Annotated in this window: 55 protein-coding genes (2 of these 55 cut by a window edge); 25 read left to right on the top strand and 30 right to left on the bottom strand. The window is 66.7% G+C overall.

The features are described from left to right. Window positions 1–975, bottom strand: partial view of an NAD(P)/FAD-dependent oxidoreductase gene (locus N800_RS02540; RefSeq protein ID WP_052107834.1) — the 5' portion only. Its footprint begins 339 nt before the window's first position; only the first 975 of its 1314 coding nucleotides appear in the window; its start codon is at window positions 973–975; its stop codon lies beyond the left edge, outside the window. A 71-nt stretch (window positions 976–1046) separates the two neighbouring features. Beyond that, a complete protein-coding gene (phaZ7, locus tag N800_RS02545) occupies window positions 1047–2195 on the bottom strand; it encodes an extracellular native short-chain-length polyhydroxyalkanoate depolymerase PhaZ7 (RefSeq protein WP_052107835.1) in 1149 nt (382 codons plus the stop codon). Between the two features lie 338 nt (window positions 2196–2533). On the opposite strand from phaZ7, the gene N800_RS02555 reads away from it, so the two are divergent. The 4 genes from N800_RS02555 to N800_RS02570 all read left to right on the top strand — a co-directional run bounded on the left by N800_RS02555 (window position 2534) and on the right by N800_RS02570 (window position 9068). Further along, entirely contained in the window at window positions 2534–3622 is a 1089-nt protein-coding gene (locus N800_RS02555; protein WP_036134460.1) for an SGNH/GDSL hydrolase family protein, read from the top strand. 277 nt (window positions 3623–3899) lie between these two features. After that, window positions 3900–4310, top strand: a complete 411-nt coding sequence (locus N800_RS02560) for a hypothetical protein (protein WP_156962845.1) — start codon at window positions 3900–3902, stop codon at window positions 4308–4310. 38 nt (window positions 4311–4348) lie between these two features. Further along, window positions 4349–6799 (top strand): apolipoprotein N-acyltransferase, encoded by a 2451-nt coding sequence (gene lnt, locus N800_RS02565; RefSeq protein ID WP_156962852.1) that lies wholly within the window; start codon window positions 4349–4351, stop codon window positions 6797–6799. A gap of 388 nt (window positions 6800–7187) precedes the next feature. After that, window positions 7188–9068 carry a S8 family peptidase gene (locus N800_RS02570; protein ID WP_052107836.1) on the top strand — a complete coding sequence of 627 codons (1881 nt, stop codon included), beginning with the start codon at window positions 7188–7190 and terminating at the stop codon, window positions 9066–9068. A gap of 80 nt (window positions 9069–9148) precedes the next feature. On the opposite strand, the gene N800_RS02575 is transcribed toward N800_RS02570, so the two are convergent. The 6 genes from N800_RS02575 to azu form a co-directional block, all read right to left on the bottom strand. Beyond that, window positions 9149–9919 (bottom strand): DUF2189 domain-containing protein, encoded by a 771-nt coding sequence (locus tag N800_RS02575; RefSeq protein ID WP_198032449.1) that lies wholly within the window; start codon window positions 9917–9919, stop codon window positions 9149–9151. A 174-nt stretch (window positions 9920–10093) separates the two neighbouring features. After that, entirely contained in the window at window positions 10094–10360 is a 267-nt protein-coding gene (locus N800_RS02580; RefSeq protein ID WP_036134466.1) for a hypothetical protein, read from the bottom strand. Further along, a complete protein-coding gene (locus N800_RS02585; RefSeq protein WP_036134468.1) occupies window positions 10357–10575 on the bottom strand; it encodes a hypothetical protein in 219 nt (72 codons plus the stop codon). Before N800_RS02585 ends, N800_RS02580 begins: the two co-directional genes overlap by 4 nt. Before the next feature lie 12 nt (window positions 10576–10587). Then, window positions 10588–10923 (bottom strand): YkgJ family cysteine cluster protein, encoded by a 336-nt coding sequence (locus N800_RS15795; RefSeq protein ID WP_232227520.1) that lies wholly within the window; start codon window positions 10921–10923, stop codon window positions 10588–10590. Between the two features lie 225 nt (window positions 10924–11148). Next, window positions 11149–11991, bottom strand: coding sequence for a class I SAM-dependent methyltransferase (locus tag N800_RS02595; RefSeq protein WP_036134470.1), 843 nt, complete (start codon window positions 11989–11991; stop codon window positions 11149–11151). A 143-nt stretch (window positions 11992–12134) separates the two neighbouring features. Beyond that, a complete protein-coding gene (azu, locus tag N800_RS02600) occupies window positions 12135–12707 on the bottom strand; it encodes an azurin (RefSeq protein WP_036134472.1) in 573 nt (190 codons plus the stop codon). Window positions 12708–12925: 218 nt separating this feature from the next. Between azu and N800_RS02605 the strand changes: the two genes are divergently transcribed. Then, window positions 12926–13846: a M14 family metallopeptidase gene (locus N800_RS02605; RefSeq protein WP_036134474.1), complete on the top strand. Its 921-nt coding sequence runs from the start codon at window positions 12926–12928 to the stop codon at window positions 13844–13846. Between the two features lie 53 nt (window positions 13847–13899). Here the strand turns inward: N800_RS02605 and N800_RS15165 are convergent, their stop codons facing one another. From N800_RS15165 to N800_RS02625, 4 genes are all read right to left on the bottom strand, one after another. Next, window positions 13900–14331, bottom strand: coding sequence for an FHA domain-containing protein (locus N800_RS15165; protein WP_052107837.1), 432 nt, complete (start codon window positions 14329–14331; stop codon window positions 13900–13902). A 284-nt stretch (window positions 14332–14615) separates the two neighbouring features. After that, entirely contained in the window at window positions 14616–15659 is a 1044-nt protein-coding gene (locus tag N800_RS02615; RefSeq protein WP_052107838.1) for a GGDEF domain-containing protein, read from the bottom strand. Between the two features lie 34 nt (window positions 15660–15693). Continuing rightward, window positions 15694–16554 (bottom strand): 4,5-DOPA-extradiol-dioxygenase, encoded by an 861-nt coding sequence (gene ygiD / locus N800_RS02620; RefSeq protein ID WP_232227521.1) that lies wholly within the window; start codon window positions 16552–16554, stop codon window positions 15694–15696. Window positions 16555–16615: 61 nt separating this feature from the next. Further along, window positions 16616–17989: a sensor domain-containing protein gene (locus N800_RS02625; RefSeq protein ID WP_036134480.1), complete on the bottom strand. Its 1374-nt coding sequence runs from the start codon at window positions 17987–17989 to the stop codon at window positions 16616–16618. 212 nt (window positions 17990–18201) lie between these two features. Here N800_RS02625 and N800_RS02630 point away from each other — a divergent pair, with 212 nt between their 5' ends. The 3 genes from N800_RS02630 to N800_RS02640 all read left to right on the top strand — a co-directional run bounded on the left by N800_RS02630 (window position 18202) and on the right by N800_RS02640 (window position 22442). Then, the gene (locus N800_RS02630; protein ID WP_036134745.1) at window positions 18202–19053 is read left to right on the top strand and encodes an alpha/beta hydrolase; all 852 of its coding nucleotides are present in this window, start codon (window positions 18202–18204) and stop codon (window positions 19051–19053) included. 158 nt (window positions 19054–19211) lie between these two features. Next, window positions 19212–21338: a M13 family metallopeptidase gene (locus N800_RS02635; RefSeq protein ID WP_052107840.1), complete on the top strand. Its 2127-nt coding sequence runs from the start codon at window positions 19212–19214 to the stop codon at window positions 21336–21338. Window positions 21339–21479: 141 nt separating this feature from the next. Continuing rightward, window positions 21480–22442: an NAD(P)/FAD-dependent oxidoreductase gene (locus N800_RS02640; RefSeq protein ID WP_269635120.1), complete on the top strand. Its 963-nt coding sequence runs from the start codon at window positions 21480–21482 to the stop codon at window positions 22440–22442. Between the two features lie 40 nt (window positions 22443–22482). Here the strand turns inward: N800_RS02640 and N800_RS02645 are convergent, their stop codons facing one another. From N800_RS02645 to N800_RS02660, 4 genes are all read right to left on the bottom strand, one after another. After that, complete coding sequence (locus tag N800_RS02645) at window positions 22483–23586, bottom strand: DUF1615 domain-containing protein (protein WP_036134482.1); 1104 nt, start codon at window positions 23584–23586, stop codon at window positions 22483–22485. Window positions 23587–23675: 89 nt separating this feature from the next. Beyond that, the gene (locus tag N800_RS02650; protein WP_036134485.1) at window positions 23676–24728 is read right to left on the bottom strand and encodes a glutathione synthetase; all 1053 of its coding nucleotides are present in this window, start codon (window positions 24726–24728) and stop codon (window positions 23676–23678) included. 5 nt (window positions 24729–24733) lie between these two features. Further along, on the bottom strand, window positions 24734–26437 hold the full coding sequence (locus tag N800_RS02655) for a peptidase MATCAP family protein (protein WP_198032451.1): 1704 nt from the start codon (window positions 26435–26437) through the stop codon (window positions 24734–24736). Window positions 26438–26600: 163 nt separating this feature from the next. Beyond that, a complete protein-coding gene (locus N800_RS02660; protein ID WP_198032452.1) occupies window positions 26601–27341 on the bottom strand; it encodes an N-formylglutamate amidohydrolase in 741 nt (246 codons plus the stop codon). A 223-nt stretch (window positions 27342–27564) separates the two neighbouring features. Here N800_RS02660 and N800_RS02665 point away from each other — a divergent pair, with 223 nt between their 5' ends. Together N800_RS02665 and N800_RS02670 are read left to right on the top strand one after the other, a co-directional pair. Continuing rightward, window positions 27565–28593 carry a magnesium transporter CorA family protein gene (locus N800_RS02665; protein ID WP_036134490.1) on the top strand — a complete coding sequence of 343 codons (1029 nt, stop codon included), beginning with the start codon at window positions 27565–27567 and terminating at the stop codon, window positions 28591–28593. 178 nt (window positions 28594–28771) lie between these two features. Continuing rightward, window positions 28772–29011 carry a hypothetical protein gene (locus tag N800_RS02670; RefSeq protein ID WP_036134492.1) on the top strand — a complete coding sequence of 80 codons (240 nt, stop codon included), beginning with the start codon at window positions 28772–28774 and terminating at the stop codon, window positions 29009–29011. A gap of 68 nt (window positions 29012–29079) precedes the next feature. Here N800_RS02670 and N800_RS02675 read toward each other — a convergent pair whose 3' ends face one another. Then, the gene (locus N800_RS02675) at window positions 29080–29325 is read right to left on the bottom strand and encodes a DUF2789 domain-containing protein (protein WP_036134494.1); all 246 of its coding nucleotides are present in this window, start codon (window positions 29323–29325) and stop codon (window positions 29080–29082) included. A 159-nt stretch (window positions 29326–29484) separates the two neighbouring features. Continuing rightward, a complete protein-coding gene (locus tag N800_RS02680; RefSeq protein ID WP_036134497.1) occupies window positions 29485–30531 on the bottom strand; it encodes an ornithine cyclodeaminase in 1047 nt (348 codons plus the stop codon). 145 nt (window positions 30532–30676) lie between these two features. On the opposite strand from N800_RS02680, the gene N800_RS02685 reads away from it, so the two are divergent. Continuing rightward, window positions 30677–31096 (top strand): Lrp/AsnC family transcriptional regulator, encoded by a 420-nt coding sequence (locus N800_RS02685; RefSeq protein WP_036134498.1) that lies wholly within the window; start codon window positions 30677–30679, stop codon window positions 31094–31096. Between the two features lie 3 nt (window positions 31097–31099). Here the strand turns inward: N800_RS02685 and N800_RS15800 are convergent, their stop codons facing one another. Continuing rightward, window positions 31100–31576 carry a hypothetical protein gene (locus tag N800_RS15800; protein WP_156962846.1) on the bottom strand — a complete coding sequence of 159 codons (477 nt, stop codon included), beginning with the start codon at window positions 31574–31576 and terminating at the stop codon, window positions 31100–31102. A 148-nt stretch (window positions 31577–31724) separates the two neighbouring features. On the opposite strand from N800_RS15800, the gene N800_RS02695 reads away from it, so the two are divergent. The 3 genes from N800_RS02695 (at window position 31725) to N800_RS02705 (ending at window position 32915) form a co-directional block, all read left to right on the top strand. Further along, on the top strand, window positions 31725–31991 hold the full coding sequence (locus N800_RS02695) for a DksA/TraR family C4-type zinc finger protein (RefSeq protein ID WP_036134503.1): 267 nt from the start codon (window positions 31725–31727) through the stop codon (window positions 31989–31991). A gap of 30 nt (window positions 31992–32021) precedes the next feature. After that, window positions 32022–32615, top strand: coding sequence for an HAD family hydrolase (locus N800_RS02700; RefSeq protein WP_036134505.1), 594 nt, complete (start codon window positions 32022–32024; stop codon window positions 32613–32615). A gap of 111 nt (window positions 32616–32726) precedes the next feature. Next, on the top strand, window positions 32727–32915 hold the full coding sequence (locus tag N800_RS02705) for a YgaP family membrane protein (protein ID WP_036134507.1): 189 nt from the start codon (window positions 32727–32729) through the stop codon (window positions 32913–32915). Here N800_RS02705 and N800_RS02710 read toward each other — a convergent pair. Then, a complete protein-coding gene (locus N800_RS02710; protein WP_084087126.1) occupies window positions 32910–33812 on the bottom strand; it encodes an NAD-dependent protein deacetylase in 903 nt (300 codons plus the stop codon). The genes N800_RS02705 and N800_RS02710 overlap by 6 nt on opposite strands. Window positions 33813–33867: 55 nt before the next feature. Between N800_RS02710 and N800_RS02715 the strand changes: the two genes are divergently transcribed. Continuing rightward, window positions 33868–34371 (top strand): phosphoglycerate mutase family protein, encoded by a 504-nt coding sequence (locus N800_RS02715; protein ID WP_084087128.1) that lies wholly within the window; start codon window positions 33868–33870, stop codon window positions 34369–34371. Window positions 34372–34418: 47 nt separating this feature from the next. After that, window positions 34419–36098: an ABC1 kinase family protein gene (locus N800_RS02720; protein ID WP_036134510.1), complete on the top strand. Its 1680-nt coding sequence runs from the start codon at window positions 34419–34421 to the stop codon at window positions 36096–36098. A gap of 127 nt (window positions 36099–36225) precedes the next feature. On the opposite strand, the gene N800_RS16045 is transcribed toward N800_RS02720, so the two are convergent. Next, window positions 36226–36657, bottom strand: a complete 432-nt coding sequence (locus N800_RS16045) for a hypothetical protein (RefSeq protein WP_198032453.1) — start codon at window positions 36655–36657, stop codon at window positions 36226–36228. Here N800_RS16045 and N800_RS16050 point away from each other — a divergent pair. Continuing rightward, the gene (locus tag N800_RS16050) at window positions 36634–37572 is read left to right on the top strand and encodes a hypothetical protein (RefSeq protein WP_198032454.1); all 939 of its coding nucleotides are present in this window, start codon (window positions 36634–36636) and stop codon (window positions 37570–37572) included. The two genes, N800_RS16045 and N800_RS16050, sit on opposite strands and share 24 nt — an antisense overlap. Before the next feature lie 130 nt (window positions 37573–37702). Here the strand turns inward: N800_RS16050 and N800_RS02730 are convergent, their stop codons facing one another. The 5 genes from N800_RS02730 to N800_RS02750 all read right to left on the bottom strand — a co-directional run bounded on the left by N800_RS02730 (window position 37703) and on the right by N800_RS02750 (window position 44905). Continuing rightward, complete coding sequence (locus N800_RS02730) at window positions 37703–38902, bottom strand: efflux RND transporter periplasmic adaptor subunit (RefSeq protein ID WP_036134514.1); 1200 nt, start codon at window positions 38900–38902, stop codon at window positions 37703–37705. Window positions 38903–38909: 7 nt separating this feature from the next. After that, on the bottom strand, window positions 38910–41267 hold the full coding sequence (locus tag N800_RS02735; protein WP_036134516.1) for an ABC transporter permease: 2358 nt from the start codon (window positions 41265–41267) through the stop codon (window positions 38910–38912). Beyond that, window positions 41264–41923 carry an ABC transporter ATP-binding protein gene (locus tag N800_RS02740; protein WP_232227522.1) on the bottom strand — a complete coding sequence of 220 codons (660 nt, stop codon included), beginning with the start codon at window positions 41921–41923 and terminating at the stop codon, window positions 41264–41266. Before N800_RS02740 ends, N800_RS02735 begins: the two co-directional genes overlap by 4 nt. A gap of 92 nt (window positions 41924–42015) precedes the next feature. Beyond that, the gene (locus N800_RS02745) at window positions 42016–43719 is read right to left on the bottom strand and encodes an AMP-binding protein (RefSeq protein ID WP_036134520.1); all 1704 of its coding nucleotides are present in this window, start codon (window positions 43717–43719) and stop codon (window positions 42016–42018) included. A 109-nt stretch (window positions 43720–43828) separates the two neighbouring features. Further along, complete coding sequence (locus N800_RS02750; protein WP_052107844.1) at window positions 43829–44905, bottom strand: COG3904 family protein; 1077 nt, start codon at window positions 44903–44905, stop codon at window positions 43829–43831. 176 nt (window positions 44906–45081) lie between these two features. Between N800_RS02750 and N800_RS02755 the strand changes: the two genes are divergently transcribed. The 6 genes from N800_RS02755 to N800_RS02780 all read left to right on the top strand — a co-directional run bounded on the left by N800_RS02755 (window position 45082) and on the right by N800_RS02780 (window position 50784). Next, window positions 45082–46248 (top strand): MFS transporter, encoded by a 1167-nt coding sequence (locus tag N800_RS02755; RefSeq protein WP_036134522.1) that lies wholly within the window; start codon window positions 45082–45084, stop codon window positions 46246–46248. 16 nt (window positions 46249–46264) lie between these two features. Then, window positions 46265–47449, top strand: coding sequence for a glycosyltransferase (locus N800_RS02760; protein ID WP_036134524.1), 1185 nt, complete (start codon window positions 46265–46267; stop codon window positions 47447–47449). A gap of 257 nt (window positions 47450–47706) precedes the next feature. Beyond that, complete coding sequence (locus N800_RS02765) at window positions 47707–48978, top strand: MFS transporter (protein WP_036134527.1); 1272 nt, start codon at window positions 47707–47709, stop codon at window positions 48976–48978. 10 nt (window positions 48979–48988) lie between these two features. Continuing rightward, the gene (locus N800_RS02770) at window positions 48989–49636 is read left to right on the top strand and encodes a DUF998 domain-containing protein (RefSeq protein ID WP_052107845.1); all 648 of its coding nucleotides are present in this window, start codon (window positions 48989–48991) and stop codon (window positions 49634–49636) included. Window positions 49637–49684: 48 nt separating this feature from the next. Next, window positions 49685–50443, top strand: coding sequence for a sulfurtransferase (locus N800_RS02775; RefSeq protein WP_036134531.1), 759 nt, complete (start codon window positions 49685–49687; stop codon window positions 50441–50443). Next, complete coding sequence (locus N800_RS02780; RefSeq protein ID WP_036134534.1) at window positions 50440–50784, top strand: RidA family protein; 345 nt, start codon at window positions 50440–50442, stop codon at window positions 50782–50784. Before N800_RS02775 ends, N800_RS02780 begins: the two co-directional genes overlap by 4 nt. Here the strand turns inward: N800_RS02780 and N800_RS02785 are convergent. Next, complete coding sequence (locus N800_RS02785) at window positions 50768–52015, bottom strand: TIGR03862 family flavoprotein (protein ID WP_036134538.1); 1248 nt, start codon at window positions 52013–52015, stop codon at window positions 50768–50770. The genes N800_RS02780 and N800_RS02785 overlap by 17 nt on opposite strands. 128 nt (window positions 52016–52143) lie before the next feature. Here N800_RS02785 and N800_RS02790 point away from each other — a divergent pair, with 128 nt between their 5' ends. Beyond that, complete coding sequence (locus N800_RS02790) at window positions 52144–53823, top strand: serine hydrolase (protein ID WP_052107846.1); 1680 nt, start codon at window positions 52144–52146, stop codon at window positions 53821–53823. A 13-nt stretch (window positions 53824–53836) separates the two neighbouring features. Here the strand turns inward: N800_RS02790 and N800_RS02795 are convergent, their stop codons facing one another. The 3 genes from N800_RS02795 to N800_RS02805 all read right to left on the bottom strand — a co-directional run bounded on the left by N800_RS02795 (window position 53837) and on the right by N800_RS02805 (window position 56347). Next, window positions 53837–54268: an FKBP-type peptidyl-prolyl cis-trans isomerase gene (locus N800_RS02795; protein WP_036134775.1), complete on the bottom strand. Its 432-nt coding sequence runs from the start codon at window positions 54266–54268 to the stop codon at window positions 53837–53839. A 289-nt stretch (window positions 54269–54557) separates the two neighbouring features. Continuing rightward, window positions 54558–55748 (bottom strand): BaiN/RdsA family NAD(P)/FAD-dependent oxidoreductase, encoded by a 1191-nt coding sequence (locus N800_RS02800; protein WP_036134540.1) that lies wholly within the window; start codon window positions 55746–55748, stop codon window positions 54558–54560. 14 nt (window positions 55749–55762) lie between these two features. Further along, window positions 55763–56347 (bottom strand): YaeQ family protein, encoded by a 585-nt coding sequence (locus N800_RS02805; protein ID WP_036134542.1) that lies wholly within the window; start codon window positions 56345–56347, stop codon window positions 55763–55765. 48 nt (window positions 56348–56395) lie between these two features. Here N800_RS02805 and N800_RS02810 point away from each other — a divergent pair, with 48 nt between their 5' ends. After that, window positions 56396–56460: the beginning of a pseudouridine synthase gene (locus N800_RS02810; RefSeq protein ID WP_036134544.1), read on the top strand. It continues 832 nt past the right edge of the window; the window shows 65 of its 897 coding nt (coding positions 1–65); its start codon is at window positions 56396–56398; the stop codon falls past the right edge of the window.

Below are 56460 nucleotides of genomic sequence, written 5' to 3' on the forward strand. Positions count from 1 at the left end.
ATGACGCCCCATCTGCTTGGCCGCCGGCGCCACGCCGGGCACGGGTTTGCCGTCGGTGCGGACGGCCGCCAGGTCGCCGGCCACGAACAGGTTGGGGTGGCCGGGCACGCTGAGGTCGGGCTCGACCGGTACCCGGCCGGCGCGGTCCAGCGGTACGCCCAGTGACCGTGCCAGCGGTGAGGCGGCGACACCCGCGGCCCAGACCACGGTCTTCGCCGGTACGAAGGTTTCGCCAAGGCAGTAGCCCTCGGCGGTGATGCCGCTGACGGGCGTGCCGGTCACCACTTCCACGCCCAGTCGTTCCAACTGTCCGCGCGCCTTGGCCGAGAGCGCCTCGGGGAACGAGGCCAGCACGCGCGGCCCGGCTTCGATCAGGCGTACGCGCGCCTGCGCCGGGTCGATGCGGCGGAACTCGTGCTTCAGCGTGTGCCGGGCGATCTCCGCCAGCGTGCCTGCCAGTTCCACACCGGTGGGGCCGCCACCGACGATGGCGAAGTTGAGCCAGGCGGCGCGGCGCGCAGGGTCGGTTTCGGCTTCGGCGCGTTCAAAGGCCAGCAGCAACTGGCGACGCAGGTGCAGTGCGTCATCCAGCGTCTTGAGACCGGGAGCATGGGGCGCCCACTCATCGTGGCCGAAATAGGCGTGGGTGGCGCCGGTCGCCAGCAGCAGGTAGTCGAAGGCGAGGGCGCCGCCATCCGCCAGGACGACGGCTTTTGCCCTCGCATTGATGGAAGCCACCTCGGCAAGACGCACTTCCACGTTCTTCTGCCTGCGCAGGATGTGGCGCAGCGGCGCAGCGATGTCCGGCGCCGACAGGCCGGCAGTAGCTACCTGGTACAGCAACGGCTGGAACAGGTGGTGGTTGTGGCGGTCGATCACGGTGATCCGCAGCGGCGCGTCAGCCAGGGCGCGCGTGGCCCACAGGCCGGCAAAGCCGCCGCCGACGATCACGAGATGGGGGCGAGGATCCGTCATCGCAAAACACCCGGCATGGGAATGCGTGCATTGTTGCCCATGCCGGGCATGCCTGTGTTGACCTTGTCGGGCTAGCGGTTCACCGCCGGGCCGTTGATGCCGACGTAGCCGTTCGCGCACCCCGTGGTGCAGGTGGTGGCCAGCATGTTGTAGACGATGCGCCCGGCGTTGCTCTTGGAGCGGAAGTGGCCGATGCCGTTGCTGGTGTCGCCTCCGCCCATGTTGTACGGGCTGCCGTCGTCCCAGTCCCAGTCGTAGGCGTAGGCGCTGCTGCCAAAGCCGATGTCTACCTGTGCCTTGACGCTGGAGCCGGTGTTGAACAGCGCGCCGCTGTTGCAACCGGCGGCGTAGCTGGTGGTGAAGCAGTGCACCTGGTCGTAGGTGCCGGCGGAGATGGTGTAGTACGAAATAGTCGAGAACAGCGCCGGCATGGCCCGCAGGCTGTTGTTGCCGCTGCCGGTCCAGCGGTTGTAGCCGTATCCGGCCACGCCCGTGCTGGGATAGAAGCCGAAGGTGTAGTAGTCGTATGGCCACACGTACGCTTCAGCGTTGCATGTGGGCGCGTACGGCGACTGGTACCCGGTGGAATAGCAGGTGTTGAGTCCTCGCAGGCCGCCACCGATGTTGACGAAGCGGCGGACGTTGGCCTGGTAGCCGTAGTAGCGCAGCATGGCCAGCGCCATGCTCGAGCCCATCGAATGCGCAACGATGTCCACCTGGCTGCGTCCGGTGTACGCCTTGACCTTGTCGATGAACGTCTTGAGGACCTGGTACTTGGCCGGCTCGTGGTAGTTGTACTGCGGCGCACCACGCTCGTCCGCATCCAGGTAGGTGACACCGAAGAGTTCGCAGTCGTTGTATCCGCGCGCCTTGAGCTCGTCGTAAATGGAATTGGTTGGCGTCGTATAGCCGCTCACGGCGCCGGGCGGCATGTCAAAGCTGATGGCGCTGTCGCCATTGCCATGGATGAACACCACCGGTGTACGCGTGGCGGTGCAACTGCCTCCACCAAAACCCCCGCTGCCCACGCCGGGGTTGAAGCCGCCAGCGTACTGGGTGGCCGTGCCGGTGCAGGTATAGCCATTGTGGGTGCCGCAGACCAGTGCCTGGGCGCTGCGCGGCGACAGTAGCAAGGCCATGGCCATCCATGGCAGCAGCAGCGCCAGCGCCGCGGTGCGGGACAGGAATGGCGGAACGAATCGCAACGTGCTGCTGAACATGAGAGCCCTCCCCAGGGTGTCAGTTCGACTACGACGAAGTCCGATCTTTGTTGATGCTGGGGGCGTCCAGTGCCAGGTGCCATTGCCCGATGGGGCATGACGCACTGCGGCATGAATTGGCAGGTTTTTGTGCCATACGCCTCGGTTTGGGGCCCGCTGAGAGGGCTGCTGCGCCGCAGATTGCGCCTCCCCAGAACATACGCTAGCGTCCGGTCCGCGATGGCGCAGGGGGCCGCGGACACGGGCGTCCGCATCGTGAAGGTGTTTCACCAGCTTTTTCTCGCAGGACGCGGGCGGGACTACCCCCGCCGCGAACACCATGTCGAAGGGGATTAGGGATGAAGACTCTGTTCCGCCGGGCCGCCACGCGTTGGCTGCCGGCGATCACATTGCTGGCGCTGTCAGCGCCGACCTTGGCCAGCACACTCAACCAGAACGTGTCGTGGACCATCGATCGCACCGGCACGACGGCCAAGTACCGCGTCGTGGCCTATGGCGACTCCATCTATGCCGGCTACAACGGCTCCATCAGCAATGCCGCGCGTTATTCGGCGCCCACCGTGGATTCGGAGTATCTCTCCGCGAAGTGGAACGCCGACATCGAGAGCATCCGTCGCGCGAAGTCCGGCGCAGTCGCGAAGGACGTGTATGAGAACAAGATCGTGGCCGAGCGTTCGTACATGCAGGCCACCTCCACCCGCGTGGTGACGTTCGAGATGTGCGGCAACGATGGCCTGCAGGCACGAACGAGCTTCAAGGAGCAGACCGGAACCTGCAACTACGGCGTCCTGGATTCGGCGGTGAACAGTTGCAAGGTGTACGTGGCGGCGGCCATGGACTACATCAACGCCAACGCGCACCCCAACACCCGGCTCAAGGTGATCTCCAACCTGTATTACCCGGGCTACAACGCCGATAACGTGCAAAGCTCCTGCAGGGATGCCAGTACGGGGCAGACGGTGAACCTGCGCGATCGTTTCCTGCCCGCCATCACCAAGATGAACTACTGGATGTGTGAATACGCACGCCAGAAGGGATTCCAGTGCACGGACAGCTTCGCCCAGTACATGGGCGCGGACTACGACAGCAACAACGATGGCCAAGTCGACTCCGACGCGTTGCGCTACGTGGCCGGCGAGAGCGAGGCTACGTACGTCGGCCGCATCACGGGCTCGCTGAAGGGCACGCTGCGGGATGCGAACACCAAGTTCGTGACCTCCGCCAGTTCGTACGACTACATCCAGTCCGACGACACCCACCCGACCTATACCGGCGGCACGGTGACCGCCGGCATCTGGGGTGGAAGCACCGGCACTGGCGCGCCGCGTTACACCAGCTACACCAGCGGCAGGAGTCCGATCTGGAACCGCTATGGCCATGAGCGCATGGGCTGGGCCCTGTCGGTCTACAACCCGGCCAGTCCATAACGGCGCGCCCGAAGAGGATTGAGTCGTGGCCGAACGCCACCCGCCGCACACCCCGCCGTCCGAACCGGACGGCGACGGTGTGCGCGTGGTACCCAAGCCGCGCCACGCGCTGCGACGGTGGGCGTGGGGGGGAGTGATGATTTTCGTGGTGCTCGCGGCTTGGCTTGTATTGGTGAGATCGCCGGAGCAGGGGCCACAGCCGGCGGACACGCTGCCGTCGGCAGTCGAACACGAGGCGACCGCCACCACTGCGGCCGAGTCCCGGTCCGCTCAGTCAATGACCACGGCAACGGTGCAGGAGCCCGATGCCATGCCGCGCACTGATCCTGATGACCTCGCCGCATACTTCGAGCCGGGCGATCCGGAGCCCACGGGCGTCGAGGTGATCACCGCGCTGCGGGAAGCCGGCGTCCGCACCGGGCTAGGTGCGTTCAACCCGCCAGGGACCAGTCCACCACTGGAAGGGCTGGCCGTACCCGATGACTTCAAGCTGCCCGATGGCTACGTGCGCCATCACCAAGTTACGGACGAAGGCGTACCCATCGAGCCGATCCTGATGTTTTCCCCCGATTTCGTGCTGTACGACGCGAACGGCAAACCCATCGCCATGCCCGAGAACCGCGTCGTGCCGCCCGAGCTGGCGCCACCGGGTTTGCCGCTGCGCCGGGTTCGCATTCCCAAGCCCTGATCCTCGTCTACGGAGTGCGCTGATTGACCACGGAGCGGTTGTCCCTGTCACGCTGGCGATATCCTGCCGGCCTGTTCGCGTCGGTGCTGCTGTTCGCCTTGTACGCCCGTTTCCCGCAGGCGTGGGCATTGGGCTTTGTTGCGTTGGTGCCGTGGCTGCTTACGTTGAACCGCATGCGTTCGCTGCGTGGCTCGGCGGTCAGCGGCGCAGTGATGAGCGTGGCGTTCATGGCTGCGGTGTTCAGCTGGTTTGGTTCGGCCATCGGCGCCTACACGGGCCTGGGTGCGGGACCGGCGACCGCGGTGCTGTTGCTGCTCGCCCCGTTGCTGCAGCCGCAATTCATTGTCTTCGTGCTGGTGCGGTACTGGGCAGGTCGGCATCACGGGACGATGCTGCGCGCGTTGGCTGCCGCATCGGCCTGGGTAGCCTGTGAATGGTGGGTGCCCAAGTTACTCGGCGACACGTTGGGGCACGGGCTGTTTCCTTCCACCATGTTGCGGCAGGTCGCGGATATCGGTGGTGCGGCGGGGCTGAGCTTTTTGCTGCTGCTGGTGAACGAGGCCGTGGTGGCGACGATGGAACGGCGGGCAACGGGCCTGCGCGCGGCGCTGCGACCGCTCGCGATCGGCGTGGCCGTCGTGCTGGGCATGGCGGGGTACGGGGTAGCGCGCCTCGCGGCGTTGGACGCGCCGCCGGCTGATCCACCGCCCACGCTGCGCATCGCCATGGTGCAAGCGAACATTACCGACTATGAGCAACTTCGCCGCGAGCAGGGCGCGTACGCCGTGGTGCGTCACGTACTGGATACGCATTACGCGCTCTCAGTGTCGGCCATCCGCGATCACGGTGCGGATGCGCTGCTGTGGTCGGAGACGGTGTACCCCACCACGTTCGGCACGCCACGCAGCGAGGACGGTGCGGCACTCGACCGGGAGATCCAAGGGTTTGTCGATACGATGGGCGTGCCGCTGGTATTTGGCACCTACGACGTGGATGCCAAGGGCGAGTACAACGCCGCTACGTTCCTGGAGCCCGGGAAAGGCCAGCTGGGCACGTATCGCAAGGCGCATCCATTCCCGCTGACCGAGTACGTGCCGCAATGGCTGGACGGCCCGCGGTTGCGGCGGATGCTGCCGTGGGCCGGCACGTGGCAACCGGGCGACGGAGCGCGCGTACTCCCGCTGCGCAGTGCCGACGGACGTGAGGTCAACGTCGTGCCGTTGATCTGCCTGGACGACGTGCGCACCGACCTGGCCATCGCAGGCGCACGACTGGGCGCACAGGCCATCGTTGGCATGTCCAACGATTCCTGGTTTACCGGCCAGCCACTGGGGGCGCGACTGCATCTGGCGGTTGCAGCTTTCCGCAGCATCGAGACGCGGTTGCCGCAGGTGCGCGTTACCACCAACGGCCTCAGTGCAATCATTGATCACACCGGCGAGGTGGTGGCCAGTACGCAGATGGGGCAACAGGCCGTGCTGACCGCGTTTGTCGCCGCGCAGGACGCGCCCGCCACGCTGATGGTGCGTTGGGGCGACTGGGTGGGCCGCGCCGCCACGTGGCTCCTGCTGGGGCTTCTGGCCATGGCCGCGTTCCGGCGGCTGCTTGCGCGGCGGGGCCAGGTCGTCGAGGCGCCGCTTGCGCTGGAAGCGGCAGTGTTGTCGCCGCCCTGGCGGGTCGCGGCGGCGGCGCTGTGGCTTTGTGCCGGCGCCGGGCTGGTGTGGCTCGCTCTGGACATGGCATTGCGCGTGGGCTGGCAGGTGCAGTCCTTGTCGCAGCTTTGGCGCTTTGCGGGCGTAGTGGTCCTGCCAGCGATGGCGTCGTGGATGATCCTGCAGGCGTTCAAGGCGCAGGTCCGCATCGATGGCGAGGTTCTCGTGCTGGACCAGCGCCATTCGCGCATCGAGATCCCGCTTGCATCGATCGCGTCGTTGCGGCTTTGGCGTATGCCGTTTCCGGGCAGTGGTGTCGATGTACGACTGGCTTCCGGTCGACGGTTGGAGAAGGGGCTCCTGCTGGCGAGGCCGCGTCACTTGCGGGACGCATTGTCCGCGGCAGGGCAACAGGTGTCATTCGAAGGCCATGTCGGCGCGGCAATAGCGGGCTTCGTCGAGGCACGTGGACTGGCCAGCCGGCCACGCATGGACAGCCTCCTGCTCAAGTTCCTCGTATTCCCGCTGCTGCCCGCGTTGGTGGCCTTCCGGTTGCACCAGGTGATCGCGTTCGGTGGAGCGTTTGGCGAGTACTACACGTACGGCGCCACGGCCTGGCTCACGGGGTTGCTGATCTGGTGGGCTTCATGGTCCATCGGCCTGATGCTGTTTGCTTCTGTGCTTCGCGTGTTGATCGAAGGCGCTTGCATGGTCGCGTACCTGGTGCGGCCGGGTTGGGTGCCCGCCACACGTGACGCGTTGGAGTGGGCAGGACGCGCGGCGTTTTATGTCGGCGTGCCGACATGGCTGGCCTTGCGCTTGGCTTCGAACGCGTGAAGCGTGCTGCGATTTTCGACTTGGTTGCACCGGAATCCTCGGCACGACCCGCGCATCTTCACACCGGGAATGCGGCTGAATAGCCGTTAGTCGCTCGATGATAACGCTGTCCTTTCACATGAACGGGGCATTGCTGCGCCGCCGCGTGCCCCTGACCTGAAACGACCCTAGCGTCCGCAGTGCGGGTCACGGCAGGGGCCGTGATCCGTGGAGCCGATCGGGGCGGCTTGGCACAGGGGGGTTGTGTGCCTGACGTTCGGGACAGGGGCATCGGGTCCTGGCAGTTCACGTTTCCTGCAGTCGCAATCCGCAAGTCGCATGGCGCCAGCCAGCGATGGCTGGCGCGTTCATGCACCAAACCACATGGATCCGAACACAAGGAGTTCCCGTGAATCAGCGAATCTCAATCCTGTCACTGTCCATCGCCATCGGCCTGTCCGGTGTATCGCTCGCGGCGTCGGCCGCTGACCTGCGTACCGTGTCCAAACCGGTGGAAGGTCAATACATCGTCGTGCTGAAGGCGCAGGCCGCGAGTCTGGTTGGTGAGTCGAGTCGCGCGGCACGCGTGGCCAGCGTGGCCAACGACATGGCGGCACAACACCGGGCCAACGTGGTCCGCAGTTATGGGCAGGTGCTGCGTGGCTTTGTCGCCCGCGCAGATGACGCCGCTCTGGCCCGCCTGCTGGCCGACCCGCGCGTCGAGTACGTCGAAGAGGACGGCGTGGTGCAGGCCAGTGCGACCCAGTCGGGCGCGACATGGGGCATCGATCGCACCGACCAGCGTGATCTGCCGTTGAGCACCACTTACACCTACGACACCACGGCCTCGACCGTGCACGCCTACATCGTGGATACCGGCATCCTCGGCAGCCACAACGACTTCGGCGGCCGGGTTAGCGGCGGCTATACCGCCATCAGCGACGGTCGGGGCACCACGGACTGCAACGGCCACGGCACGCATGTGGCCGGCACCGTGGCAGGATCGACCTGGGGCATCGCGAAGGGCGCCCAGTTGCACCCGGTGCGCGTGCTGGATTGCTCTGGGTCGGGCACCAACTCCGGCGTGATCGCCGGCATGGACTGGGTGGCCAGCAACCACGTGAAGCCTGCCGTGGCCAACATGAGCCTCGGTGGTGGTGCGTCGACAGCGGTGGATGACGCCGTTGCGCGCATGACCAATGCCGGCGTCACCGTGGTGGTTGCAGCGGGCAACGACAACAGCAATGCCTGCAACTATTCGCCGGCGCGCGCCGCATCGGCCATCACCGTGGGCTCGACCACCAGCACCGATGCGCGTTCGTCGTTCTCCAACTACGGCAGTTGCCTGGACATCTTCGGGCCCGGCTCGTCGATCACATCGGCGTGGTACACCAGCACCACCGCCACCAACACCATCAGTGGCACGTCGATGGCTTCGCCGCACGTGGCGGGCGTCGCCGCGCTGTACCTGGCGGTGAACCCCAGCGCGACGCCCACCCAGGTCACTACCGCCATCATCAATGCCGCCACGCCCAACAAGGTGACGAGCCCGGGCACCAGTTCGCCCAACCGGTTGCTGTACTCGTTCTTCGATGGCAGCACGCCGCCGCCGCCCCCGCCGCCTGGCCAGCTGACCAAGGGCGTGGCAGTGACCAACCTGTCGGCCTCGGCCGGAAACTGGCTGCACTACACCTTGGCCGTGCCATCAGGTGCCACCAACCTGAGCTTCAACACTTCGGGCGGGACGGGTGACGCCGACATGTACGTGAAGTTCGGCAGCGCGCCTACCGACACCTCGTACGACTGCCGTCCGTACCGGTCGGGCAATACCGAGACGTGCAGCTTCGCCGCGCCGCAGGCTGGCACCTACTACGTCAGCCTGAAGGCCTACAGCAGCTTCAGTGGTGTCAGCCTGGTGGGCGACTACGGTACGAGTGGCGGCGGTGGCACCCAGACCTATACCAACGGCACCGATTACGCGATCAGCGACAACGCCACGGTGGAAAGCCCGATCACGGTGTCTGGCCGCACTGGCAACGCGCCTTCGTCAACGTCGGTGGCGGTCGATATCCGCCATACCTACGTGGGTGACCTGCGGGTTGACGTGGTCGCGCCGGACGGGTCGATCTACAACCTGCGCAACCGTTCGGGTGGCAGTGCCGACAACATCATCGCCACCTTCACCGTGAACCTGTCCAGCGAAGCGCTTAACGGCACCTGGAAGCTGCGGGTGAACGACAACGCCAACGCCGATACCGGCTACATCAACAGCTGGAGCATCACGTTCTAACAGGTGACGTACAGTCGGACCCTGGGACCCCGGCCCTGTGCCGGGGTCTTTTGTATCGCCCGGAGCAACTGCTTGAGGGGCTATTTCCGCAGTGCCTGATAGGCATGCCAGCTGGCGTGGCCCAGCACCGGATAGATGACAATGAGCCCCAGCAAGGCCGTGACCAGTCCGACGGCGGTGAGCAGCACGATCAGCAGCGCCCATTCGGCACAGGCAATCGGGTGGTTGGCCACCGCGCGCAGGCTGCCGCGCATGGCCTCGCTCGCGCTGGCATCCCGATGCAGGATCAACGGTACTGCGATCACCGATATCGAGAAAGATGCCACCGCCAGCACGGCGCCGATCAATGCCCATGCGCCCCATTGGCCGGATGTCATCATCCTCAGCGCGTCATCCCACAACGACGCCGTTACACTGGGTGCAATCGGTCCCACGGCGGCGTTGAGAGTCCAGGCTGACAGCAGCAGCCAAGCCGCGGCAAGTGTGAGCAGGACCATCGCGAAGCGTTCCAGTGCCGCACGATGCGGAGAAAGCCCGCGCAGCGAGGCGTCGAAGGTGGGAGTCTCGCCAGCTTCGATGGCCCGCGAGGCTTCGATCAGCCCAGCCCCGAGGATGGGACCCAGCAGCAGGAAACCGGTCAGGGCGGCGGCAATGAAGTACGGATGGTTGCCCAGTGCGAACACCAGCCACCCCATCAGGGTGACCATCAGTCCGTAGGCCAAGCCTACGAATGGCACGCGGCGAAGATCCCGCAGCCCATGTGACAACCAGCGGAGCGGCTCGCCCAAGGCAATGTGGGAGGCTCGACGGCCCGGGTGCGAGGGCATTGCGCCCGAATGAAGGGTGGTCATGGCGTCCTCCATGAAGGACGGCGCGCGTCACCCGGAGTCGGCAGCGTCCACAGGGGCGTGCGGGGGTGTCGCGTCGCAGATGATTTTATCACCGGGACAACGGCACGATGTTTCGGAATGCAACATTTGCCAGGGCGGAAACGTTAATTTTCCGCAATCGGCGCAGTCCAGGTTCTACGCCACGTGCAGGGGGATGAGCGACGCGCGCAGGTCATTCTGCTCCAGCAGCAGGCGCAGGCGCCGTTCGACCTGCGGCAGGTCTCCGAGTTGCTGCGACGCGTACAGGGAGTAGATGGGGCGGTCATCGGTCGCGCCCCGGCTCCGGCTGACGCTCACTTGCGGCGTCTGGCAGGCGCGCGCCCACAGCGCCTGCAGCTGGGTAGGGCCAATGCTCTGGTGGCGGCTGAGGGTGAAGCGGAAGATCGCGATCTGGTGCTTCATTTGGTGCGGGACCGGGCGGGAACGGGCGGGGAGGTGGGCGACGCGACCAGGTCGTCCAGTTTCGTAAGGACACGCGTGGCTCCAAGCACCTCGATGTGGCCGCCTGCCGCGTGGAACGCCGCCAGGTGGTTGGCGATGCGCTCACTGGTGAGGGCGCGAGGCTCGGTTTCCTTGCGCTGGAAGACGCGGCTGGTACTGGCGGGAGCTCGGGCCATGGGCGTGGGTCCTCAATAGAGCGTCAAAGGGATGCCGCGGGCGCGGCGGTCTGCATAATCGGCACGCACGTCCAGACAATACGGCCCGGCCATGGCGAACTTGCGGCAGATCGCAGGGCGCGTGTCATAGATCGAGCAGCGCATATGGACGCCGTCGAGCGCGACGCACCACCCATCCTCGCCACGGGCCATGACCTGTAGCCCTGCGGGCGTACGCGCCGTAAGGTGGGCGGCCACGTTGTCTTCGGGCATCAGCACTACCGTCAGCCGGCAGCACACGGCATCGCAGGCATCGCAGCGGGCCGTTTCAGGGCTGCCGGACGCCGCATTGGCGTCACCGGTCGTCACGGGAACGGCTGCGGGTACCGCCGGGGAAACGGGGAACTTAGGGCTGGAAAGGCTGGGCAATGGAGCTCCCGGGGGGCGACACCCTGCAAGAGGGTGGTGGCGCGTGAAGGGGAGCGAAGCCGGCGACAGGTAGTCGGGGGAGACGCGCAGATGGAGCGCTGGTGCCCCCTCAGCCTACACCAGTGGAGCAGGACAAGACTGAACGGGATGCGCCCTGGCTTGGAGTCAGCGACGAATCGCCAGCACGCCATCCAGTGCAAGCTGGGCCTTGAAGCCGGCCTTCTCCAGCCGCTTGGCCACTTCGCGCGGCACGTCGCGCCCGCTGGTGAGCTTGTTGGGGCTGCCGGTGTAGTGGAACAGGCGACCGCCTTTGCGTAGTACGCGTGCCAGCTGGTCGTAGAAGGCTTGCGAATACAGCTCGCCGGCGATGCCAAAACGTGGTGGATCGTGCAGCAGCACGTCAAACGCAGCGTCAGGCAACTGACCAATGGCCTGCGAGACGTCGGCGTGCGTCAGTTGCAGGCGACCGCCACTGGTGGGCGCGTCAGGATCGGGAGACCAGGGGTTCAGGGTGCGCAGCCACAGCACGGTTGCGTTCTTCTCGAACGACTGGATGCGTGCCGCGCCCGCCTCAAGGCAACACGCGGCGAAGTAACCCAGGCCGCCGCAGGTATCCAGCACGCTCTTGCCCTGTGGCTGAACCAGGGTCACCTTGCGCCGCGCATCGTCGATGGGCGACTCCTTCGAGGTGGGCAGCATCTTGATGCCATCGATCTCGAAGGTGGGAGCCCCCCACTCGGTAGGCACCAGTTTGATCAGCGAGCCGGCATACCGCGACACGGGCGCGAACTCCTCGTCGTCCCAGTAATAGAGTGTTCGATCCTTCAACGTCGGCGCATAAGGAAACGATGCGCCGTTCCACTGCCAGACGTCCGGGCCAAGCAGCGCTTCACCCTCGGAACGACCAAGATCGAGCGAACCGGACCACGTGTTGGCACCGGCATCGCGCGCGGCCAAAAGCGCCTGTGCGAGTGGGCGGGTAAGGAGGGGGCCGGTGTAATGCGCCACGGCGGGAGGTCCAGTGGGGTGGAAAGGCGTGCAGGGTACCGGAACCGCCGCTTGCCTCGCAGCCCGGGTCGACGAAGGAAAACGGCACCCGATGGCTGGCCGGGTGCCGTTGGCGTCAACCACGGCGTGGCAGCGCCTCGTCCTTACTGGACGGTGATGGTGCCCTTCATGATGGCGGCGTGGCCGGGGAAGCTACAGAAGAACTCGTACGGACCGCCGTCCTTGATCTTGCTGACGGCGAAGCTGACCGAGGTGCTTTCACCGCCGCCAACCAGACCGCTGTGGGCAACGACGCGGGCGTCGCCGGCCTTGACATAGGCGGCTGCAGCGCCGGCGCCGAGGCCATCGGCGGCCACGGCCTGCATGTCCGCGGCTTTGGCGATCACGACGTTGTGACCCATCGCGGTGACGGGCATCTTGCCGGAGTGTTTGAGGGTGATCTTGAACTCGCTGCACGACGCCGGCACGGTGATGGAGCCGACGTTGTACTGCATCGCATCGTTGCCTTCGATTTCCGTGGCGCAGTTGGCGACGGTGGCTGCAGGCTTGCCTTCAGCGGTAGGCGCAGGCGTCGGGGCCGGTGCCTCGGTGGCAGGAGCCGGCGCGGGTGCGGCGGGTGCGGCGGCAGGCTCCGGTGCCGGCGGCGGGGATTTGTCGCCACAGGCCGTGAGGGCCAGCACGCAGGCCGTCGTGAGCAGGGTCAGCTTGACGTTCATGGGGCAGTCTCCATGGGGTGGGGGAGTCGCCACGGCGTGAGGTGCATGACGCCGCAGGGCCAATGGCGTGGCATGGTTCTCAGCCGTCGCGGATTCTAGCGCTCCCGCCGTAGGGCGGCGTGTTGATGGCCAATGGACGCGGAGGATGGGGCTTGGGCAACGCCGCCGGTGGTAAATTGATCTGCTTCCGGTTTCCTGTTGCAGAGCGAGCCCGCCCGATGAACAACCCCGCCTTCTATCCCATTGGCACCCCTGGCCGCGCCTGGGGCGATGCGGAGAAGTCCGAATGGCGGGCCCGGCAGGTGCGCCAGCGCAGCTATGCCGACGAGGTGCTCAGCGTGATCGAGCAGCTGCGCGCCGATTTCGACGTGGTGGAATATGGCCTGATCGAGTACGCGCCCGATGCTTACCCGCTGTTTGCCGTCCGGAACCGCGATTGGCGCGATGACCTGCCGGTAGCCCTGGTGACGGGCGGTGTGCACGGCTACGAAACCAGCGGTGTGCACGGGGCCTTGCGGTTCCTGCAGCACGATGCGGAGCGGTATGCCGGGCGCATCAACCTGCTGGTGGCGCCTTGCATCAGCCCGTGGGCCTACGAACGCATCCATCGCTGGAATGCCGATGCCATCGATCCCAATCGTTCATTCCGCGAGAACAGCCCGGCGGCCGAGTCGGCGGCGTTGATGGCGCTCGTGGGGCCGCTGCGCGACCGCATCCTGGTGCACATCGACCTGCACGAAACGACCGATACCGACGAGTCCGAGTTCCGCCCGGCGTTGGCCGCGCGCGATGGCAAGCCGTTTGAACCGGGCACCATCCCCGACGGTTTCTACCTGTGCGCGGACAGCGAGGCACCGGAGCCTGCTTTCCAGCAGGCCGTCATCGCCGCGGTGGCGCAGGTCACGCACATCGCGCCGGCGGATCCGGATGGCACCATCATTGGTTCGCCGGTGGTGGCGCCCGGGGTGATCGAATACCCGTATCGGGCGCTGGGCTTGTGTGCGGGCGTGACGGATGCGCGCTATCGCACCACTACCGAGGTGTATCCCGACAGCCCGCGGGCGACGCCTGAGCAGTGCAACGAGGCGCAGGCAGCCTCGGTGCGGGGCGCGATTGACCATGCATTGACGCAGGCGTAGCAGGCGGACATTCGCGTGCTTCGGGAGGGCGCCGTGATGGCGCCCGTGGATGCTCAGCGCATCAGCAGGTAGGCCGCCGACGCGGCGGCCAGTGCCGCCACTGCCAGCAGCCAGTACCACCCTGCGTGCAAACCGGACTTTGCGGTGGGACGTTGGCCTTGGCCGGTGGGTGCCCCCCGCCGGTCGCCAATACGGAAGCGCAACTGGTCGAAGGCTACTTCATCGCCCACGCCGGCAATACCCACGCTGATCCGCTGCCCATTGATGAAACTGCCGTTGGTAGAGCCCAGGTCTTCGACTTCCACGCCGTAATCAAGTGGTCGCAGGCGCGCGTGTTGCCGGGACACGCCGGTATCGTCCAGATAGATATCGCACTCCGGGGAGCGACCCACGGTGGTGGGCGCCAACAGCGGGAAGCTTCGGCCAAACACGTCGCCTGCAACGCCGCGCAGCAGGTATTCGGGGTCGCGAAGGGCCGTCGGCATCTGGGTGGGGCACTGCAAGGATGGGCGGGCACGCACCCTATCACGACCCGGATCGTTGGCGTGTGCAAGGGGTAGCACTATGGTCCGCGTCGCATTCACGCGCCCCTCGTCAGGTTGATGCCGGCCACGAGACGGGGGCGCCACCATGCGTCCTCTGGACGTGAGTTCCTGGCGGGGGCGGTTTTCCGCCGTGCTGGCGTTGGCGGTCACGCGGGTGGGCGCGGACATCCGCCCGCTGGTGTGCGGACGCGGCAGTAGTAGTCCGCCGGAGGCGGTGATCGTGACTAGGAAGCCCGACGCTCGCGCTTGGCCTCGTACATGGCGGCGTCGGCCCGGGCAATGAGTGCCTCGTTGTCCGCGTCCGCGTCACTGGCGGCAACGACGCCGATGCTGGCGCCGTCGTAGTCGAGGGTTACCCTGTCCAACTCGAAGCGGCCGCGCGTGCATGCAGTAAGGCGGTCACGGAATGCATCGAGCGCATGCGGCAGGTCATGACTGGACACCGAAGCCACCGCGACGAACTCGTCGCCGCCAAGCCGGGCGATGAAATCATCCGCACGCAGGCCCAGCGAAAGGGCGCAGCCGATCGCGGCCAGGAACTGGTCGCCGGTATCGTGGCCGTGGCGGTCGTTGATGGCCTTGAACCCATCCAGATCCAGGAAAGCGACCAGAACCGTCTCCTGCGCGCGGTGAGCATGCGCGGTGCGGCGGGTAAGCTCCTGCACGAGTGCGCGGCGATTGGGCAGGCCGGTGACCGGATCGATCATCAGGCTGGTCGACAACGCGGTGATGGCGGCCTGCAGTTCCTGGACCAGCCGTTCACGCTCCAGTTGCTGGCTGATCAGACCAGAGAACAGGCGCAGCGCGTGGCGCGCCTCCTCGCTGATGGGCAGCGAGCGTGCGCTGGCGGCGCACAGCGTGCCGTACAGGCGTCCGTCCTCCATGCGTACCGGCGTGCTGGCGTATGACTGGATGCCCAGTTCGCGTGCGGCTGCCGAGTCGCCCCAGTGGGCAGGAACATTCTCGGTATATGCGCGGCCTTCGTCGAGTGCGCGGCGGCAAAGCGTGTCGTCCCACGGCACGGAGAGTGACTCGGGGATGTCCAGCGCCTGCGTGTTGCGCGCGAACAGCACCGTCTGCCGGCCGGCCGCCTCGTCGACAAGGGTAAAGTACGTGGACTCCATGCCAGTCAGCGCTTCCAACACCTCCAGCAAGGGGCGCACGAGTTCTTCCAGCGTCCGCGCGTGACCGACCGTGTCAGCCAACTGGCTGAGAGTGGCGCTGGACGCCGAAAGAGGTGTCGGCGCGGGGGCGGGAATGGCGGACATGTGCCTATTTTAGCGATTGGCCATGGCGACAGACTCAGGCGTTGGAACCGTCCGGCGGGAGTGTGGCATCCAGCGGCGCGGCGCCTTTCAGCGCGGCGTTCGGCTCGGGGCAGGGTTGGCCCACGGTGTAGGAGGTCATCGACAGCGAGCCGAAGGCCGGGCCTTCGACCAGCACGTCGCTGCGTTGTGCGGTTGCCGCGGCAAACCCGGCGATGTACAGCAGTGGCAAGAAGTGTTCGGGCGTGGGGGCGGCGATCGCGTAGTCGGGATATGTCATCAGCCTGGCCGCGTCGCTGGGGCGGTCGAGCATCACCTCGCGTGCCGCGGCTTCAAATCGCTCGTTCCAGTCGAAGGCGCCGTCGGGATTGCGCCAGTCGATGGCCCGAAGGTTGTGGACCACGTTGCCGCTGGCCATCAGCAGGACGCCGCGTTCGCGCAAGGCTGCCAGTCGCGCGCCCAGCCGAAGGTGGTAGTCCGGAGGCTTCTGCGCGTTGATCGACAGTTGCACCACCGGGATGTCCGCCGCCGGAAACGCATGCACCAGTACCGACCAGGTGCCGTGGTCAAGACCCCAGCTGTCGAGGTCGGCACCGACCAGGTCGGGCCGCACGGTGTCGGACACCTCCTCTGCAAGTTCCGGCAATCCGGGAGCCGGGTACTGTACGTCGAACAACGGCTTTGGAAATCCGTAGAAGTCGTGGATCGTGCGTGGCCGGCGCATGGCGGTCACCGCCGTGGCATTGACGTACCAATGTGCGGAGACCATCAGGATGGCGCGTGGCCGCGGTACTGCCGCACCGAAAGCGCGCCAGGCATCGGTAAAGCGGTTGCGCTCCAGTGCGTTCATCGGGCTGCCGTGACCTAGGAAGGCCGCGGGCATCAACTCAGTTGACATGGCGTACGCTTCTCTTGTGGGCATCCAGTCCAATGATGGTGTCGTGCGTGCCGCATGGCGCTTAAACGGTCCAAGGTTCGTCGAACGGGAACAGGACGAAACGGTTGCCCCCGCTGCGCTTGGCCGCATACATGGCTTTGTCCGCCTGTTGCAGAACGCCGTCCTCGCCACCGTCGTCGTCGCGATGCAGCGCGATGCCGATGCTGGCGCTGATGCGGATGGCGTGATCGTCCAGCTGGAAAGGTTGCGACAGCGACTTGCGAAGGGACTCACCGACATTGACCGCGTCGGCGGTTCGCGACGTGCCATTCAGCATCACCACGAACTCGTCCCCGCCCAGTCGGGCGATCGTGTCCGAATGGCGCACGCCATTGCGGATGCGCTCGGCGACGGCCTGTAGGAGCCGGTCACCGGTCTCGTGGCCATGGCGATCGTTCACGCCCTTGAAGCCATCCAGATCGAGGTAGATCAGTGCGATGGGGTGGCGTTCGCTCCCCGAGGCATTGAGGGCGCGCTGCAGCCGGTCGTGGAAGTGGCTGCGGTTGGGCAGTCCGGTGAGCGGGTCGTGGCTGGCCAGGAACGCGAGCCAGTTGCGGTTGCGGGTGCGCTCGATGGCGGCCGCGACCTGCGTGGATACGAACTGCAACAGTTGTACGTCCCGCTGGGTGTAGCGCGTGGCGGGATCGTAACTTTGCACCACCAGGGCACCGATCACCCCGGTGGGCGTAGCCAGCGGCACGCCTAGCCAACCGGTTGAACGATGGCCCACCGGAAGCCGCAGGTGGGCGGGCAGGTCGAGCCGCGTCTCGGGCGTGAGCAGCAACGGTTCGCCACAGCGGATCACGTGGTTGGACAGCGTCGGTGCGTCCAGCGGCAGCGGAGCTGGCGGGACGTCGTACTCATCCTGGAAGTACGGGAATGCCACTTCACCACTGTCCACGTCACGGAGCGCGACAAAACAGCTGCGTGCCGGCAGCAGGCCCGCCACCGTCCGGTGGATGCGTTTGAACAGCGACTGCAGGTCCGACTCGGCATGTGCCGCCTCGGATATCTCAAGCAAGGCCGATTGCACCGCCTCGGCGCGCTTGAGTTCGGTGATGTCGTGCCCGAGGGCGATCCGCACGTGATGTCGTGGTGACCAGTGCGCCGACCATTGAACGTGCACCACATGGCCGTCCTTATGCAGGTAGCGGTTCTGGAAGTTGAACTTCGACTCCCCCGCCATGATGTCGCGAGCAGCGCGCAAGGTCAGTTCGCGGTCGTCCGGGTGGACCAGGTCGATCATGGGTCGCCCGAGGACTTCTTCGGCGCGATAGCCGAAGATGCGCTCGTAGGCGGCGTTGACGAAAAGGTACCGGCCCTGCTCGTCGACCACGCAGAGGGCATCCAGGAGCAGATCCTTCAGTTCGGTCAGCGGTGGCAGCCGGTATTCCATCAGGGAGGTCAGGTACAGGGCGGCATGGCGGCTACTGTACCCCTCGGCGCGTCAGGGTGTGACGGCGGTGGGTGGCAGGGAGAGCAGGTTGGCGACCAGCAGAGGAGGCATGGATGCGGGTCGCGATCCTCACCGCCATCCGTGACCGATGGGGGGTGATTGCACGCGCCCCGTGCGGCATCGTGGTGGCGTTGGGTCCCCTGAGGTTCCCCGTGTCGAGACGCCTGCTGTCGTCCCTGTTGCTTTGCCTACCGCTGGTGGGGCTCGCCGCCGTGCCAGAGCGCGCCCACACCGCGGGCCCTAGCGTCCGCGTGTTTTCCCCGCCACTGCAGTGGTCCGTCCTGGGTTACCCGAGGCAGTTGCGCATCTACCTGCCGCCCGACTACGGCAAAGGGCAGCGCCGGTATCCGGTGCTGTACATGTTCGATGCGCAGAACCTGTTCGATGACGCCACCAGCTACGCCGGTGAATGGGGCGTCGATGAAAGCCTGGATGCGTTGGCCCGCGAAGATGGTTTCGCCGCCATCGTGGTGGGCATCGACCATGGCAACGAGGTGCGCATCAACGAACTGATTCCCTACTGGAACGTGCGCTTCCTTCCCAACACCGGCGCCGGTTTCGTCGAAGACCTGGTGCAAACGGTGAAGCCTTTCATCGACGCCAACTTCCGCACGCGCCCCGGGCGGGCGGACACGGCCATCATGGGCAGCTCGCTGGGTGGGCTTTCGGCGGACTACGCCATCCACCGCTACCCGGAGGTGTTCGGCAAGGCGGGCGTGTTCTCGCCGGCGTACTGGGTGTCCGAGGAACCCTTCAAGATTGCCGCCCGCACGCCCTTGCCCGCCGAGAGCCGCGTGTACCTCTACATGGGTGGGAAGGAGGGGGACGAGGCGGTGCCCTTGGTGCAGCGCATGGAACAGGTGCTGCGCACCCAACCCGACATGGCCGACCGCGTCACCCTCCAGCTGGTGCCGGATGCCGGGCACAACGAAGCGGCGTGGCGCGCGGCGTTTCCCGTGGCCGTGCGCTGGCTGTTCGGGCTCGCGCCGCCAGCGCACCCCTGAATCCGCCCGCTTCGGCAAAGGCAATGCCGGGGTACCCAACGACCGGCACTGTCCCCGGACACGCCTGACCCGCTAGAACGACGGACGGCCCCACGCGGGGCCCGCACGTCGACCCGGCTGGCCGGGGCCGGCGCGTCCCGACCCTCCGGAGGTACCCCTTGAAGAAGACCCTGCTTTGCGCCGCGACCACCTTGGTGCTGGCCCTGTCGGCCCCCTTGGCCGCCAATGAGAACCACGGCTGCATGGATGCCGCTTGCGACCAACAGTTGTTGTTCGCCGCAGAGAACGCCTCCGGCGGCGGTGATTCCGCGCCGGCCGCCGACGCGACGCGCTACGGCACCTGGGGCATCGACACCGCCGGCATGGACCGCAGCGCCAAGCCCGGCGCGGACTTCTTCGGCTTCGTGAACGGCGAGTGGGCCAAGAACACCCCGATTCCGTCGGACCGTTCCAGCTACGGCTCGTTCATGGTGCTGCGCGACCTGTCCGAGGCGCGCGTGCGCACGCTGGTGGAAGGCTATGCGCTGGGCAACCCGGCCAAGGACGGTGAGTCGGCCAAGATCGCCGCGCTGTACCGCGGCTTCATGGACGAGGCGGCCATCGAGGCGCTGGGCGCCAAGCCGCTGAAGCCGCACCTGGCGGTCATCTCCAAGGTGAAGGACAAGGCCGCGATGGCCGAGCTGATGGGCCGCGCCAACGGCGGCATCGGCGGCAGCTTCTTCGGCGCCTTCGTTTCCGATGACGCGCGCAATCCGGACCAGTACGCCCTGTATCTGGGCCAGTCCGGCCTGGGGCTGGGCGATCGCGAGATGTACCTGGACGCCAAGTTCGCCCCGCAGCGCGAGCGCTACCAGGCCTACGTCGAGCAGATGCTGACCATGGCCGGCTGGCCGAAGGCGAAGGACAGCGCCGCGAAGATCGTGGCGATGGAAACCCGCATCGCGCAGGCGCACTGGACCCGAGCCGAGAGCCGCAACCGCGACAAGACGTACAACCCCGCCACGCTGGCCGAGATGGACGCCAAGGCACCTGGCTTCCCCTGGGCAACCTTCTTCAAGGCCGCAGGCGTGGACGGCGCCGACCGCGCAGTGCTGCGCCAGGACAGCGCGTTCCCGAAGATCGCGCGGGTCTTCGCCGAGACCGACCTGGACACGCTGAAGGCGTGGCAGGCGTTCCACACCACCGACGAGGCCGCGCCGCTGCTGTCCAAGGCCTTCGTCGACGCCGAGTTCGAGTTCCGCAACAAGTTCCTGTCCGGTCAGCCGGAGCAGCGCCCGCGCTGGAAGCGTGGCGTGGCCTTTGCCGAGGCCGCGATGGGCGAGGCCATTGGCCGCGACTATGTGCAGCTGTACTTCCCGGCCGAGTCCAAGGCCAAGATGGACGAGTTGGTGACCAACGTGAAGGCTGCCATGCGCGCGCGCTTGGGCAAGCTGGAGTGGATGGGCCCGGCCACCCGCGCAGAGGCGTTGGCCAAGCTGGAGAACTTCGGCCTGAAAATCGGCCACCCGGACAAGTGGCGTGACTACGCCGGCCTGACCATCGTCAATGGCGACGTCTTTGGCAACGCGCAGCGTTCGCGGCAGTTCGAATGGGATTACCGCCGCGCGCGGATCGGCCAGCCGGTCGACAAGGCCGAGTGGGGCATGACGCCGCAGACCGTGAATGCGTACTACTCGTCGGTGAAGAACGAAATCGTGTTCCCGGCCGCCATCCTGCAGCCGCCGTTCTTCGACCCGAAGGCCGATCCGGCGGTGAACTACGGCGGCATCGGCGGCGTGATCGGCCACGAGATCATCCACGGCTTTGACGACCAGGGCCGCAAGTCCGACGGCAAGGGCGTGCTGCGTGACTGGTGGACCGCCGAGGACGCCGCGCGTTTCGAAGCGCAGGCCACCAAGCTGGGAGCGCAGTACGAGGCGTATCCGTTCCCGCAACTGCCGGGCATGCACATCAACGGCCGCGTCGCGATGGGCGAGAACATTGGCGACCTGGGTGGCCTGACCATCGCGCTGGAGGCGTACCGGCGTTCGCTGGGCGGAAACCCCGCGCCCGTGATCGATGGGTTCAGCGGCGAGCAGCGCCTGTTCATGGGCTGGGCGCAGGTGTGGCGCACCTTGTGGCGTGATGACGCGTTGCGCCAGCAGCTGGTCAATGGCACACACTCGCCAGGGCATATCCGCGCATTCGCGCCGCTTCGCAACATTGACGCGTGGTACGACGCATTCGGCATCACGCAGGCCGATCCGCTGTGGGTCGCGCCGAAGGATCGCGTGCGCATCTGGTGATCGGCGGGTGACCGGCAAACCGTGATGGAGGAGGGGCTGCGAAAGCGGCCCCTCGTCCTTTGTGGCCTCGAAGGAGCCGGCAGCGAGCTGGACGCGTCGTTGACGCGCTTCGGGCTAGGGTAGGCGGCCTGTCAACCCGTCGTGGAGCCGCTTTCCTTGGACACAACTTGGGAATGCCAGATCGTTGGCGCAGGCCCTGCAGGGCTGTCTGCCGCGTTGTACATGGCCCGCTATCGGCGCCGTGTCCTGGTGCTGCACGACGGCAAGGCCCGGGCAGCACGCATACCGCGCACCCACAACGTTCCTGGCTTTCCCGATGGGGTCGCGGGAGCGACGTTGCTTGAGCGCATGGCCGAACACGCCACCCGCTACGGGGCTGTTCTGAGGCAGGTCGAGGTGACGGGTGCGGAGCACACAGACGGCTGCTTCAAACTGCGTACCGCCGACGGCGACACGATCGTCGGCCGGTCCCTGATCCTGGCCACCGGCCTGCACCTCAACCAGATTCCTTTGCCCGATGCGGTGCATGAAGCCGCCATCCGCGCAAACGTGCTGCGTTACTGCCCGGTTTGCGATGGCTACGAGCACATCGATCGGCGCATCGCGGTGGTAGGGTGTGATGCCGACGGTGCAGCCGAGGCGCTGTTCCTTCGTTGCTATACCCCGCATCTGACGCTGCTGCCCAAGGCAAAGGCTGAACTCAGCGCCGCGCGTCGCGCCGAACTCGCCGCTGCAGGTATCTGCATGGAGGAACGTCCGGTGGAGCGCTACGTTCCCCATGACAACGGCTTCGATATCTACCTGCAAGGCGATGCAACGCCGCTGCATTTCGATGTGGTGTACCCCGCTTTGGGTGTGCGTCAACGGACCGAGCTGGCTGCGATGCTGGGTCTTCAGCTGGGCGAAGAAGGCTGCGTTGCCTCGACGTGTGCGCTGGGGACGCCCGTGCCGGGGTTGTATTGTGCTGGCGACATCGTCGAGGGGTTGGACCAGATCAGCGTGGCCATGGGGCACGGTGCCGTGGCCGCGACCCGTGCCCACAACTGGCTGCGTGATCACGTTGATCCGTCCATGGACGTCACCACGCGGTCGATACGCCCCTGACAGAGGGCTCGCCGCCACAAGCCAGTCAATGCCGGTCGCCTCAGCCGCTTGCGGCGCGAGCCATGCACTGCCTGTAGCGCTTCTCCACGCGCGTGGCGAACCACTCCGTGGTCAGGCGACGGGTTATCTTGGGGCTTTGCAGGCGGATGCGCGGCATCATCGCGCGTGGCAACGGCTTGCCAGTCTCGCGCTCGGCCATGGCGAACACGTCATGGTAGAGATCGGTCTCCTCGAAGCGGAGCGTATGCCCCAGTTTCAATGCACGCCGTATCGCCGCGTCATCGCTGCCCAACGAGGGGGCCAGCGTACGGGCGGCCAATTCTGTCTGTCCGACCCGATTCCTCCCGCTGCCATGCGGTAGCAGGTCTCCGTCCAGGGCGAGCGGAATGCCACTGGCCAAACTCAATGCATGCTGGAATGCCGCATTGCGACTGGCGTAGAGCCCGGCGTTGAAGTCGGCAAACCTGTAGCGCAAGTGCGGGTACGAAGCCTCGTATGCCAGCAGGTGCGCGATCCCGAAATACACCCCGCCGCGGCGGCTGAACACTTCGTCGCGGATGCTGCCGGTCACGTGGTAGGGGTAGGGCCGTGCATCGGCGAGGGCCTCGGCGAACGCGATACTGACCTGCATGGGGCCCCCGGTGCGCACGGGGTTGGCGTGGCCGAGCAAACGCTTGCCCAGTGGCACGCCGTCGATGAGTCCCTCGTACAAGCGACTGAGATCATGCTCGGTGCGGACGGCAGCCAGGTGCTCGCTGTAGGGGCGTCCATCGGGGGCATCCATCGCCAAGGCCGCGCCCACCACGAAACGTGGGACGCCCAATCGGCCCGCCCGGCTCTCGATTTCCGTGCGCGCGATCTTCGCCAAGCCCAGCACAACCGGGTCTGGGTTGTAGCCGGTCTCCTGCTCGATTACCGCCAGAGCGGCGCAAAGGTTGGGCGGCACCGGCCGAATGCCGAGCGACGTGAACGCCACCTGCACGTCCTGCGCCCAGCCGGCGCGTTCTTGCAGGGTAACCGGCAGCAGCCGGGCGACCTGGGCGCGAATCTGCGCCGGCGTGGGTTGCGGGTCAGGCCGGGAGCAAGAGGCCACGCCCAGCAGGCAGGCCAGCAACAGGAAAAGGCGAGGGTGATGGGATTGCATCGGCGCAGGGTAACCAGCCCTGCACCGGTGCGCACCTCCAACCCCGTGGCCAGGCTGAACGATGCCTTGAACCCGGGCCGCGGCCCTTGTTACATCACCGCCAGCGCCTGGTTGGTGAACTGGCCCGGGAACTCCTGTGCGATCTGCACCTTCCGCTCGATGGATTCCACGATGGCGGTTGCGAAGTTCACCCCCGCCATGTCCGTGCACGCCTGCAGGTTACCCGGGCTGAACACATTCACCTCGAGGATGGTGTCGCCGATGATGTCGATTCCCACCAAGAACATGCCATCAGCCAGAAGCTTGGGGCGGATCAGTTCGGCCACGCGCAGCTCACGCTCGGATATCTTCACCGCGACGGCCTTACCCCCGGCATGGATGTTGCTGCGGATGTCGTCCTTCGAACTGACGCGCCGCATTGCCGCAAACTTCCCGTCCACGCTGAGCGGCCTGCCGTTCATGAGGAAGAATCGGATGTCGCCCTTTTCAGCATCCTTCACGTAGGACTGGGCAATCACGTAGCCATCGCGACTGATCGCATCGATCATCTGGTTCAGGTTTGCCGCCGTTTTGGCATTTACCAGGAAAACGCCCTGACCGCCGGAGCCCTGCAGGGGCTTGAGTACGACCTTGCCGCCATGCTTGCGGGCGAACTTCTTGATGTCCTCCGGCTTGCGGGTGATGAGCGTATCGGCGCGAACCTCGCGTGGGAAGGACTGGAAGTACAGCTTGTTCATGGCGTGCGACAGCGAGTCCGGATCGTTGAGCACCAGCACACCGCGCTCGATGGCGCGCCGCCCGAACTGGATGCCGATGTCCTGCGCCCACGGTCGTTCGATGGCATCGTTGGATGGATCATTGCGCAGCATCAGGACGTCGACGTCGTCGATGTCTATCAGCTTGCTGTTCTTCGCCGCTGCTCGCATGTCCTTGAAGAACCTGTCCAGCGAGCGGGTGCGGGTTTTTGCCGCCGGGACAAAGTGGGCGTGCACGCGCAGTGCATCGTCTGGGCTGAGGACAAAGTCGTCGGGCGTGATGTAACAGACATCGTGCCCGCGGCGCGACGCCTCATGCGCCAGGACCGTGGTGGTGTAGCGGGGGTACTCATCCTTGAGTGCATTGACGAAGAAGGCAATGAGCATGGGATTCAGCCTCGGAGGATTTCGATGAAGGGCGCCCCTGCACGTATCCGGGCTATGCGTGCCAGGCTCGTGGGGCGGGTAAGGAATTGGGGTTGGACGAGCGGCGGCCGTAAAATCCCGCGCGAACGGAGCTCGTCGACGATTGGGACGTGGTGGGGTGCGATCTTTCCGCACCAGAACGGTGTGAGGTCCTGCCCGGTGGCCACGATGGCGAACACCTGGGCAAGTCCGCCCAGGTAGATCGCATCCTTGGTAAGGCCCCCCGAGCGATGCACACGGGTGGCGATGGAAAACGCCGACTGGGGCTGGAAGCCGTGGCCGTGATGGAGCAGCCGCCATGTTTCGATGAAGTCAGCTCCCTGCAGCAGGGCTTGCACGGCGACCACCCGTGCGCCGAGCAGGCGCAGCCGCGCGCGGGTCAATCCACCCGCGAGATACTCTGCGAACACGCCTAGCCCTTCCTGGATGCCCTCGTATCCGGCGAGACCGTTGCCGAAGACCTGCAGCCCCTGCTGGCGGCCGTTGACGCAGGTGAGCACGTGGACGCTGACCTCATGCTGCAACAGGGCGTCCAGTCGTGCTGCCGGCATCCTGGTCGCGCTGGATATCAGTAACGCGTTGCCACTGACCATCAAACCGGGGCCAATGTCGTCGCGTATACAGACGTCCGCGGCAAAGTCCGGCGAGGCCGCCCGGTACTCGTTGATCAACGCCTCCGCCGCGTGCCGGATGCGCGGGGGACCGATGACCTCGGTGCGCGCGTTGCCGGCCTCGGCAGGCAAGTCGGTCAGGACGGACTCTGCCAGTGCAAGCAAGTCCGGGTCCACGCCGCCGTACTGCATCAGCGAGGCATGACGGAAGTTTGGCGTGTTGCGCGCATGCAACAGGGTCAATTGGAGATCAAGCTCGTGCTGTTTCTCGCTGAACACGGACTCAAGCACCGGGTCTTCAACCGCGCGCAGGTCCACCGAGTAGATGGCACGCTTGGCTTCATCCACGTCTACCGTCAATGGCCGGTAACGGAAGACGGGCGGCTTCGCCGCCTTGTCGGCCATGAACTGCTCGAATGCCTGCGTGCTGTTGATTGGCGAAACACCCAGCAGGAAGTCGAACGACCGGCTGATCGTATCCAACGCCTCGTCGGCTGCGAGCGCGGCATGCACGAAGGAACTGCGTCCCAGGGTTCGCGGGTGCGTCGTCGGTCCAGGCGTGGTCGCGTCCACGAATGCGGCAAAACCGTGCAGTAAGGCATCGAAAACGCTAGATTCCAGCGCACTGAAGACCTGGGGATAGACGCGCTGCGTCTGCGGCACCCTGTAGACCTGCGGTAGCCCAAGGGACAGGTGTGACACGCCGGGATAGCGTTCCAGTGTCGCCTCCACCCCCGGCTCCGCGTATACCGCCTCCGCCGGCTCCACCGCGGCAGTGCGCAGATCCAGGCAAATTCCTTCAAGTGCAGTGGCCAGTGCGTCCGACGCCTCGCGTGCGGGCTGCGCCTGCGACGTGCCGAGCACGAATCGGAATTTCTCCAGCCGGGGGCTGTCCTGCTCGATGCGTTCATCCGTCGGCAGGTCGTACAAGGAGATCAGCAGGAAGCGGGGGAACTGCTCGCTAAGTCGCTGCAGCAGCGTGTCCAGGATTCCCACGGCCTCGGCATCGGCGTCGGCATCGCCAGGCCAGATGAGGTGGGTGGGACTGATTGCGGCCACGCGTAGCGCCAGGCCATCGCCGTCGGGCGCGCGTCGGTGCAGCACAACGAACGGCAAGGGACGGTCCAGATGCACCCGTACGCCCAGCCCCGACTCGTGGCGATACGCTCCCGCCGCATCCAAGTCGGGGGCGGGCGGGTGCTGCCCGGGGTGGGGTGCGGATCTAGCCATGGGCCTGCAGTAACTTTCGACTCGTATCGGCCACATGCGTCATCAGGCCGCGCATCGCCTGCAGCTCGGCGCTATCCGGCTCGCCAGTCCATTCGTCCATGAAGAACTTCTTGAACTCGATGGCGATGGCACATCCCATTTCGGGGTAGTTCTGGTGCACGAAGCGCGTCAGCTGCCCCTTGCCTTGAAACGCCACGTTCTCGCGCACATCCAACCGGCGCCCGAGGAAATCGAACTCGCACATGGCGTCTATCAGCGGGTCCAGCAGCCAGCCCCAGCCCTCGCGCGGCATCGAGAAAGTGCCGATATTGATGTCCGGTGCATCCGCCGAGGGTGTCGCGTCGACCGATGGTCCGGCCCGGCGGTGGTTGTAGCTGTGCACGTCAAGCAACACGAAGGGGCCTTGCGCGGCCACGTCGTCGAGCAAGTGGCGCATCATTGTGTAGAAGGCCCGGTGGTACCGCAGCGAGCGCTCCATCAAGTCGGGGTGCGGGGGGGCGCGCCAGACATCCAGCCCCCACGCCTGCTCGGGCGTGGCGTAGATGGCATCAGCTTCGCCCCGGTTCAGGTCGCACTCGAAGCGGGATGGCACCGGGATGACGTGCGTGGGAATGTCGAGGATCGCCTGGCCGGTAAAAGGGTCCTCTTCGCGCAGGCGCGCCCCTTCTGGTAATGCCATTGCCGCCTGCACTTCCCGGCGCAGCGCATGGCCATCATGGATGGCCGTTGCCACCACACAGTCGTCGCTACGCTGCAACCGCCACCAGGGCTGGATCGGGCATGGTTGGTAGGGAGTCATCACAATTCGCAACGGGCGGGTGACTCCAAGCTAGAACGCCCGGCGTGCACGCCCAGTCGAAACCGCCAATGCATTCAGCCCTCATTCGCCTCCGCGTTCACCTGACCTTCGCGACCCGTGGCGAAGATGGCCCCCAAACGGAGGGTCAACGTTTCCCATGCAGAACAATGCCTGCACGCCGCGATCGCCATTGATCGCTGAGGCCAACCTGCGCGCCTTCCTGTTCGATGGCGAAGCTGTGGATCGCGATGTCGACCTCGCCGAGGTGGGTGTCAGCGGGCTGACCGAACGCCAGTTGCTATGGGTGGACGTTGAGGACACCGACTCCGGCGAAGCCGCCCTCCTGATCGATCCGCTGGTGCGGCAGCTGCAATTGGGGCCGGACGCGGCTGAGGTACTGAAGTCACTGGACGGACGTGCGGGCCTGGCCAGCTTCGGTGACTGGTTCCTCGCTCAGGCGGTCGCGGTCGAGCACGAAGGCGGTTTGCGCTTCAGGGGGCGCGGGCTCGCGATCGTCTGCGGCCACAACGTTGTTGTCAGCCTGCATCGCGGTTCGCTCCATTTCCTGGACGAGTTGCGTGGGCGCGAGCATGCCGACACCCGCCTCGGCACGCTGAGCGCAGAAAGCTTCACCGCGTCGCTTCTGGGTTGGCTGGTGGACAGCTACCTTCATGCCGTATCCGATTTCGAGGCCGCGGTGGACCGCCTGGAGGTGTCCGTCTTGTCAGTGCGGGCACCGCGTCAAAGCCTGCAGGACCTGGTGGACCTGCGCCGCGGTGCATCGCGCCTGCGTCGCATGCTGGCACCGCATCGGCACGTGTTCGGGGCGATGGCGCGCCCAGACTTCAGGCCGGACGACGCCGGAATTGCCGACAAGCACTTCCGCGCGCTGGAACAGCGCTTCGAACGCGCCATGGATGCGGTGGAGAACGCCCGGGACCTGGTAGTGGGCAGCTTCGAACTCTTCGCCACCCGCAGCTCCGAGAGGACCAACGACACCATCCGCACACTGACATTTGTCACCGTGCTGCTGGGCACTCTGTCGGTGGTCGCTGGCACGTTGGGCATGAACTTTGCCGCCCCGTTCTTCGATACGGGAGGACGCGGTTTCTGGACTGCCTTCGCGGGGATGGCGCTGGTCGCGGTGGCTTCCATCATTGTTGCCCGCTGGCGGCGGTGGATCTGATGGTGAAGCCGCCTTCGAGATGAGGTCGCCCAACGCAACATGGCGTCCTGAGGCGTCATGGGCCCCGGGGGCTTCACCGCTCACTTGACCGGCGTCAGGGCATGGCGGGGCAGCCGCGGCCACCATGGTCAGCATGGTCAGCAGGACCCGATCCTGACGATGTCTGGAGGACCAGTGCGTGGAATTTCGCGTTCATTTTGCCAACGGGCAGCCCGACCTCGGCGCCGTCGAGGCCGCAGTGCTTAGCGCGGACCCCGCGGCATTGGTCGATTTCGATGCCACAGGCGCTGCGCTGCGCCTCGCAGGCGTGTTTACCGCGGTCGACGTAGTCGTGCTGATGACTCAGGCTGGATACCCGATCACGCCCGAGCAGGTCACCCAGTTGCCGTCGATCTGTTGCGGCGGGTGCAGCGGCTGACTGTCAGCGCGCGTTGGGGTCGGAATGTCCGGCTGGCGTGGCGCCATTCGGTGGTGACGCCAGGGCCGTCAGGTCGCCGGCGAAGCGTGCATCGCCACGTTGAGCTGGTCAATCACCACGATCCAGTCGGCGTCATCCACGCGCTCTTCGCGCAGTAACTCGGCTTGGGCAGGCGTCCAGAACGGCGCCTCTTCCAGTCGCACGTTGTCGGGCAAGGGCGCGTGGGTGGCGAGGAACTGGCGGATGTCTTCGTGGCTGTTGGGCAGGCCCAACTGGGCGAAGAGTTCGGAAAACGGATGGACGGGGTGTTCCATGGGGGCTCCGTGCCGCGTTGGCGGGTCGACAGGGCCCAGCGTACCGCCGCCGGTATCAAGACCGCATCATCAACCAAGGGGATGCAGTCCGTCCGGGATTGGGTGCCGCGTCCTTGCGGCCAAGTCGTCCCTCTTTGGGGCTCGCTGTTGCAGTGGAGCTCAGGCCGCTTGGCTCTGCGCCTGCGGTGCACCCATCAGGTGGCCATACAGATCCTTGGGGTCGGCCAGCGCCGGAATGATGTCGGCGTCGGCTCCCAGTCCCAATTCGCGTGCGCAGTCGCGCAGCAGTCGCAAGGCCGAGTAGTCCTCCAGCGCGAAGCCGACCGAGTCGAACACGGTGGTTTCGCTGGCATCGCGGCGCCCCTCGGCCTGGCCGGTCAGCACCCGCCAGAACTCGGTCACCGCAAAGTCGGCGGGGAGGTGTTGCAGGTCGCCTTCGATGCGGGTCTGCGGCTCGAACTCCACGAACACGCGCGAGCGTTGCAGCACGCCCGGGTGCAGTTCGGTCTTGCCGGGGCAGTCGCCGCCCACACCATTGACGTGCATGCCCGGCTCCAGCATCTCCGGGGTCAGGATGGTGGCGTTGGTCTTGTCGGCGGTCACCGTGGTGACGATGTCCGCGCCGCGCACCGCTTCGGCGATGCTGCCGCAACGCACTACGCGCAGGGTAGGGGCGGCGGCCTGCAGGTGCGCGGTGAGCTTGGCCGTGGCCTCGGTGTCCACGTCATACAGGCGCACCTGATCGATGCCCAGCAGATGGTGGAAGGCCAGTGCCTGGAATTCGCTCTGCGCGCCGTTACCCACCAGCGCCATCACCTTGCTGTCCGGCCGGGCCAACCGCTTGGCCGCCATCACCGAGGTGCCGGCGGTGCGCATCGCGGTGGTCAGGGTCAACTCGCTGAGCAGTGTGGGCATGCCGGTGGCGACGTCGGCCAGCACGCCGAAGGCCATCACCGTGGGCAGGCCTTCGCGGGTGTTCTTGGGGTGGCCGTTGACGTACTTGAAGCTGTAATCGGTGGCGTCGGAGACCGGCATCAGTTCGATGACGCCCACCTCCGAGTGGGAGGCCAGCCGTGCGCACTTCTCGAAGTCCGGCCAACGGCGGAAATCCGCCTCGAGATACTCGACCATGCGTGCCAGCATCTGCGGCAGGCCATGGGCGGCGACGATGCGAGCGACGTCACGGGTGGTCAGCAGAGTGGTCATGGCGGTCCGAGTGGGAAGTGGTAGGGACATTCTGCCCAGTCGTTCGTCAGGGCAAAACAGCAAAAATACAAGTAAAAAGCCAGAATGATGTTATTTAGTTAAAGTACTCTGGCATTTTGACGCAAGATGAGAGCGTGATGCCGCCATGGACGACCTCGACCACCGCTTGATCGCGAAACTCCGGCACAACGCCCGCACCTCCATCGCCGACCTGGCCCAGGCGTTGGGGGTGTCGCGTGGCACGATCACCAACCGCATCGCCCGGCTGGAGCGCGACGGGGTGATCGCGGGCTACACGCTGCGGTTGCGACCCGATGCCGCGCCCGACGAGATCCACGCGTGGACCGGCGTGGCGGTGGAGGGCAACCAGCAGGGCGTGATTCGCGCACTGCTGGGCGAACCCGGCGTGGCCGCGCTGCATGACACCAATGGCCGCTGGGACCTGCTCGCCGAGCTGCGCGTGGGGTCGCTCACCGAGCTTTCGGCCACGTTGGAGCGGATCCGTCGCATCAAGGGCGTCAGCGCCACCGAGACCAGCATCCACCTGCACAGCTTCCGCGGCTGAGTCTCAGGGGCAGCGCACGCGGACCATGCCGTGGTCCAGGTCGCGCAACTGGAGCCCATCCTGCAGCAGTTCGAAGCGGTAGGTGGCCTCGCGGGTCTCGCCTTCGCCGGTCAGGCGCGCCGCCAGCTGTAGCGTATTGCCCGTGACATGTGCCTGCTCGATCGAGCCACTGCTTTCGTGGAACTGGATGCGGCCCGCTGACAATGTCAGTCGGCTTTCGTGACCAATTTGGCCACAGGCCTGCTCGTCGATGGCGAAGGTGCCCTGGAAGCGTGCGGGAGCGCCCGAGGTCGCCTGGGATGGGGGCGAGGGTGTATCGGGCGCGGGAGCAGGGGTTGCCGGCGACGGGTCTGGGGCCGGCTGTGACGGAGACTCCGCGCCGTAGGCGGGCTGTTCGCCCGTTGACGGCGCTGGGCCGTCGGGTTGCGCGGAACAACCGGCCAGCACAAGAAGGGCAATCAGGGACAGATGGCGATGCATGCCTGATTCCAGCACGGGGGGATTCCACCGTGGCGACTCCCTTGTGATCGCGTGGTCAAGGGCCAGGCGATTCAATGGGCATCATTCAATCGATGTTCGGACCCCAGGCGTATGCTTGAAGACCAGACAGCGAAACCCGGAGACAGCCATGGCCACCGGTTGGGCCGGCGACGGTGCCGTACAGGACCAGATCGACGCGACCATCAAGGACGCCATCCAGCGTGCGCGTAGCCAATTGCCGCAGGGGCCCGGTCGCGAGCGTTGCGAGGAGTGCGACGCCGTGATCCCGGAGGCGCGGCGCAAGGCCATGCCCGGGGTGCGCCTGTGCGTACCGTGCCAGGAGGCCCATGATCAGGAACAGGACGCCTTCGCCGGGTACAACCGCCGGGGCAGCAAGGACAGCCAACTCCGGTAAGCTGTCGCCACATCCTGCAGGACGCACCCGATGGACCTGGCTCTGTTCGACTTCGATGGAACGATCACGGTCAACGACACGTTCTCGTCGTTCCTGCCCCACGCCCTGTCGCGCCGGCACCTGCTGGTTGGCCGCATCGTGCTGGCCCCGGTGGTGGTGGGGTACAAGCTGGGCCTCGTTTCGGCACCGATGATCCGCACGCTGGTCAGCGCGTTTGCCTTCCGCGGCAAGGACGAGGCCATGGTGCGCGCCGCGGGCGAACGTTATGCATCGGAGAGGCTGCCCGCCTTCGTGCGGCCGCATGCACTGGAGCGCATCCACTGGCACAAGGCGCGTGGTGACCGGGTGGTGGTCGTGTCCTGCTCGCTGGATGTGTACCTGGCCGCCTGGTGCCGCAACCATGGTCTTGAGCTGATCTGCAACGAGTTGGAGGCGCGGGACGGCCGCATGACTGGCCGGCTGCTGGAGGGCGATTGCGGCCCGTTCAAGTCGCAGATGATCCTGGATCGTTACCGGCTGGGCGAGTACGGCGAGGTCTACGCCTACGGCGATACGCACGAGGACGAGCCCATGCTGGACCTGGCCAGCCGGCGGTACTACCGCTGGCAGGAGCTGCCCGCCTGACGCCTCGCGGCTGGGCCGTTGCCGGCCGTTCGTCGCGCCATTTGCCCTTGATCAAGTCCTGCCGGGCCGGGTCAGGTACCGTGGCGCCACAACGTCCTGATGGAGGTGCGTATGAAGGCGAACGTGGGTGGCGTGGACAAGGTGCTGCGCATGGTGCTTGGCGTGGCCCTGATCGCGTGGGCGGCGATGGGTGGTCCGGCATGGGCCTGGATCGGCGTGGTGCCCTTGTTGACCGGTCTTTTCAACTTCTGCCCGTTGTATGCATTGCTGGGCATGAATACCTGCAAGGTCAGGTCATAACGTTGCAGTGGGGGAGGCCGGCCGGCGGCGCTGGGGGGTGCCGCCGGCCATTTCCTTGCGTGCGTGCATGGCGCGCGCGAGGGTATCGCCGCAGTCCGTGGGCAGTTTGAGTGTGGCCAACCCATCCGCGCGGGTAACACCGCGGGTCAGGATCGCCAAGGGCAACCCGGCCTCGCGCGCCATGCGGGCGAAGCGGTAACCCGAGTACACCATCAGCGACGAGCCCACCACCAGCATCGCGTCGGAGCGGGCCAACGCCTGCTGGGCGGCACTGACGCGCGCACGCGGCACGTTCTCGCCATAGAACACCACGTCCGGTTTGAGTAGGCCACTGCAGGCTTCGCAGGCAGGGACGCGGAACTCGCCGAAATCGACACCGTCCAGATCTGCATCGCCATCGGGCGCGGTGGCTGCGCTGAGGTGGCGCCATTCGGGGTTGAGTTCGACCAGTCGCTGCTGCAGCCACGCGCGAGGGGTGCGTTGCCCGCAGCCCAGGCAGACGATCTGGTCCAGGCGGCCGTGCAGGTCGATGACCTCGCGGCTACCCGCCCGCTGATGCAGGCCATCCACGTTCTGGGTGACCAGCGCGGACACGCCGCCTTCGGCTTCCCAGTGGGCCAGTACGTCGTGCGTGGCATTGGGCCGGGCCGCGGCGATGTGCGGCCAGCCAATGAAGCTGCGCGCCCAGTATCGTGCGCGGGTCAGCGGCTCCTGCACGAAGGCCTGGTAGGTGACAGGTGGCCTGCGCTTCCAGCTGCCGTCTTCGTCGCGGTAATCCGGGATGCCCGACCCCGTGCTGCAGCCCGCACCGGTGAGCACGAACACGAGGGGGTGCGCGGCCATCCAGTCCGCGAGTTGCAGGGCGGCGTCATTGGGCGCGGGGACGGGGGTTGCCATGCGGCCATGCTACGTTGGAATCCTGGAGAGGGCGTGACGCGCGGGGACGGAAAACATGCGATCGATGTGGCTGGGTTTGTGCCTGCTGGCGGCCCCCTTGGCTACGGCGGCCCCGCCGGACACGGTGGTGGTATTGGTGCGCCACGCCGAGAAGGCGACCGACGGCTCGCGCGATCCGCTGCTGACAGCCGAGGGCCGCGCCCGCGCCGAGGCCTTGGTGGATCGCTTGGCCGACCGGCCAATTGCAGCGGTATACGCCACACCCTTCCGGCGCACGCAGCTCACGGCCTGGCCCGTTGCGAAAACGCGCGGCCTGCCGCTCTCCGTGCGCCCAGCGGGCGAGCCGGCCGACTCGCTGGCCGAAGTGCTGCGCGGTCGCCATGCAGGCCAGAGCGTGCTGGTGGTTGGCCACAGCAATACCCTGCCGGCGGTGGCGCGGGCACTGGGTGCGCCCGGCGTGGCGGACATGGATGAAAGTGAGTACGACCGTGCCATGATCGTCGTCATCCCAGCCAATGGCGAGGTGCGGCTGCAACAGGAGCGTTGGCCCGTGCCCTGAGGCTGGCCGTCGCGCCACGGACATTGCGAAACCGGAGGAGTCTGGGCATGTGGGAACACCTCACCGCCGTGCGTGACCTGGGACGGGTGCACGACATCGCCTCGATCCTGGTGCATTACGGTTTCGGCGACATGGTGCGTCGCCTGGGGTTGGGCGCCGTGGTCGCCCGCGCCGGCAAGGTGTTGCCGCTGTCGCAGCTTTCCGAGTCCGCCGCGCTGCCCGCGCCAGTACGGGTGCGTCGCGCGCTGGAAGACATGGGGCCGACGTTCGTGAAGTTGGGCCAGGTGTTGGCCACCCGCGTCGACCTGTTTCCACCCGACTGGATCAACGAGTTCGGCAAGCTGCACAGCCAGGCCCCTGCGGTTGCGTACGAAGCCATCCACGCGCAACTGGTCGAGGATCTAGGCGCGCCGCCCGACGACGTATTCCGCACGTTCGACACCACTCCTTTGGCTGCGGCGTCCATTGCACAGGTGCACCGGGCCACGCTCAAGGATGGCCGACAGGTGGTGGTCAAGGTGCGTCGCCCCGGCATCCGGCCGGTGATCGAGGCCGACCTGCGCCTGCTGCAGCGCGCCGCGCAGATGTTCGAAGCGCAGTTCCCCGAGTGGCGGCAATTCCAGCCGGTGGGTGTGGTCAAACAGTTCCGCGCCTCGCTCATGCTGGAATTGGACCTGGCCGCCGAATGCCGCCACGCCGAACGCATCGCAGCCAACTTCGAGGGCCATCCCGAGATCGTCGTGCCAGCCGTGCATTGGGACTTCACCAGCGAGCGGGTGAATGTGCAGGACTACATCGATGGCATTCCCGTGGCGGATACGGCCGCGCTGGATGCCGCAGGCGTGGACCGAAAGCTCATCGCGCGCCGGGGTGCGCGGACCATCCTGAAAATGGTGCTGGAGGACGGCTTCTTCCATGCCGATCCGCACCCCGGCAACGTATTCGTGCTGCCGGATTCTCGCATTGCAGTGATTGATTACGGCATGGTCGGTCGACTTTCGCAGGCGCGCCGCGAGCAGATCGTGTCGTTGCTGCATGGGTTGGTGGACCACGATCCGGAACGGGTTGGCGATGTCCTGATGGAGTGGACCGGCCAGTCGGACGCTGATGAGGGTCAGCTGACGCAGGACATCGACGCGTTCGTCGAGCGGTACCACGGCGTGCGACTGGGTGACCTGGACCTGGCCGCGATGCTGCTGGAGGTCACCGGGCTGCTGCGCACGCACAAACTGGCGCTCCCTTCGGAACTCGCGCTGCTGGTGAAGGTGTTCATCACCCTCGAAGGCTTGGGGCGCAAGCTGGACCCGGATTTCGACATGGCCCGCGAGGCGGCGCCCTTCCTGCGTGTTGTGATGTTCGGGCGCTACCGACCACGCGCAGTTGCGCGCCAGGGCTGGCACGTACTGGGCGACACGGCGCGGTTCCTTGCAGCGTTGCCACGCGACCTGCAGCGCATCGTGCGCGTGGTGCGTGGCGGCAAGCTCAAGGTGCACATCGATATCGACCACCTCAAGGAGTTCAGTGCGCAGATCGACCACTCGGCCAATCGATTGACGGTGGGCGTGGTGTTGGCGGCGCTGATCGTTGGTTCATCGATCACCTTGACCGTGGAGGGTGGGCCAACGCTGATGGGCTTGCCGGTGTTCGGACTGCTGGGCTTTCTCGGCGCGGCCGTGGCGGGGGCGTGGCTGGTGTACTCGATCTGGCGGAGCGGGGGCGGGCGCTGAAGGTGGTGCACACGCGCGCTTGGCAACTGCGAGCAGTCGCGGCGGAGCCCCGGGAAAAAAAGACGCCCGGGCTTGCCGGGCGTCAGGTTATTGCAATGCACGGTCGGTTGTCGGAGCGGATCCGTAATCAGTCCAAGGCGTCCAGCACCAGGATCGTGGCCAGGATTGCCGGCAGGATTGCAGGCGTTCCCCGGCGGTAGGTGCCATAGCGGTACGCACCGTAGTAGCCGTCATCGTAGCCACGGCGGAAGCCTTGGCGGAAGTAGTAGCGGTAGGCGTCGTACGGGACGTAATAGCCGTAGTAGCCGTAGCTGGCATCCGAATAGGCGTATGAGCTGCGATAGTCCGGGCGCCAGCCGTCCATGCGGTCGGCACGGCCGGCCCAGTAGCCTTCCTCGTAGCCCCGGCGCACCGCGTCGCGCAGGAGGTCGGCACCGTAACGGTTGGTGTCGTAGTGGTAGCCGCTGAAGTAATAGCGGTAGCTGACCGGGGTGTAGAAGAACGGGTCGTTGTAGTAATCCCAGCGACGCGTGGCATGCCGGTGGTGATGGTCACGCACTCGGCGGATGTAGTCGTTCTGGTAGCGGTGCTGGGACGTACGGCGCTGGTCACGCAGGGTGCGACTGTACTGTTCGGCAACGCGCTCGCGGTTGGCCTGGGAATGGCGATACGCCTCGGCCTGGCGCTGCTGGTTTTCAATCAGGCGGCGCTGCTGCGGGGCGGACAGGCGCGGGCCGGCGCCGTCGCGACGCGCGTCCTGACGACGCTCACGACCATCGCGGTCCACGGCACGGCGCTCATCGATGTCGCGCCGCTCCTGTGCCACCCGATCCAGGTCGCGCCAGGCGGGGCCACGTCGCTCATCGTTCTCGCGCACCTGCCCAGGCTGAGGACGGTTGTCCTCGCGTGCGCCACGGGCTTGGAACGCACGGCCAGGCTCGGAATTGGCTTGGCGCTGCCGTGCCTGCTGTTCGCGGGCCTCGGCTTCCCGCTGCTGGCCGAAGGCTCGGTCACGCCGGTCGCGGGCGCGTGCAGCTTCATCGCGCTGTTCGCGTTCGGCCTGCTGGGCCATGCGCTGCGACCACGCCTCTTCGCGCCGCGTGTCGCGCTCCTGGCGCTCCGCTTGCTGCCATCGGCGCCCGCCCTCGGCGGGCTCGGGCCCCCGCTGCCATTGGGGCTGGGCGCGTCCACTGCGCTCCGCAGCCGCCGGATGGGGCTCGGGTCGGCGCTCAGGTGCCTTATCCGCCTGGGGCGGCTGCACCTGGCCGGGCTCATTCGACCGGTCTTCGTTGCGTGCGCGACGGCCTTCGCCGCGCCGTGGATGTTCGTTCTGCTCGTCGCCTTGCGCCTGCTGCGCGCCAACGGGCGCCGCCACGGCAAGCAAAGTGCCGATCACCACCGCGAGCAGGATTCGCTGGCCGTAACCGTTCATGTCGTGTCTCCAGGATGGGCCGCGGACCACCCGCACGCCTGATGTGCAGTTGGCGTGAAGGCGCATGAACGGGCACTGACATCTGGCCGGCGTCAGCGCACCTGTGAAGAAAATGTTCAGCTGGCGGTTGGCTGCTGGTCGGAAAGGGAGGACGTCCCGTCGATGCAGCCGTTCAACGGGCCCGACCACGAATGCGGTCGCCGTCCTCCGAAGCCCGATCGGGGTGCACGATCACGGTATCCCCGACAGAAATTCCGTGGCGGATTTCCGCCCAGCCTTCGCCTTGGAGGCCAACGACGACTGCCGTGCGGCGCGCCTTGCCTTCCGCGATGCGGAACACGTTGGCGGTGTTGCCATCGAAGAAGACTGCGCTGGCAGGGACGCGCAACGCGGGCGTGGCCTCACGCAGCAAGAAGCGCGCATTGACGCGGTAGGCCTCGCCGAGGTGATGCCAAAGCGCATGTGGGCTGGTGATGTCCACGATCACCCACACGCGCTGCTCCTCCACGCCCAATGCGGACACCTTGGTGAAGCCACCGGGCTCGATGCGGCGCACGCGACCCTGCAGCGGTTGCGCTTCGCCCCAACGGACGAGTTCGACGCGCATGCCTGGACGCAGGCGAACGGCATCGGCGGAGAGTACGTCCACCTCCACTTCCAGTGCATCCGGGTCGCCGAGCTCCAGCAGCGGCTCGCCGGGTTGCACCGGGCGCGCGCTTTCGAAATGGCGGCGCAGCACCACACCGGCCACAGGAGCGGTGAGTTGCAGCACGGTTGCGCCGCGCTCGCCACTGCCGTGCGCCAATACGGCTTGGGCGGATGTCAGCTCGTGCTTGGCCGTCGCCTCCAGGAAGCGGGCGCTGTTGGCTTCACGCAACGCTTGGCTGGCCGCTGTGCGGGCCTGGTCCGCGGTGGCGCCGGCCACGAGTTGGTCGCGGCGCAGGCGCTGCAGGCGATCGGCGTCGGCCTGAGCCTGACGCGCGTGCGTTGCGGAGGCTGCTGCGGCCTCCCGTGCCGCGGCCCATCGCCCACGCGCAGCGGCCACCTGCGCTTCGGCCGCAGCAAGCGCCCGTGCATCCAGCGCGGGCGCGGCCATTGCATCCAGCACTATCAGGGACTGGCCGGGCTGCACGGCATCGCCGGGTTCCAGTTCAAGGCGGCGCGCGGTGGCCGCGATCGGCGCGGTGATCACGTAGCGGTCGCGTAGCCGGGTGCGGCCTTCCGCTTCGACGACTTCGCGCACGGGGCCGCGGTCGGCATGTGCGGTGTCCACCAGCGTAGCCTTCGGCCACATCAGCAGCGTCACGAGGGCGCCCACCACCAGGAGGGCGAGCAGCCAACGGAGCAGACGGGCGCGTGTGGTTACCGGCATCGGTGGATCATTCCTTGGTCTTCAGCGCGGCCACCAGGTCCAGTCGATCCAGACGCCGGCGTACCAATGCCCCCGATACTACCGTCGCCGCCAGTATGACGAGGCCGGCGAACGCCACGCCGCTGGGGTCGGGCACCACCGGGATGCGGAACAGGTCGGACTGCAGGCCGCGGGCCAGTAGCGCGATCATGCCAAAGCCCAACAAGAACCCCGGCAGCAGCGCCATCAGCGCCAGCGCGCCGAGCTCACCCAGCAGGAAACCACGCACTTCGGCGCGGGTGTAGCCCAGTACCCGCAGGCTGGCGAGCTCGCGCCCGCGCTCAGCCAAGGTGATGCGTGCGGCGTTGTACACCACGCCCACGGCAACGGCGCCGGCCAGCAGCGTGATGGCGAAGGTGAAAGTGGATAGGCTCTGCGCCATCGTGTCGCGAAAGCTCTGGACCATCGCCGTCCGGTCGGTGACGGAGGCCACGCGGGGCCGACGGCGCAATTCGGCAAGCACCGTGTCCCGATGCCGTGCATCCACCGAGATCCATGCGCCGGACGCCACGTCCCCTTCGTTGAGCAGGGTGTTGAGGTAGCCCTGGCGCGCATATGCGCCCACGCCCAGGTATTCCTTGACTGTGCCTGCCACGGGCACCGCCAGTGTACGGCGGTGGCCTTCGAGGAACTGCACGTGCACCGTGTCGCCGGCCCGCACCTGGAGCAGGTCCGCCAGGTAATCCGTCAGCAGCAGGCCCTCTCGCGGCAGCGTCTCGGGTCGGTTGTGCGCATCCAGCACGCGTTTGAGGTCGCCCTGCATCGGCAGGCCCTGTAGTGCGGTGCGGTAGGTGCGGTGGCCGTGTCGGAGGGTGACGGCGGCCACGCGGAAGGGTTCCACGCCACGTACGCCGGGCAGTGCCGCCAGCTCCGTGACGGCGCGATTGGACGCGGGCTCGGTAAAGCCAATGGCGAAGTCGTCGCGCTGGGCGAAGCCGAACTGGACATCGATCACCCGCTCGACCGAGGAGGGAATTGCCCGCGACATGACCAGGATGCCGCAGGCCATGCCGATGCCCAGCACGGAGAGCAACGTGCGTAGCGGCCGGCGTTCGAGGTTGCGAAGCACCATGCGCGCCGCGGGATCGACGAGTCGGCCCAGGCCCAGGCGTTCCAGCAGCAGCGGGCGGAAGTTGGCTGGTGCCTCCGGTCGCATCGCCTCCGCGGGGGCAAGCCGGTGCACGCGTGCGAGCGCGGCAAACGTACCCAATGCCCCGGCAGCTACAGCGAATGCCACCGCCACCACCAGCAGGGAAGGTTCCAGTGACCATGTCAGGTACGGAAAGCGGTAGTACTCGCGGTAGACGCCGGCGATGGCGCGCCCCAGCCACGCGCCCAGTGCGACGCCCGGTACGACGCCCACCGCGACCATGATCAGGACCAGCTGCCCGTAGTGCATCGCGACCTGCAACCGTGTGTAGCCAAAGGCCTTGAGCAGTGCGATCTGCTCACGCTGGGACACCACCAACCGGCCCAGCACCACGTTCAGCAGGAAGGCGGTAACGCCGAGGAAGATGGCGGTGAACATGCGCGCCATCATCCGCAACTGGCTTAGTTCCTCGTCCAGGAACCGGTGCGAGGGATGCAGTTCGCGCCCATTGGCGCCGGCGCCGCCGAACGGAGCCAGCAGCGGGTCGATGGTGTCAACCACCTCGGGGACTCGGACGCCGGGCTGCACGGTCACAACCAGGCTGTTGAACGCGCCGTCCATGTCGAAGGCACGGGCCAGCGCAGCATGCTGCATCCACAGCACGGCGAAGCGCTGGAAGTCGGGAAAGACGTCGCCCGGCTTGATCTGATAGATGAACTCCGGGGACAGGCCAATGCCGGAGATCTGCAACTGCTGGCGCCGGCCATTGAGGACGGCGACGAGCCGGTCGCCTTCGTGCAGGTCGTGGGCCTCGGCGAAGGCCTCGCCGACCACCGCCTCGTCCATCCGGGCGGGCAGGCGGCCCGATCGCAGGTACAGCCGGTTGAGCCCCCCATCTCCAGACGCGGGAAGCGAGATGAGCTGGGCGTTGATGGGGCCGTTGAAGCCCGCCAGCTCAAGAGGGGCAAAGCCCACGACCCGCGCTTCGGCCGCAGCTACGCCCGGCATGGCGCGGATGGTGTCGGCCAGCGGCAGCGGAGCGCGCTTGGCCTGGGCGAATACATCGGCGAAGCCGTATTCGGCGTAGAACAGCGCCCGCGTTCGGGAGAGCGCGTTGTAGTTGCCCAGCGCCATCACCATGGTGCCGATGCCGCCGACCATGACCAGGGCAATGGCGAGAACCTGCCCCCGCAGCTGCACGAATTCCCTCAGCAGCTTGCGATGCAGGGCCTTCACCAGCGCAGCCCCGAGGCCGGCTGGCGCGCCGGGTTGCGCTCTTGGCTGATGACGCGGCCGTCACTGAGGCGGATGACGCGATCGGCCATTCCCGCAATCACCTCATTGTGGGTGATGACCACGGTCAGCGCGCCGGTCTCATGGTTGATGCGTTCCAATGCCTGCAGCACCAGGATGCCCGTGGGGGAATCCAGCGCCCCGGTGGGTTCGTCGCACAGCAGCACCGCCGGCCGCTTGGCGATGGCGCGCGCAATCGCCACGCGCTGCTGCTCGCCGCCGGAGAGCTGGGCAGGGAAGTGATCCATGCGTTCCTTCAACCCGACCAGCGCCAGGGCCTCCTCGGGCAGCATCGGCTGCTCGGCGATCTCGGTCACCAGCGCCACGTTCTCGCGCGCGGTCAGGCTGGGGATGAGGTTGTAGAACTGGAACACGAAGCCCACATGTTCGCGGCGGAATCGCGTCAGCACCGCCTCGTCGGCACCGGTGAGCGGATGCCCTTGGCATTCGACCTCGCCGCTGGTGGGAGCATCCAGTCCGCCCAGGATGTTCAGCAGCGTCGACTTGCCACTTCCGGACGCGCCCAGCAGCACCACGAACTCGCCCGCGAACAGGTCGAGGTCGATGCCGCGCAGGGCATGCACGTCGACATCGCCCATGCGGTAAACCTTGGTCAGCCCCCGCGCCCGGAACACCGGCTGCGGAGGGTCCAAGGGGGAGGGGGCCGTGGCCATGCCCCTACTGTAAAGGCTCAGCCGCCGCCTTGTGCGCGCTTGAACTCTTCGAGCATGGCCTGGCGCATCAGGAACTTCTGCACCTTGCCGGTCACCGTCATCGGGAAGCTGTCCACGAAGCGGATGTAGCGGGGAATCTTGTAGTGCGCGATGCGCCCCTGGCAATAGGCGCGGATCTGGTCGGCATCGCAGGTGGCGCCGTCGGCAAGCCGGATCCACGCGCAGGCCTCCTCGCCGAACTTTGCGTCGGGCACGCCAAACACCTGTACATCTGCGATGGCGGGATGCGTGTAGAGAAACTCCTCTACCTCGCGTGGATAGATGTTCTCACCACCACGGATCAGCATGTCCTTGACGCGGCCGACGATCCGGCAATAGCCCTCGGCGTCGATGGTGGCCAGGTCACCGGTATGCATCCAGCCTTCCGCGTCGATTGCCTCGGCGGTTCGCGCAGGCTCTTCCCAGTAGCCTTGCATGACTGAGTAGCCGCGCGTGCACAGCTCACCGGTCACGCCGCGGGGTACGGTACGGCCTTCGGCGTCGACGATCTTGACCTCGACGTGCGGGTGCACGCGGCCGACGGAGTCCACCCGACGGTCGAGTGGGTCGTCGGGAGTGGTCTGGAAACTGGCAGGGCTGGTCTCGGTCATGCCGTAGGTGATCGTGACCTCGGACATGTGCATCACCTCCACCACGCGCTTCATCACCTCGATGGGACAGTTGGATCCCGCCATGATCCCGGTCCGCAACGAAGAGAGGTCAAACTCGGAAAAGCGCGGGTGCTCGAGCTCAGCAATGAACATCGTGGGCACGCCGTGCAGGCCGGTACAGCGCTCGTCCTGCACGGTCTGCAGCGTCACCAGTGGGTCGAAGCCTTCGCCGGGAATGACCATGCAAGCTCCGTGCGTCACGCAGGCCAGGTTGCCCAACACCATGCCGAAGCAGTGGTAGAACGGCACGGGGATGCACAGCTTGTCCTGCTCGGTGAGGCGCATTGCCTCGCCGATGAAGAAGCCGTTGTTGACGATGTTGCGGTGGGTGAGCGTGGCCCCCTTGGGGGCGCCGGTCGTGCCGGAGGTAAACTGGATGTTGACCGCATCGTGTGGGGATAGCGTGGAGGCGACCGCGCGCATGCGGGCGAGTGCTGCCGCGTCGCCACACGTCGCGATCGCGCCGAACGCATGCGTGCCGGGAACCGCTTCGCCATCGCCCATGACCAGCACGTGCCGCAACTCGGGCAGCGCGGCGGCGTGCAGTTTGCCGGGGACGCACGTGTCCAGTTCGGGTGCCAGCTCACGCAGCATGCCAATGTAGTCCGAGGTCTTGAAACGCCTCGGCAGTACCAGCGCCTTGCAACCTACGTGGCGCAGCGCAAAGGCCAGCTCATGGGTGCGGTACGCCGGATTGATGTTCACCAGGATCAGGCCGGCGCGTGGGGCGGCGAACTGCATCAGCACCCATTCGGCGCGATTCAGCGACCAGATGCCAATACGGTCGCCGGGGGCCAGGCCGAGTGCCAGCAGACCCGCGGCCAGGCGATCCACGGCCGCGTCGAGGCCGGCGTAATCCATGCGCACGCACTGCGGCGGCACTATGAGTGCAGGCTGCCCGGGCCACGTGCGGGCGACGCGGGCGAGCATGTCGCCCACGGTTTCCTCGATGAGCGGGACGGTGCGGTCACCGATGACGTGGCTGAGGCCGGGGTCGGGAAGCGAGGTCATCCGCGCAGGATAGCCGCGGCACGAGAACCGGCACGATGCGCCTTTGGTATCGGACGAGGGCAGCCACTGTCCAGGCGTGATCGGTGGGAGGCTTGACCGCCGCCGGAGTTCACTCCTGCCGCAGCATCTGCGGCGGGGCCTGATCCCCCGCGTTGTCGAAACGGGCGAGCGGCGTTTCGTCCGGGCAGCGCTGGTCGGGGAAACCGAACTGGCCCCGCAACGCACGACCGCAGTCCGCCATCGACTCGAACGCCGCACCGGGCTCCATGCACTGGTTGTCGAAGGCGCGGCCAAACGCATCGCGCCGTCGGGCGAAATCCTCGCCGCACTTGCGCGCCACGCGGATCCGGTCAAGGTCTTCCTGCGCCGCGTTGGTGCCCGACAACCCGTACTGGCGCAGTTCCGCGGTAGTGAGCAGAAGCAGGTTGCGTGCCGGGATGGTCATCATGCGGTCCGCGAGGTGCGCCGCCACGCCATTGCGCGAGAGGTAGTCACGCAACTGCTGGGTGATGTCGCGCAGTTCGTCGTTGAGTTCCGCGCGCGTGGTGGCGGTGGACTTCAACCGCATCAGCCGATGGATGCCCACCTTGCCGGTGATGGAGCGGGTATCGCCGGCCGCCAGCACCAATACGCAGGCGCTGTGGCACAGCGACCTGTTGCGCACCCAGATCGACCAGCCCGACTCTGCGATCTGGTCGCCCACGCGGATCGCTTCTTCGACCTGTCCGCCGACCGAGTCGATGTCGAGCACGCGATTCCGGATCTCCATGCGGTCGGCAATCTCGGTAACGCGGGCCATCAAGGCCGTGAAGCCGGCGTCGATCTTGCCTTCATAGCGCAGCCGGACCATACCAGCTTCGCGACAGTCGGACAGCCTGTCGACCAGGTTGAAGAACTCCAACGCGCCAATGCGATCGCCGTCGCCCTCGCGATCGTAGTCGTAATGGCAACTCACCCGCGCGGTACCGCTGTCGAGCGTGGCCGGGGGCCAGTAGGTGAAGTCCGGGGTGGCTGGCGGCGTGGGTGCGCGCACCCGGGCGATGGCCGTCATGCTGCGATCTTCGCCCAAGGTAACCACGGGCGGCGCGCCATCGGTGGCATCCGACGTCGGTGTCTCATCCGAGCACCCGCCGAGGGCGGCGATGAACGCCGACACCAGGATTGGCAGGAGCCAAGGTTTCGTCATGGAACGCGGCAGGCAGGTTCGTGGGTCAGGACCATTATTCTCTATTAAACGCCCTTAACGCATGCCTTCAGGACGCGCTGTCCCCGGTTCATCACCGCCGCTGGATAAGATGGAGCGGGTCTTCTCCCGGGTGGCCACGTTTGACAACCTCGACCTCCGTTCAGTCGCCACCAGCGATGCCCCGCGCGATCGTGGCGCTGGGGTTCGTGAGCCTGTTCACCGACATGGGGTCGGAGGTCGTTCACAGCCTGTTGCCAGTGCTGTTGGCCGGCAGCCTGGGGGCCAGCGCGCTGGTGATCGGCTTGATAGAAGGCGCTGCCGAGGCCCTGGTGTTGGTCACCAAGGTGTTTTCCGGCTATCTCAGTGACGCGGTTGGGCGCCGCAAGCCTCTGGTCCTGCTGGGCTACGGCTTGGCGGCGGCGGTGAAGCCGCTGTTTCCGCTGGCCGATTCGGTGGCCACCGTGACGGCGGCGCGTCTGCTCGACCGGTTCGGCAAGGGTATCCGTGGGGCGCCGCGCGATGCGCTGGTGAGCGACCTGACGCCGCGCGAGATCCGTGGAGCGGCCTTCGGCCTGCGCCAATCGATGGACACCGTGGGGGCGTTTGCCGGGCCATTGCTGGCGGTGGGGCTGATGCACGCTTTCGCCAATGATATCCAGACCGTGCTGTGGTTCGCGGTGGTGCCCGGGGCGGTGGCGGTGCTGTTGCTTCTGAAGGTGCCCGAGCCGGCCGATGCGGTGCGCAAGCCCGCGCGCCTGCCACTGAACCGGGAAGGGTTGTCGCATCTGGGGCGGCCGTTCTGGTGGTTGGTGGTGCTTGGGCTGGCGGTGGCCCTGGCCCGGTTCAGCGAGGCGTTCCTGGTGCTGCGGGCCACCGATCGCGGCCTGCCCGTGGCATGGGTGCCGATGGTGCTGGTGGTGATGAGCGCCGTGTACGCACTCACCGCCTATCCGGCCGGCTACCTGTCGGACCGCATGGCGCGCTCGACCTTGCTGGCATTGGGCATGGGTGTGCTGGTGCTGGCGGATGTCGCGCTGGCGGCATCGGATGGACTGGGCCTGTTGTTCGGCGGCATTGCCCTGTGGGGCCTGCACATGGGCCTGACGCAGGGCATCCTCGCCAGCCTGGTGGCGGACGTGGCGCCGGAGGCGTATCGCGGCACGGCGTTTGGCGTGTTCAACCTGGTGTCGGGCGCCGGCCTGCTGGTGGCGAGTGCGGCGGCCGGCTGGTTGTGGGATCGCCAAGGCCCGCCCGCGGCATTCTGGATGGGGGCCGTGGTGTCCGGCGTCGCCGCCCTGGCCACCCCATGGCTGGCCCGCGCCATGAAACCGTCATCTGCCTGACCTAGCGTGCATCGGGATGAACATCCTGATGCTGTCCGACGTCTATTTTCCCCGTGTCAACGGCGTTTCCACGTCGATCCGCACGTTTGCGCGGTCGCTGGCCCAGATGGGCCATGCGGTGACGCTGGTGGTGCCCGATTACGGGCCGGAAAGCGGACAGGCGCAGCACGACGAGGGCGCCTTCGAGGTGATCCGGCTGCCCGCGCGGGTGATCTTCTTCGATCCCGAGGACCGCCTGATCAAGGGTAGTGCACTGGCAGCCGTGACCCGAACGCTGGCCGCGCGCGACTGGGACGTGATCCACGTGCACACGCCGTTCCGCGCCCATCAGTTGGGCGTCCGGCTGGCGGCGTTGACGGGCACGCCGACGGTGGAGACGTACCACACCTATTTCGAGGAGTACGTGGGCCACTACTTACCCTGGCTGCCTGCAGGACTGACGCGCTGGTTGGCGCGACGTGTCTCCCGCCATCTGTGTCATGGGGTGGATCACCTGATCGTGCCCAGCGCACAGATGGCCGAGGTACTGGACCGCTACGGTGTGCGCACGCCATGGACGGTGATTCCCACGGGTATCGATCTGGCCGAGTTTTCCGGTGGCGATGGCGCGCGATTCCGCGACATGCATGGTATTGGGGCCGATGCGCCGACGATGGTGACCGTGAGCCGGTTGTCGCTGGAGAAGAACATCGCGTTCCTGCTGCGGGTGGCAAAGCGTCTGTTGCCCAGATTTCCCGCGCTCCAGTTTCTGATAGCAGGCGAGGGGCCCGATGCCGTGAGGTTGCGGCAATTGGTCGCCAGTTTGGGCCTGCAGAACAACGTCCGGTTCTTCGGCAACCTCGACCGGCGCAGCACCCTGTTGGATGCCTACAGCGCCGGCGACGTGTTCGTGTTCGCCTCGCCTACCGAAACGCAGGGGCTGGTGCTGATCGAGGCGATGGCGATGGGCACGCCGATCGTGTCCACAGCGGTGATGGGCACGGCCACCGTGCTGCGCGACGCCCGCAGCGCTCGGATCAGCTCGGAAGACGAATCGGTCTTCGCCGGGCACGTCGCGCTGTTGCTGGATTCGGTCGAGGACCGTCGGGCACTGGCGGAGGCCGGCCCCATGGATGCGCGCGCCTGGAGCACCGAGGTGTTGATGGGGCGCGCGGTGGATCTGTATGCGTCGTTGTTGCGGCCGTCGCCCGCATTGGCGTGAGCGGACATCCCCCGTACGGGGGACGGGGAAATCGTCCGGTGTTGGCCTCCCCGACGCGTTGGCATAACTGAAGACGACCGGCTGAAGCCGCAGTGCCCCTCCTCCTCCCCCTCGGCACGCGCTTCCGCCGGCGTCTTTTTTTTTGATGCGCGAGCCAGGAGCCCCGGTTATCGTGGCGGCATCCGGCCCGGGGAGGGACGCCTGCGGGGCATGGCAGGGGTCCGTGGGCGCGGGGCCCACCCACCGACACCGTCCACATGACTCCAGCCAAGCAGGGAAACTCGCCGGCGCGCGTACTGTTCGCCAGCCTCATCGGCACCACCATCGAGTTCTTCGATTTCTATATCTACGCGACGGCTGCCGTCCTCGTGTTCCCGAAGCTGTTCTTTCCGGCCGGGGATCCGGCTACCGCGACGCTGCAGTCGCTGGCGACGTTCGCGCTGGCGTTTTTCGCGCGGCCCATCGGCTCGGCGGTGTTCGGTCACTTTGGCGACCGCGTCGGGCGCAAAGCCACGCTGGTCGCGGCGCTGCTGACGATGGGCCTGTCCACCGTGGCGATTGGCCTGTTGCCCACCTATACCAGCATCGGCCTGGTCGCGCCGGCACTGCTTGCGCTGTGCCGATTTGGCCAGGGCCTGGGACTGGGTGGCGAGTGGGGCGGGGCGGTGCTGTTGGCCACCGAGAACGCGCCGCCGGGCAAGCGCGCCTGGTACGGGATGTTTCCGCAGTTGGGGGCGCCGCTGGGATTCTTCCTTGCCACCGGCATTTTCCTGCTGCTGACCGAAGTGATGAACGACGCGCAGTTCTTCGCATGGGGCTGGCGCATTCCCTTCGTGGGCAGCGCGGTGCTGGTGTTCATCGGACTGTGGATCCGCCTGCGGTTGACCGAGACGCCGGACTTCCAACGCGTGCTGGACCGCGAGGAGCGGGTGCGATTGCCGATGCTGACGGTGCTGGGCAGGCATCCACGCGCCCTGCTGGCCGGCACGTTTGGCGCGCTGGCAACCTTCGTGCTGTTCTACCTGATGACGGTATTCGCACTGAGCTGGGGCACCTCGCAGTTGGGGTATACGCGCGAGCAGTTCCTGTGGCTGCAGATGGTGGGCGTTGTGTGCTTTGCCCTGACCATTCCGTTGTCCGCGCTGTACGCGGACCGGGTGGGCGCGCGCCGGGCCATGATGCTCGCGACCGTGGCGATCCTGGCCTTCGGGCTGGCATTCGCCCCGCTGTTCGTCGCCGGTAGCGCGTGGAGCACGTTGCTGTTCCTGTCGCTGGGACTGGCCTTGATGGGGCTGACCTACGGCCCTGTGGGCACGATCCTGGCGGAGATGTTTCCGGCATCGGTGCGGTACACGGGCGCTTCGCTGGCGTTCAACCTGGCCGGCATCTTCGGCGCCTCGCTGGCGCCGTACATTGCGACCTGGCTGGCGGGTCGTTATGGATTGGCGTCGGTGGGGCTGTATCTCGTTGCCGCGTCCGTGCTCACGCTGCTCGCGCTGTGGGCCGTGCGTCCGGCGCGGGACGCCTGAGGTGGGAGCGATGTCGAAGCTGCTGGCGCCGCGCTGGGCCGGCAGCGTCGCGCAGGCCGGAACCGCGGTTTTCGCGGTGGCTTGCGTCGCGTGGCAGTTCCTGCGGCCCGATCTGGACTGGGCCGCTGCACCGATGAGCTTCTACCTGCTGGGGCCGACTGGCTGGGGCCTGCAGATGGCGTACGTGGCCCTGGCCGTGGCGATATTGACGCTGGCTGTGGGCTATTACCGGCACCTGCCTCGAAACGCGCGAAGCGCGGCGCCTGGGCTGCTGTTCGCGGTTGGGGCCGTGGCCTTGGTGGTGACCGCGCTGGCCCGGAGCAACATCCCGCATGCCCCGCCAACGCTGGAGGGTTGGGTCCACGGAACCGCGGCCAACACGGCGTTCCTGACGGTCACCACGGCGATGCTGCTGCAGTCGTGGTGGATGCGAGGGCTCCGCGGGCCGGCACGCCGGTGGAAGGTCGCCTTGGGGCTGGCCTCGGTGTGCTTCGCGGCGCTCTGGCTTCACGTGCTATGGCGCGACCTTCCCCGTGGCGCGGGGCAGAAGGCCCTGATTGCGCTGATCGTGGGCTGGTTGGGCTTGTCGGCACATTGGCTGCGGCGTGCGGAAGATGGTGGATCGAGCGAGTGCGAGCCCGGCGCGGGCGCGAAGTAGGCGCCCCCGCCGCCGCTCCCCGTGGCCCCGACGGCGTAAAATGCGCCGATGATCGTCAATATCGCCGCATATCATTTCGTAGCCGTGGATGACCCCGCGGCGTTGGTCGCAACTGTTCGCGGCTGGGCCGAAGAGGGCGAGTTGCTTGGCACCGTGCTGGTGGCCGGCGAGGGCGTCAACATCTTCCTTGCGGGCCACGCGGAGGCCATCGAGTCGTTCCTGGCACGCCTGCGCGGCGACGCCCGCTTCGCCGACATCCTGGTCAAGTACAGCCACAGCGCCGCGCAGCCGTTCGCGCGCCTGAAGGTCAAGCTCAAGCGCGAAATCATCGCCTTCCGCCGGGAGGATGCCTCACCGCTGGTGGGACGTGCCCCGACGGTGACGCCGCAAACGCTGACCCGCTGGCTTGAGCAGGGCCACGACGATGCCGGACGCCGCGTGGTCATGCTCGACACCCGCAACCGCGAGGAGTTCGGCTTTGGTACGTTCGACGGGGCGCTGACGCTGCCCATCGACAACTTCACCGACCTGCCGGAGGCGCTGGCGCCGCACCGTGATGCGCTGCGCGATGCCACAGTGGTCAGTTTCTGCACCGGCGGCATCCGCTGCGAGAAGGCGGCGCTGTGGATGCGCGCCGACGGCATGGACAACGTGCTGCAGCTGGACGGTGGCATCCTCGGCTACTTTGAACAGGTGGGCGGTGCCCACTACGACGGGCGCTGCTTCGTTTTCGACGAACGGGTGGCGCTGGATCCGCAACTGCAGCCGCTGGCGGATGCAGGCCAACCTTTTGGAGTTGTCCCATGATCCAACGCATCGATGCCGGCCACCGCATGTCCGAGGCCGTGGTCCACAACGGCGTGGCCTACCTGGCCGGGCAGATTCCCGAGGACACCACCCAGGACATCGAAGGCCAGACCCGTCAGGTCCTGGCGGAGATCGATGCGCTGCTGGCCAAGGCTGGCAGCGACAAGACCCGCCTGCTGCGCGCCGAGATATTCCTGCGCGACATGGCGGACTTTGCCGGCATGAACCGCGCCTGGGATGCGTGGGTGGTGCCCGGCCAGGCGCCGGCCCGTGCCACGGTGCAGGCGCACCTGGCCGACGCGGCGTGGAAGGTGGAGATCGTGGTTACCGCGGCCGTTTGAGCCACGCCACTGCGCCCCGGCCTGCCCGCAGGCCGCTGGCGAAGCAGGCGGTGAGCAGGTAGCCGCCCGTCGGCGCCTCCCAGTCGAGCATCTCGCCGGCGCAGAACACGCCGGGATGCGTACGCAGCATCAGCGCATCATCCAGGGCTTCAAGCCGGACGCCGCCGGCCGTGCTGATCGCCTCGGCCAGCGGCCGCGGCTGGGTCAGGATCAGTGGAAGGCGCTTGATGGTCGTGGCGATGACATCCGGATCCTGCAGGCCGTCGCGGCCCAACACCTCATGCACCAGCGCCGCCTTCGCGCCGACCAGCCCTGCCTGGCGGCGCAGGTGTTCGCTGATGCTGCGGCCAGCGCGTGGTTTGGCAAGGTCCCGCTGGAGTTCTTCCAGGTCGCGGCCAGGCGCGAGGTCCAGCCACAGGCGGGCTTCGCCATTGGCGGCGATGGCTTCGCGGAGGTGCGCGGACAGGGCGTAGATCAGGCTGCCCTCGACGCCGGTCGTGGTTAGCACGCACTCGCCTTGCAGGCTGTGCTCCGCGCCTTCCGCATCGTGCCAGTGCGCAACCACGGGCTTGAGCGGCGCGCCGGCATGGCGCTGCGCGAGATGTTCGCTCCAGCCCACGTCGAAGCCGCAATTGGCCGGCTGCAGTTCGGCCACGTCGATGCCCTGCGCGGCCAGCACTGGGGCCCAGGCGCCATCGGAGCCGAGTTCCGGCCAGCTGCCGCCGCCCAACGCCAGCAGCGTCGCGGGTGCGGTGACCTCGACTTCGCCCGCAGGCGACGCAAAGCGGAGCGCACCGTCGTCCGTCCAGCCGAGCCAGCGGTGGTGTACGTGGAATCGCACGCCCTGTTCCCGCAGTCGGCGCACCCAGCCGCGCAGCAGCGGCGCGGCCTTCCGGTCCAGCGGAAAGACCCGGTCCGAGCTGCCGACGTAGGTCTCCACGCCGAGGCCTCGCGCCCATTCGCGCAGCGCGGTGGCATCAAAATCGTTCAACCAGCGCCCCACGGCCTGCGCGCGGTCGCGGTAGCGCTGGTCAAACGCCGGGCGGGGCTCGGCATGGGTCAGGTTGAGGCCGCCCTTGCCGGCAATCAGGAACTTTCGACCCACCGAGCCCATCGCCTCGTACAGGTCCACCTCGATGCCGGCGGCTCGCGCGACCTCCGCGGCCATCAGGCCGGCGGGGCCGCCGCCAATGACGACCAGACCGGGAGCGTTGTAGCGGGATGCGGGCATGGGCAGGGGCGCAGTGGGGCACGCCATTATGCCGCGGTTGGCCCATGACCCCGGCCACGGGGCGCGAATGACCTGGTGCGGTATCTTCGCCGGCTGGCAACACGCCTGATCATCGAGGAGACCGACCCATGCGCCCGAATCGTCTTGCCGCCCTGTTGGCCGTCGTGATCTGGGGCAGTGCGACGCTTCCCGCTTGGGCCGATACCGCCGCCAGCCAGGCGGTTCCCGTGGCGACCGAGCAGGCACAGCCCGCGCAATCGCGCGACGCCACGCTGCCGGATCAACTGCGCGATTTTGACGCCTACGTTGAACGCGTGCGCCAGCAGTTCAACGTGCCCGGCATTGCGGTGGCCATCGTCAAGGATGGCAAGGTGGTGCTCGAACGCGGCTATGGCGTGCGCGAGATGGGCAAGCCCGCGCGCGTGGACGAGCACACGATGTTCGCCATCGCCTCCAACACCAAGGCGTTCACCGCCGCCGCGCTGTCGATCCTGGCCGACGAAGGCAAGCTCTCGCTGGACGACCGTGTCATCGACCACCTGCCGTGGTTCCGCATGGCCGATCCTTACGTCACCCATGAGATGCGCGTGCGCGACCTCCTGGCCCACCGCAGTGGCTTGGGTCTCGGTGCTGGCGACCTGCTGTACTGGCCGGGCACCGACTACACCACCGAGGAGGTGGCACGGCGGTTGAAGGACGTGCCGTTGACCGGCAGCTTCCGCGGCCAGTACGCCTACGACAACATCCTGTATGGCGTGGCGCAGCTGGTGATCGAGAAGGCGAGTGGGCAGTCCTACGCCGATTTCCTGCAGGCCCGCGTCTTCACGCCGCTTGGCATGACGGAGACGCGCTTCAACAGCGATCACCTCAAGCCGACCGACGACAACGTGGCGACCGGTCACGCCAAGGCCGACTTCAAGGATCTGGAGCCCGTCGCGCCGATGACGTGGCACAACGTGTCCGGTGCCGGTGGCCTGTACGCCAGCGCGCACGACCTGACGAAGTGGATGCGCGTGCAGCTCGATGGCGGCGTGATGGCGGGCGAGGGTGACGACGCCAAGCGACTGTTCAGTGCGAAGCGGCAGAAGGCGATGTGGTCGGTGATCACGCCGATGAATATCCCGGAGCCTTCAGTGCCGGAGCTGGGTGCGGTCAAACCGAACTTCCTCGGCTACGGCGAAGGCTGGCAGTTGTCGGATTACCGCGGCCGCAAGCTGGTCTGGCATACCGGCGGCTGGCCGGGCATGGTCTCGCGGCTGACGCTGGTGCCCGAGCACAAACTGGGCGTGGTGGTGCTGACCAGTGCCGAAGTTGGGGCAGCATTCAATGCGGTGACGATGCGCGCGCTGGACGCGTTCGTGGATGCGCCGCGCACGGACTGGGTAGCCGCTTATGCTGCCGCCGTGGCGAAGGCGGAGGCCAAGGCCGACGAAACCTGGCAGAAGCACGTGCAGGCACGTGACGCGAAGTCCAGGCCCTCGCTGCCGCTGGCGAAGTATGCCGGCCGCTATCGCGACGCCTGGTACGGCGACATCAACATCGCACAGGAGGGCGGCAAGCTGGTGATGCGCTTCAGCCGCACGAAGTCATTGGTCGGCACGCTGTCGCACTGGCAGCACGACACGTTCATCCTCCGATGGCACGAGCGGTGGCTCAATGCCGATGCGTTCGTGACCTTCAACCTGGACGCTGACGGCAACGTCGCGGAGGCGCGGATCAAGGCGATTTCGCCGCGGACCGACTTCAGCTTCGACTTCCATGACCTGCGGTTGGTGCCCGTCAAGGACGAGCACGCGCCGGCGAAGTGACGGCAGCTGGTCTTCAGTGCGGTTTGACCGCCAGCAGCTCCACATCGAAGACCAGTGAGGCGTTCGGCGGAATCACGCCGCCGGCGCCTTTGCGGCCGTAGGCCATGTGGGCCGGTATCACCAGCGTGCGTTTTCCGCCTACGTGCATACCGGCCACGCCATCGTCCCATCCACGGATGACCCGGCCCGCGCCGAGCAGAAAGGTGAAGGGCTCGCCGCGGTCCACGGAGCTATCGAACTTCTCGCCGCGCTTGTCGACGCGTCGTTCGTCGTAGATCCAGCCCGTGTAGTGGACGGTCACGTCGCTGCCCGAGGTGGCCACGGGGCCAGTGCCTACCGTGTTGTCGACCCTCTGCAACTCCGCCACCGTGCCGCCGGGCGGTGGGCCGGGATCGGTGCAGGCGGCGAGTGCGAGTCCAAACAGTACGACGAAGGCGAAGCGGATCAGGGGCATGGCGGGGTCCGGGGTGCTTGGACATGGACAACCCTGCAGCGGAAGTCGCGCCGGGCAGGGCGTCCAGAGGATAGGGCATGGAGTGAAGATTATCCGCAGCGCCCCAGGGAGGCGCAGGTTGCCGCTACCTGGCCCTCAAGGTGGCGGGATTCGCCCTGAAACTGCGGGGGCTGGTGCTCTTCGGCTTGTACTGGTTCCTGGCGTCCATGATGGGATGGCCGGCGCTTTTCTAGCGTTCTGGGGCAGTGCATCCTCCGCCCAAAGTCACGCGTGCGGAGCTTCAGGCGACTTCACCCGCCGCATGCCCCGAGGCCCAGGCCCACTGGAAGTTGTAGCCGCCCAGCCAGCCGGTCACGTCCACGACCTCGCCGATGAAATACAGGCCCGCCACGTGCCGCGACTGCATCGTGGTGGATGACAGGCCATCGGTATTGACGCCGCCCAGGGTGACTTCGGCGGTGCGATAACCCTCGGTGCCGCTGGCGACCAGCGGCCATGCCTGCAGCACTTCCGCCATGTGGCGCAACTCAGGCAGGTTGTACTGCTTCATCGGACGGTTGGGCAGCCAGTGTTCGCACAGGCGCTGCGCAAACCGTTTGGGCAGGGTATCGCCCAGTACTGTCTTCAGTTCCGCCGCAGGGCGCTCGTGCTGCCAGCCCTGCAGGGTGTCCAGCGCGTCCTGTCCGGGCAGCAGGTCGATGCGCAGGTCATCACCCGGTTGCCAGTACGACGAGATCTGCAAAATCGCGGGGCCGCTGACACCGCGGTGGGTGACCAGCATGAAATTGCTGAAGGATTGTCCGTTACTGGTGGCCGTGACCGGCAACGCAACGCCGCTGAGGTCCGCCAGCCGCTCCTGGTGCTTGCCGCTGAGCGTGAGCGGCACCAGCCCGGCGCGTGTGGGCAGCACTTCATGGCCAAATTGGCGTGCCAGTTCGTAGCCGAAGCCACTCGCGCCCATGCTCGGGATCGACAGGCCACCGCTGGCGACCACCAGCGAGCCCGCAACGAACACGCCGCGGGTCGTGTGTACGCGGAACGGCGCATCGGCCGTGCCTTCGCCATGCAGCACGCGCTCGATGCTGCAACCGGTCTCGATGCGCACCCCTGCGGCGGCGCATTCGTCCAGCAGCATTTTTACTATGAGCTTGGATGACTCATCGCAGAACAGCTGCCCGAGTTCCTTCTCGTGGTAGGCGATGCGATGCCGTTCCACCATCTCGATGAAATGCCAGGGCGTGTAGCGTGCCAAGGCCGACTTGCAGAAATGGCGGTTGGCGGAAAGGTAGTTGGCCGGGGTGGTGCCGGTGTTGGTGAAATTGCAGCGCCCGCCACCGGACATCAGGATCTTCTTCCCCACGCGGTTGGCGTGGTCGACCACCAGCACGCGCCGTCCGCGCTGCCCGGCGGTGATGGCGCACATGAGCCCTGCGGCACCGCCGCCGATGATAATGACGTCGTAATGCTGCATGCCTTTTCCGACGCTTAGGCCACCTGCAGGCCGGACATCCCGCTCGCGGCCATGGCGCTGGACAACACCCGGGCCCGCGGTCGCAGGGCGACGTTGGTGCTTTCGCTCATCAGCTGCAGCTCACCGTCCTGGATCATCGCCGTCAGCCGCATGCCGCGTTCCAGCATCGCACCCACCGCTTCGACACTGGTAGCGTCGATGTCGATCACGCTGAGGTTCTTCAGGCGGGCGAGTCCCACTGCGTTCTTCTCCCACCAGATGTCGGCGGTGCGGCCGCCGTAGTTGACGACCAGTACCTGCTGCGAGCGGCCGCAGGCCTTGCGCACGCGGGACTCCTCCGGCTGGCCCAGGTCGATCCACAGTTCGATGTCGCCGGTGTAGTCGCGGCGCCACAGGTCCGGTTCGTCATCGCTGCTCAGGCCCTTGCCGAACTCCAGACGCTCATCGGCATTCAACGCGAACGCCAACAGCCGCACCATCAGTCGCTCGTCGGTTTCCGACGGGTGCTGGGCGAGAGTGAGGTTGTGCGATGCGTAGTAGTGCCGGTCCATGTCACTGACCTGCAGTTCGGCTTTGACGACGGTGGCCTTGAGTGCCATGGGTGCCTGCCGGCGGACGCCGGGAAAGAGAATCGGTCATTCTAGGCCATGCGCCCGCGTCCACCCGCCATCGATGGTCTTCCGGCCAGCCATGTTCAGCTGCCGGCGGGGCC

It is taken from the genome of Lysobacter daejeonensis GH1-9, from assembly GCF_000768355.1.
GTDB classification, from domain to species: Bacteria; Pseudomonadota; Gammaproteobacteria; order Xanthomonadales; family Xanthomonadaceae; genus Aerolutibacter; species Aerolutibacter daejeonensis.

What these genes read in the sequence shown, in the direction of transcription:
- N800_RS02710 (WP_084087126.1), bottom strand. Translation starts at nt 33,812, where the DNA reads ATGGCAACCCCCGTCCCCGCGCCCAATGACGCCGCCCTGCAACTCGCG.
- N800_RS02780 (WP_036134534.1), top strand. Translation starts at nt 50,440, where the DNA reads ATGATCCAACGCATCGATGCCGGCCACCGCATGTCCGAGGCCGTGGTC.
- N800_RS02625 (WP_036134480.1), bottom strand. Translation starts at nt 17,989, where the DNA reads ATGGAATACCGGCTGCCACCGCTGACCGAACTGAAGGATCTGCTCCTG.
- N800_RS02800 (WP_036134540.1), bottom strand. Translation starts at nt 55,748, where the DNA reads ATGCAGCATTACGACGTCATTATCATCGGCGGCGGTGCCGCAGGGCTC.
- N800_RS02790 (WP_052107846.1), top strand. Translation starts at nt 52,144, where the DNA reads ATGCGCCCGAATCGTCTTGCCGCCCTGTTGGCCGTCGTGATCTGGGGC.
- N800_RS02775 (WP_036134531.1), top strand. Translation starts at nt 49,685, where the DNA reads ATGATCGTCAATATCGCCGCATATCATTTCGTAGCCGTGGATGACCCC.
- N800_RS02685 (WP_036134498.1), top strand. Translation starts at nt 30,677, where the DNA reads ATGGACGACCTCGACCACCGCTTGATCGCGAAACTCCGGCACAACGCC.
- N800_RS02615 (WP_052107838.1), bottom strand. Translation starts at nt 15,659, where the DNA reads ATGTCCGCCATTCCCGCCCCCGCGCCGACACCTCTTTCGGCGTCCAGC.
- N800_RS02585 (WP_036134468.1), bottom strand. Translation starts at nt 10,575, where the DNA reads ATGGCCCGAGCTCCCGCCAGTACCAGCCGCGTCTTCCAGCGCAAGGAA.
- N800_RS02555 (WP_036134460.1), top strand. Translation starts at nt 2,534, where the DNA reads ATGAAGACTCTGTTCCGCCGGGCCGCCACGCGTTGGCTGCCGGCGATC.
- N800_RS02675 (WP_036134494.1), bottom strand. Translation starts at nt 29,325, where the DNA reads ATGGAACACCCCGTCCATCCGTTTTCCGAACTCTTCGCCCAGTTGGGC.
- N800_RS02740 (WP_232227522.1), bottom strand. Translation starts at nt 41,923, where the DNA reads ATGGGCGATGTCGACGTGCATGCCCTGCGCGGCATCGACCTCGACCTG.
- N800_RS02755 (WP_036134522.1), top strand. Translation starts at nt 45,082, where the DNA reads ATGCCCCGCGCGATCGTGGCGCTGGGGTTCGTGAGCCTGTTCACCGAC.
- N800_RS02665 (WP_036134490.1), top strand. Translation starts at nt 27,565, where the DNA reads ATGCAGAACAATGCCTGCACGCCGCGATCGCCATTGATCGCTGAGGCC.
- N800_RS02760 (WP_036134524.1), top strand. Translation starts at nt 46,265, where the DNA reads ATGAACATCCTGATGCTGTCCGACGTCTATTTTCCCCGTGTCAACGGC.
- N800_RS02765 (WP_036134527.1), top strand. Translation starts at nt 47,707, where the DNA reads ATGACTCCAGCCAAGCAGGGAAACTCGCCGGCGCGCGTACTGTTCGCC.
- N800_RS02770 (WP_052107845.1), top strand. Translation starts at nt 48,989, where the DNA reads ATGTCGAAGCTGCTGGCGCCGCGCTGGGCCGGCAGCGTCGCGCAGGCC.
- N800_RS02705 (WP_036134507.1), top strand. Translation starts at nt 32,727, where the DNA reads ATGAAGGCGAACGTGGGTGGCGTGGACAAGGTGCTGCGCATGGTGCTT.
- phaZ7 (WP_052107835.1), bottom strand. Translation starts at nt 2,195, where the DNA reads ATGTTCAGCAGCACGTTGCGATTCGTTCCGCCATTCCTGTCCCGCACC.
- N800_RS02750 (WP_052107844.1), bottom strand. Translation starts at nt 44,905, where the DNA reads ATGACGAAACCTTGGCTCCTGCCAATCCTGGTGTCGGCGTTCATCGCC.
- N800_RS02650 (WP_036134485.1), bottom strand. Translation starts at nt 24,728, where the DNA reads ATGCTCATTGCCTTCTTCGTCAATGCACTCAAGGATGAGTACCCCCGC.
- N800_RS02580 (WP_036134466.1), bottom strand. Translation starts at nt 10,360, where the DNA reads ATGAAGCACCAGATCGCGATCTTCCGCTTCACCCTCAGCCGCCACCAG.
- ygiD (WP_232227521.1), bottom strand. Translation starts at nt 16,554, where the DNA reads ATGTCAACTGAGTTGATGCCCGCGGCCTTCCTAGGTCACGGCAGCCCG.
- N800_RS02805 (WP_036134542.1), bottom strand. Translation starts at nt 56,347, where the DNA reads ATGGCACTCAAGGCCACCGTCGTCAAAGCCGAACTGCAGGTCAGTGAC.
- N800_RS02695 (WP_036134503.1), top strand. Translation starts at nt 31,725, where the DNA reads ATGGCCACCGGTTGGGCCGGCGACGGTGCCGTACAGGACCAGATCGAC.
- N800_RS02645 (WP_036134482.1), bottom strand. Translation starts at nt 23,586, where the DNA reads ATGCAATCCCATCACCCTCGCCTTTTCCTGTTGCTGGCCTGCCTGCTG.
- N800_RS02575 (WP_198032449.1), bottom strand. Translation starts at nt 9,919, where the DNA reads ATGACCACCCTTCATTCGGGCGCAATGCCCTCGCACCCGGGCCGTCGA.
- N800_RS02680 (WP_036134497.1), bottom strand. Translation starts at nt 30,531, where the DNA reads ATGACCACTCTGCTGACCACCCGTGACGTCGCTCGCATCGTCGCCGCC.
- N800_RS16050 (WP_198032454.1), top strand. Translation starts at nt 36,634, where the DNA reads ATGCCGGTGGTGATGGTCACGCACTCGGCGGATGTAGTCGTTCTGGTA.
- N800_RS02730 (WP_036134514.1), bottom strand. Translation starts at nt 38,902, where the DNA reads ATGCCGGTAACCACACGCGCCCGTCTGCTCCGTTGGCTGCTCGCCCTC.
- N800_RS02785 (WP_036134538.1), bottom strand. Translation starts at nt 52,015, where the DNA reads ATGCCCGCATCCCGCTACAACGCTCCCGGTCTGGTCGTCATTGGCGGC.
- N800_RS02605 (WP_036134474.1), top strand. Translation starts at nt 12,926, where the DNA reads ATGAACAACCCCGCCTTCTATCCCATTGGCACCCCTGGCCGCGCCTGG.
- N800_RS02715 (WP_084087128.1), top strand. Translation starts at nt 33,868, where the DNA reads ATGCGATCGATGTGGCTGGGTTTGTGCCTGCTGGCGGCCCCCTTGGCT.
- azu (WP_036134472.1), bottom strand. Translation starts at nt 12,707, where the DNA reads ATGAACGTCAAGCTGACCCTGCTCACGACGGCCTGCGTGCTGGCCCTC.
- N800_RS15165 (WP_052107837.1), bottom strand. Translation starts at nt 14,331, where the DNA reads ATGCCGACGGCCCTTCGCGACCCCGAATACCTGCTGCGCGGCGTTGCA.
- N800_RS15800 (WP_156962846.1), bottom strand. Translation starts at nt 31,576, where the DNA reads ATGCATCGCCATCTGTCCCTGATTGCCCTTCTTGTGCTGGCCGGTTGT.
- N800_RS02700 (WP_036134505.1), top strand. Translation starts at nt 32,022, where the DNA reads ATGGACCTGGCTCTGTTCGACTTCGATGGAACGATCACGGTCAACGAC.
- N800_RS02745 (WP_036134520.1), bottom strand. Translation starts at nt 43,719, where the DNA reads ATGACCTCGCTTCCCGACCCCGGCCTCAGCCACGTCATCGGTGACCGC.
- N800_RS02720 (WP_036134510.1), top strand. Translation starts at nt 34,419, where the DNA reads ATGTGGGAACACCTCACCGCCGTGCGTGACCTGGGACGGGTGCACGAC.
- N800_RS02560 (WP_156962845.1), top strand. Translation starts at nt 3,900, where the DNA reads ATGACCACGGCAACGGTGCAGGAGCCCGATGCCATGCCGCGCACTGAT.